This window comes from Massilibacteroides vaginae (assembly GCF_900178525.1).
In the GTDB taxonomy this organism is placed as follows: domain Bacteria; phylum Bacteroidota; class Bacteroidia; order Bacteroidales; family Tannerellaceae; genus Massilibacteroides; species Massilibacteroides vaginae.
Window position 1 is genome coordinate 1 of the sequence record NZ_FXDJ01000009.1, and the last position, 57671, is coordinate 57671.

Sequence of the window (57671 nt, forward strand, 5' to 3'; positions counted from 1 at the left end):
TTTAATACATTATCAACTGTAGTACAAGGAAAAAAGAAAGACAATAAATTCTTTCATTCCTGTTTCGTTTACCATTTTATACCTATACCATTCACCACTATCTATCTCAAATATCCAAGGCTCCAGAAAGGAGGTGTTCCAGCCGCACCTTCCGGTACGGCTACCTTGTTACGACTTAGCCCCAGTCATCGGTTTTACCCTAGGCCGATCCTTGCGGTTACGGACTTCAGGTACCCCCAACTCCCATGGCTTGACGGGCGGTGTGTACAAGGCCCGGGAACGTATTCACCGCGCCATGGCTGATGCGCGATTACTAGCGAATCCAGCTTCACGGAGTCGAGTTGCAGACTCCGATCCGAACTGAGATGGGGTTTGGAGATTAGCATCCTGTCGCCAGGTAGCTGCCCTTTGTCCCCACCATTGTAACACGTGTGTCGCCCCGGATGTAAGGGCCGTGCTGATTTGACGTCATCCCCACCTTCCTCACAGCTTACGCCGGCAGTCTTAATAGAGTCCTCAGCTTAACCTGTTAGTAACTATTAATGAGGGTTGCGCTCGTTATGGCACTTAAGCCGACACCTCACGGCACGAGCTGACGACAACCATGCAGCACCTACATACCTGCTATTGCTAGAAGTGATGTTTCCACCACAGTCAGGTACATTTCAATCCCGGGTAAGGTTCCTCGCGTATCATCGAATTAAACCACATGTTCCTCCGCTTGTGCGGGCCCCCGTCAATTCCTTTGAGTTTCACCGTTGCCGGCGTACTCCCCAGGTGGATTACTTAACGCTTTCGCTGTGCCACTTACAATATATCGCAAACAGCTAGTAATCATCGTTTACTGCGTGGACTACCAGGGTATCTAATCCTGTTTGATACCCACGCTTTCGTGCTTCAGTGTCAGTTATAACTTAGTAAGCTGCCTTCGCAATCGGAGTTCTGCGTGATATCTAAGCATTTCACCGCTACACCACGCATTCCGCCTACTTCAACTATACTCAAGTAAACCAGTTTCAACGGCAATTTTATCGTTGAGCGACAAACTTTCACCGCTGACTTAATCTACCACCTACGCACCCTTTAAACCCAATAAATCCGGATAACGCTCGCATCCTCCGTATTACCGCGGCTGCTGGCACGGAGTTAGCCGATGCTTATTCAAAACGGTACATACAAAACAGTACACGTACTGCACTTTATTCCCGTATAAAAGAAGTTTACAAACCATAGATCCGTCATCCTTCACGCGACTTGGCTGGTTCAGGCTCGCGCCCATTGACCAATATTCCTCACTGCTGCCTCCCGTAGGAGTCTGGTCCGTGTCTCAGTACCAGTGTGGGGGACCTTCCTCTCAGAACCCCTATCCATCGTTGCCTTGGTAAGCCGTTACCTTACCAACAAGCTAATGGAACGCATGCCCATCTATCAGCGATAAATCTTTAACAAATATCCCCATGCGGGACCCCTGTTTTATGGAGTATTAGTCCGACTTTCGCCGGGTTATTCTCCTCTGATAGGTAGGTTGCATACGCGTTACTCACCCGTGCGCCGGTCGCCAGCAAATGTATTGCTACATCCCTGATGCCCCTCGACTTGCATGTGTTAAGCCTGTCGCTAGCGTTCATCCTGAGCCAGGATCAAACTCTTCGTTGTTATAAATTGTTATATCTTTGCTCTAGGATATCTTCCTTTTAAATAATGATTTATTGAATAGTACCTGTATTTAAGTCTTTGAACGGAAGTCAATTTTTTTATTATCAAATTCCCTTTTCCTTTTTTTAATCTTGAACTATCTATTTTATTACAATATATATACATAAAATATATAAACCGCTAAACAGACAGACAAAACTGTAGTACTTTTTAGTTGATATGTAATTCTTTCAAAGATCGTTTTGCAACCCAACCTTCGTCCTGATTGCGGGTGCAAAAGTAGTGCTCTAAAACATACAATCCAAATATTATAGAGACTATTTTTAAGAAAAAAACAAACTATTTTAAATCAATGCTGAATATCTGATAGTTACAGAATAAATAAAATTACACAAGTTGTAACGAGTATTAAACATGTCGCACTTTATAAACCATATTACACAATCCGTCCGATTAGCAAAACATCAATTTTCAAAAACACACGGTATATATACCATATATATTAGCAAGAAAAATGAAGTTAAAAGAGATGAGGGTGAGTAGAATTATATACCTATTATGACAACCTCAGCTTAATACGAAATGCATTTAAATCATCTCCCCCAAAAACAGCTCACCATCCCAAAACATATATTTCTGAATTTCAGGCATTAAAGAATATTTAGGTAATTTATATTACTATATTTTTAAATAAAATCTCAAAAACACTTGTTAGAATAAAAACAATAGCTAACTTTGCACCGCAATTAAAGAGATAATTGCAGTAGATAATACATAAGGAGAGGTGGCAGAGTGGTCGATTGCGGCGGTCTTGAAAACCGTTGAACCGCGAGGTTCCCGGGGTTCGAATCCCTGTCTCTCCGCTGAAAGGCTAAGACAAGAATAGCCAAAAGTAAGACAAAACCTACAATATCAACATATTGTAGGTTTTTTTTATTGTTTATGACCTACCTGCCAAGCCATCAAAAAGACAAAAAAAGACACACTTTTGGGACTAATTCGTGACCTATTCCAAATAAGACAAAACAGGTCACAGAAAGTCCAAATTTGGCGTTGAGTTGTCGCAATTTGGCATAACTGTAAACATTTCATTTTGAATCATTAAGAGTAATTTTGTAATGTAAAAAATGAATGTTATGAAGAGTACATTTAAGACCCTTTTCTACCTGAAAAGAAATGCCATAAGGAAGGATGGCAAAATGCCTATTATTGCACGAATAACAGTTGATGGCAAAATTTCACAGTTTAGCACTAAATTGGAAATTAATCCTCAAAATTGGAATGTAGATTCCGGGAAAGCTATTGGTCGCACCCAAGAAATTCAACAAATAAATACCTTGTTGGATGAAATAAAGGCATCAGTTCACAAGATTTATCATGAGCAACAACGTAGGGACAGCGTTGTTACATCAGAAAAAGTCAAAAACGAATTTTTGGGTATGTCCCAAAGTCAAATGGGTTTACTGGAATTATTCCAAAAGCACAATGAGGATGTCTTTAGCCTTATCGGCAAAAGTAAATCAAAAGCCACCTATCAGAAGTACGAGGTTTCGAGAAAGCACGTACAATCTTTTTTGAAGACCAAGTACAACTTATCCGACATTTCACTAAAAGAGGTAAACCATATGTTCATCACAGACTTTGAAGTCTACCTGATGACCACCTGTAAGTGCGGAGCAAACACGACCGCAAAGTTTATGCAGTTCTTCAAGCGCATCATTATTATTGCAAAAAACAACGGGTGGATTCAAACAGATCCATTTGCAAACTACAAAATCCGCCTGAAAAAAGTTGATCGGGGCTATCTCACACAAGAAGAGATTAGCAAAATAATGAACAAGAAGTTCTCCACCAAACGCTTGGAACAGGTACGGGATATTTTTGTTTTCAGTTGCTTTTGCGGTTTGGCATACATTGATGTCAAGAAGCTTCGAGCAGAAAATATTCGCACTTCATTCGACGGCAACCTTTGGATCATGGGCAAGCGTGAGAAAACAGACGTGAGCTTCAATATTCCCTTACTCGAAATTCCTCAAAAGATTTTGGACAAATATAAAGGTACGCTTCCCGAAAATATGATTCTTCCAGTGCCGAGCAACCAAAAAATGAATGCTTACTTGAAGGAAATTGGTGATTTGTGCGGAATTAAAAAGGAGATTTCATTTCATTTAGCGCGACATTCGTTTGCGACTCTGACACTTAGCAAAGGTGTGTCTATTGAAAGTGTGAGTAAAATGTTAGGACATACCAATATTAAAACGACACAAATTTATGCCCGAATTACAGATGCCAAAATAGGCAATGATATGGCAAAATTTGCAGGAAAACTCAAAGACTTAGAAACAACATTTGATATAAACCTTTAAAATTTAATCTCATGGAATTACAAATCATTCAAAATAAGATATTTGAGATAAGAGGGCAACGAATAATCTTAGACTTTGATCTCGCAGAGTTATATGAAGTTGAAACCAGGGCATTGAAGCAGGCGGTAAAACGTAATATAAACCGTTTCCCCTCAGACTTCATGTTTGAACTAACAAAAAACGAATGGCAAGAGGTTATCACAATTTGTGATAACCTACCCCAAACAGTAAAGTTTAGTCCGGCTTTACCATTCGCTTTTTCTGAACAGGGAGTGGCAATGCTTTCTTCTGTATTAAGGAGCCAGAAAGCCATCGACATAAATATTTCTATAATGAGGGCTTTTGTTGCCTTACGCCAATATGCACTGGGATATGCTGAATTAAATCGAAAATTGGAGGACTTTATGATAGAAACCAATATGCAGTTTAGCGACATTTACCAGGCTCTTACCGAGCTTGCATCCAAAAAGGAAGAAGAAAGTAAACCCCGTAAACGTATCGGATTCAATGTTCAAAATAAAGAATAACTACTATGGAACGAGGATATATAAAAATCAAAGAAAATAAAGATAATCAACTGATTATTGAAGCAAAACTCGTAAATTGCACCCTGTGGATGACAAAGCATGAGATAGCTGATTTGTTGAATGTATTTGTAAGTTCAGTTGGCAATAATCTACGAAGCATATTCAATTCTGGCTTATTACATAAGGAAGATGTTACACGAATACACAAATACGAGGATAATGGTCGCCGATGCGAAATGACATTATACAATCTTGAAACGTTGATTTTTGTTAGCTATCGAACAGCATCTTTTGAAGCACAAGCGTTCAGGGAATGGGTTATGAAAGCCCTGACCGAATACACCCGAACACAACCTAAAAGAGAAGCTGAAGTTTTGGTTGTGTATAATTATAGTAATAAACTCACTTCTGTTATATTAAACTGATTTTGAACATAAAATATAAAGTCATGAAAAATCTAATTTATGTACTAATCGCAATGTTGATGGTTGCATGCGGTTCAAACTCATCAAGCAATTATGAGAAAACCATTAGCGAATCCCTACTTAAAGGCGGTTCTGCATCGGATGTCAATTTGAAGATTATTGAGCTAAAAGAACAAGGTACTGTAACAGTAGCCGACAGCATCACATTTCTAACTGATGAGTTCCGCAAAGACAAACAACTCATTATTGATCGTATTGAGTTGGCTAAGAAAATGAGCGAAGATCTACAAGCAAAAACAAAATTGAAAAGCGAATTTGATAAATACAATGCGGATATTGCCGTAATGAACAATCGGATAGATTCGCTTAAAAACCTTACTCCCGATAATTTACAAGGATATGACAGCAGAAATGCAAATGATGTTCTTTCTGTAATCATAAGGTGTAAATATTCGGTTACTCTTGGAGGAAAAACCGTAGAAGAAACATTCGACTTCTACTTATCTCCTGATGGAAACAAATATTACGGCAAGAAAAGAGCCGAATAAAAACACATATCATTCTTTAAAATGAAGCCTGTATCTAAAAATGGATACAGGCTTTTTTATGCTTATGACTTTCCTTTCTGTGGGGAAAGTTCTGCGTATTATAATGATAAACGCAAAGTATATAATTCAATTTCCTTTTTTCTATACTTCCCTCGGTATAATTTCTTCCTCATTTAGCTACTTATGCTAAAGCGGCTCGGTGTAATCGGTTCAGTTGCGAAAGTATTTCCGTGTTCTTAACGCCGTCGCAAGTTCAAGCCTGCGGTTTTCCGAAAAATCTTCCTCTTTCCTTGTCAGGCGAGCGTATTTATTCGTAAAAAACTTGACAACGGCTAAACACTACTTTCTCCAGGCACCTGAAACTCGATCACTCCTCACCGGCTCCGATACGGCATAAAAAAAAAGTCAGAAATTATGAGAAGCATAGAAAAAAATAGGAAACAACGATCTACCTACCTTCCAATTAGCATAAAATTGGTTGTGAAAATCGCTTTGGTGGCTTTAGGGTTCTGCGTGTGGGGAACAGGGTTTATTTGGGCTTTAGCAGGCTTCTATTTGGCTCTTCCCGTGCTTCGTGGTATTCTTTCCTGTGTGCTTGCATTGGGTGTTGTAATAGCCTTTATGTATCTCATGCTGACTTTTTTATAACCCCTTAAAATTTAGAGTTATGAGCAAAGTATTTTTATTAGGAGCAAATAAAGAAATAGACAGAGCCAAGCAAGTCGTAGAAGTCAATCAGATAATCCAGATGGAGGGTTACAGCTATCATAGATATGTAGTGTACGACATTACAAAAAATCAGTGGGGAATTACTTACAAGTTAATAAATCTCACTACAAAAGACTTTCACACAGCAGAAATAATAAGACCATTAAAAGAAAAATTTGGAATAGGTTTTTATTACGACAGCGAAAACCCTCAATTTATGGACGGTTTTGAAGTTGCAATCTTACTTCAGGAAGCACAAACCAAAGCCAAAGAGGAAGCAGACGAAGAAGAAAAAGAACGCATACGAGTTGAAGAAGTAAAAGTAATCGGTCGCAAACGTTTTGCCGAGATATTTCCTGAAAATGCTCAGGCAGTTATCGTTGCAAAATTGAAACAAGACGAAAGCGACAGCCAAACCGACTATTTCGCAAGCAGTACGCAACGCACCGTTATTTTAGGCTTTTCCACCCACAAAAGGGACATCTTTTCCGAAATGCGAAAACACGCTTCCAATTTCGAGAAAACCGCCTATTTAGCCGAGTATAATGAAGATTATGAACACCGAGAAAAATACTCAATGGGTGCAGGTTATTATTTGGGAGAAAGCAAATATCATGGGTGGATAATTGAAAAATGCCCTGTTTACAAAAGAGAAAGCACAATCGAGGAATTTGCATACACCGCAGGGAACGAAGATAATATCCATATTAATAAAACTGACAAAACACCGCCAACACCCCCGACAGATGAAAACGGCACAGGCAAAGCAAATTGCACACTCGTTGAGTATTCAGCCAAAGCAGTAGCAGTATTCGGAGATACCAAGTCTATCAAAGATGAACTCCGAGCGATGGGCGGACGGTTCAACAGCCGATTGACATTCAACGGACAGAGGTTAGCAGGGTGGATATTCTCCAAATCACAGGAACAGCGATTAGCATACTATTTCGGATTAGATTAATAACAAGAAAAAACAAATTATCATGGCAAATATGTGTACAAATATGCTTTTCTGTAAGACAGAAAATGCAGAGAACTATAAAAAAGTATTGGATTTTCTTGAAGAAAATTTTGAGGTAGATTTTGTCAATGAGGACGAAGACGGCAACTACTTCGAGAGCGAATTTTACTCAAAATGGAGTTTCGCCGAAGAAGAATTTAACACCCTCATAAAATCGCTAACAGAAGATGAAACACTCTACATACGCATTTTATCACATGAACTGTGTTGTGAGTATGCCAGTTTTAGGATTTATAAAAATGGGAGTTGGGATATACGATTTTAAATGTTTTACAAGGGGCAGAAACCTATCTGCCCCACAATACAGCAAACAAATGAATACAACAGTAATAGCAAGCAAATTTGTTAAATGGGAAGTACCCGAATTGAATACATTGAAAAACTCCAAAGCATATCTGCTTCGTGAGAAACTCAATACAGGTAATAAACTGACCAGAGAAGAAAAGAACTGGATAACCGAAAAAGTAAACCATAACACCTATTTCAAAAGTGCTATTCCATTGCAAGGCTATCGTTTCGACTTCTCTGACATACTCAAAACGTATGTAGTTAAACAATACGGACAATATCAGGAATACAAGGCAATAGACCGTACAAGTTTGCGAGCCATGATATACGGCAGAATAAATAAGATTATTGAAGAAAAATAAAATCAACAGACATGAAAGCATCAAATCATTTTAAAAATACGATAAAGGCATATTTAGACCAACGTGCAGAAACGGATGTATTGTTTGCACTCCAATACTCCAAACCCGAAAAGAACATAGACGATTGTATTACCTACATTCTAAATGAGGTTAAGAAAAGCGGTTGCAACGGATTTCATGATGATGAAATTTTCGGCATGGCGGTACACTATTATGATGAAGATAAAATCGAAATAGGTACTCCGATGAGCAACGCCCATGTAGTAGTGAACCACATTGTAGAACTTACCGAAGAAGAAAAGGAACAGGCTCGCCAAGATGCTATACAAAAGGCACAAAATGAAGCGTACATGAAAATGACACAGCCAGTCAAAAAAGCTAAGAAAGTAGTATTAGCACCCCAACCAAGTTTGTTTGACTTTTAAAGCATTACCACCATGAAACCAAAAAATAAATTCCAACAGCGAGTAGTTGAAGCAAGCAAGAAGTTACCCAAACTCACAAAAGAGCAAATCCAATGGAGTAAGGATAACGTTATTGAGCATATCGGACGAAGAAACGAGAAAGGCAAAATAACCTGCACCAAGTGTGGACACTCATGGCAAGGCGTTGGTTATTTGGTTGATACCCTTACGGACTGCGACTGCCCGAATTGTAAAGCCAAACTGAAAGTAAAAACCACCAACAAGCGAGTATTCAGAACCAATTACTATATGACTATAATAACTGCTTGTGAGGGTTATCAGGTAATACGGTCAATCATGGTTAAATGTACGGCAAGAACAGGTAAACTACCCGAATACGAACATTCGGAAGTGATGCAACGTTGGCTCGCACCCGATGGGAAATACTGCACTTTCGCCAAACTTCGGCAAACAATGGGTACGATGTATTACGATGCGTGGATACATTACACCCTTTTAGAACTTCGCCGAGAGAATGATGTTTACGACCGTATTTTTACGGACATTATTTATCCACGTCAAAAACTAATACCTGAAATTAAAAGGACAGGCTTTAAAAAGGCATTTTACGGACAAAAACCTTTAGACTTGTTCCGCACCTTACTAATCGACAGCCGAACCGAAACCCTGCTAAAAACAGGCTATACCAAGCTATTTAAACGCATCATGGACACAGGTTGGAAGAATATCGACAACTATTGGCAGTCAATCCGCATTTGTATTCGCAATGGTTACAAAATCAAACATGCAACAATGTGGTGCGACTATATCGACCTGCTTCGCTTCTTCGAGAAAGACCTGCATAATGCCAAATATGTATGTCCCACAGACCTAAAGAAAGAACACGACCGCTATGTAATCAAGAAAGCGAAAGCCGATGCACAGCAGGAACTTGAAAAGCAGTTAGAGAAAGAAGATGAGTACAGAGAAGCCAAAGCTAAGTTTTTCGGACTTGCATTTTTCGATGGGGTTATCAGCGTTCGTGTACTCGAAAGCGTGGCAGAAATCATATTAGAGGGCAAACTGATGCACCATTGCGTAGGCAGTTATCATACAAAAGAAGACAGCCTTATCCTTTCCGCTTGCATTGATGGAGAAAAGATTGAAACCATTGAAGTATCACTCACTCAATTACGAGTTATCCAATCGAGGGGCATATGCAACAAGAATACCAAGTACCACGACAGGATTGTAAATCTTGTGAATCAAAATATTTCACTCATTGAAGAACGATTAGCAGCATAATAGTAACGATAAAATTCAACAGATATGAAAACAACAGAAGTAAACGACAGCCTGATAGGAAAACGATGCAAGTGTATTTTCACGGGATTAATGGTAACGGGAACTATTGAGGACATTAAAATATCCGAACATACAGCCGAAGTGAAAGTACAATACGATGAACCTCACCAATGGGGCACCCAGTTGTACGAAGACGGTTGGGCATTCGCCCGACTGTCGGATGACTTTGGCTCACTTCGCCACCTTGAAATCATTGACGACAAGTACCAAACACTTCGGGTTTCGTTCTCAAAGGCTATTATGGAAATTAATCAAATGTTTGCTCAATCTTACAATACTTGGGGTGTTGTCAATCTCAAAGAATGGATAGACAGCTATGAGTCATCACGCTTTACCCAAATAAATGAGATAACGGCAATTATCACTTCCGAATACAATATTGAACATATTTTAGAGTGGCTCACTCAAAATATGCCTTTAGATACTTATGAGATCATTTATAAATAAAAACAATATGAAGCTAAATTCAATCAACAGCAACGGCTGTTCTGTTTGTAAAACAGGCAAAGAGAACTATACAACCTTTATTGCAGGAGCGTTCAGAGGAACGGAATACTATCAATATGACTATCGCCATACAGACGGAGAACTATTCTCAACAGTCGCAAAATCGTTGGAAGAATGCCGAAAACAGCGGGATGAATGGCTATCTAAAAAGCAGGAGTGACTGACGGGCGTATTTTCGCCCGTTACTTTTTCCATGACTTTTCCAAAATGACGGGGAGAAAAAGTAACAAAAAGCCCTATCTGATGTTTCTATATTCGTTTTGAGGAGAAACAATTTTATTTGAGAACAACAGTATAGAAAATTTTCATAGCTTAACAAAAATGCAAACTTAAACTTCCAACTCCAGACCAGTATATATTTGATTTAATTTATTTCCAAGTATTGTCTTGAGATAATTGAATGAATACTCTCCTGTGCAGTGCCCGGTAAATAATTTTATTTCATTTTCAAGAAAATAATTGGAAAAATCTCTTAATTCTTCATCGGTTGCATGTTGTTTTGATATTGGGTTGCAAAAATGAAATCCGCCAATATATGCTCTTACTTTTTTATCGGGGAAATGCTCCTTAACCGTTTCTATTGAATTGATAACTCCATTATGTGAGCAAGAATTAAAGATAATTAATTCATTATTGTCTATTAAAACTAAAATACCTTCATGCTGGAATGTATCGGGTTTTATATTCCCATCATTTCTCATGTAAAGAGCCTTATTTAAAGATGGTTTGGGAAATTCATTCACGCTATTCCTAATAAAATAAGCACAGTCATTTAGTTGATGGTCTCCAGTCAAGGATGTTATACGTTCTTTTGTGATTTGACTGCATTTTAGGCTTATAGGGTAATTAAAAACCTTAGCGATTTTGGTATAGTACATATCGTTGACATTCCCGAACATATAAATTTCGGCATTTTGATTTACTTTACAAAAAGCATCAAGTCCTCCCGTATGGTCAACATGATTATGAGATAAAATCAGCATTTCCACAGATGATACATCAACATTCATCAAGGTAGAATTGTATAAAAATTTATCATCAGCCCCTAAATCTAAGATAAGGGACTTTCCGTTATATTCTATATAAAAAGACAATCCATGTTTTGCTTTAAATGCTTTGTCTGCTTTTGTGTTTTCTACCAATATTTTAACTTTAATCATTTTGTCTTATTGTATTATGTATATAACTTAAGTGGAAAAAATATTATTCTCCACGTAATTTATAAGCTATTGATTTTCTGTGTGCAAATATAAGAATTTTCGCTTTACAATTTGGTTTCGTATGCTTTGAAAAAACAATAACACCACTCTATCGGATTCAGGAAACGATTGCCTTTCCTTATTTCATAATGCAAATGACTACCTGTTGATATTCCCGTATTGCCCACACAGGCAATTTGTTGAATTATACTAACCGAATCCCCTACACTTACCATTGTTTTACTTAAATGTGCATAGAATGAGCGAAAACCGCCAGCATGTGTAATTTCGATAAAATTACCGTAACCAGAACTGTAACCCTTGCGACTTACAATCCCATTGCCTGTTGCATATACGGGAGTACCTTTAACTTGTGGAATATCAATGCCTGTATGGAATTGTCGAACCTTACGGATAGGATGTTTACGCATTCCGAAACCTGATGAAATACGTTGCGGTTTCTTAATCGGAAAAATAACAGGATAGTTGCATAGTTCATCAATAGATAACTGCAAAGAATCTGCCATTTGATGAAACTCATATATAGAGTAAATTTTTTCCGTCAACTTCTCTATCTGTGCTTTTCTGTTTGGAGGACTATTCTGCTGTCCAAACACAGGGATATTCAGTAAAGCGACAAAGAATATTATTACATATCTCATAATTGGTATGTGGTTATGAAAAACGCCCGAATTAAACTCCGAGCGTTTTTCTGTTACTCTATTTCCTCTCCCCATAGCTCTATGTCTGTCGGGGCATTATTCAGTGAAAGGGCTATCCAAAGCCAACAAAGGGCGTTGAATGCTATGTAACTGTACATAATCATGGTAAGCTGTTCTTCGTGAATCCTCTTTATCTTCTATTACTTTATCACTTTGCCAACTGAATGTTCGTTGCACTATCTGCCCGAAATTATCTTCGATATACACGTCAATAGTTTGCTGGTCTTCGCAAAGAGAAGTATAATAAAGCCTGAAAGTTGTTTTGTTCAACGGATAAAGGTCATTCGGTTTGAGTACCCTTCCGTCATCCATTTTTAATTCGCCTTTTCCGTCAGGTTGAAAATATCGGATGAAGAACCGAGCTTGGTCGTAATTTCCTTCTTTTACCAATTGGCATCGAATCTCTGCGGTTTCTCCCTCTGCGATTTTTTTCTGTACCGGCATAGATACGAAATCGAATGAATAAGATTGCTGAATATCCAAATCGTCACTACAGGCACAGACTATTGCCGATAGCAATAGCGTGTATAAAAAATATGCTAAAAACTTTTTCATTTTGTTGCTGTATTTAATTGATAATAAATTTTAAACCCAATCCGAACTGGGTATGGAAATGTCCTGTTGTTGTTCCAAACAATACCCGTTCACGGGCAGTCAGGAGCAGGACAACATGGTCGGTTAAATACGTTTCCATCTCCAACGTGATTGCACCCCCATAAATAAAGCGGTCGCTATTCCTAAGTGTAGAACCATCAAAGAGCGTCTTTTCTCCCCAGTTGCTTGTTTCATATCCGGCAAGTGCAGATCCGCCCAAAGAAAAAAGAACTACTTTGTTATGGTCGGAAAGAAACTTCAAATAATAACCGCCCTCTACTGTGAACTGACTGACAGGAATCCTGTCTTTTTTGTATGGATAATAGCGGTTCAGGTACTCTGTACCGAATACCCATTTGTTAGCATTTCGGGTATAGGTAGCCATAGCCGCCCCGAAGTAATATCCCAGTTCATTCTTTTTGTCCGATGAATGGAAACCATCTACCATTCCGCCTGTTACCTGTATTCCTTTCATACCTGGCAAACAACGCTGTGCATATGCTCCGCCCGAAAAGGCGAAGCAAAGCACAATTGTTAATATAATAGTCAGTCGCTTCATGTTATTTCACTTTTAATTCGTTGATAACTTTGGCTCTTACGAGGTCGGCATTTTCAACCGTAAAGGTTTGATGACGGCCACCCTCTTTTTCAAATAGTTCTATGACAAGATGTTTATCATCAGGTATCGTGAATTTAGGCAGGGCGAATATGCAGCGTTCCATTTTCTTACCGCCTATCAACATCAGGTTGTTGTGTGCCCGAAGCGGTATAATTACCTGCTCCTGAATGGCGGTACGTTTGGCTACTTTCTTATCGACGATTTTGAAAGTAATATAGTCCACATCAAACGGTACATTGGACGAGTTTTTCAATTGCAGATGAAAATACAGCAATCCGTTATGTACATACAAACCTTTAAGCGTATGTTGGATGCCGAAGCGCTTGGAACCGATATGCTTTATCTCCCTGTCATCGTTCTTATAAATAGATTTCATAATTAGCTTGACCAGTAAAGGCGATTCGCTACCCAGTTCCTTCATGTAAATCTCCATTGCGTTGTTTGGTCTGTTAACCGCTTCCCCATCATGGATAAAGTCTGTCATCTCAACGCTTAGCTTTACAGGCTCATCGGCATATTTGACATTAAAAGTGTAGTAGGCACCGTCTTCGGTTATAACAGCCAGATTGCTCTCCTTAGAGAAGTCCCGTAGTGCCGCTTTCACTCGCAATACATTTTCCGCTCCGTCCGCTTTGGCTGCCAACAGGTCGGCAGAACCCAAGTCCACATAGCGGATTGGTGCCGGAAAGATGACATGTACCGTTTTTGAAAATGTAACTTCAAGTGCATAGGGCGGTATCATACGATTAAAAGTCAGCGGTCGTGTCAGACCGTCAAAATAATCCCCTTTTGAGGGTGTCGAAGTAGCTTGTTCTTTAACTTCTACTTCCTGTGCGTTTGCAGTAAAGATGCACCCAACCAGTGCGAGTGCTAAAAAGAATCGTTTCATACGAAAATTGTTTTAATTGTTATTACTATTGGATTTTTTAGTGGTGGGCTGATGCCCTGATGTTTTATTGTACTTTAGGAAGCAGTAATACTTTGTAACCTGATTTCAGGGTTATTTTTACTTCCCGCATTTTCTTACTGAAAAACTGCGATACTCCTTGAATGGCACTTCGTCCCAAATCAGCAGCAAGCTGTGAACCTGCATCGTCAGTTATGGTGATACTACTTCCCATAGAGGTACCCATATTGGCTGCAATCTCTTTGGCTGCATTGATTTCGTCCGAGTTCGGAACGAAAATCCCCTGCATACCGTCCATATCATAAACAGCCATTTCAACAGGTATCACATTGTCGGCATATTGTATCGAAGTGATAAGTATCTGGAGACGTTCTCCGCTAATCTTTGCACTTCCCGTCAGAACCGTATTGCGAGGAATCAATATATGACCTGCCTTCATTGGTTCCAATAAACGCAGTTGCAACTCTTTACCGTTGGATAGTGTGACTGTTTGATATACACAAGCCCTGATGCTGTTTTTATCTGTTATTGCTTCTTTTCCGGCAGCCGTTACAAACCCCATATTTCGGGGTTGGTTGTATTGCTCCACAAATTCATCATTGCTCAATGGGGCTGCTAACAGTGAAACTACACTATGGTGCACCTGCGAAACTGGCTGTGCGATAACTTTCTCACGCATATCGGCTATCGGTACTGTTTGTACTTGTTCCTGCGTGTTAGGCATGTACTTGGCGGCAATGGCATAGGATTTTTCAATCATCTCCAGTTGTTCGTCCGCTGCTGATTTTTTCTCCAGTTGATTTTCCAACTCCTGAATGCGGGATTCCATTGCAAGCTGTGTTTTGTCGTCTACTTTCACCGCAGGCTCTTCGTTCCAACTATTTAGCTGTCGGTTGATGTCCCGATACGCATGTGTTGAAGCCTGAATAGGTGGACTGCTACGATAACTCCCTCTGTTATTCGAGTTTTCCTGATTATCGGAAGGAATAGGTGCTATAACCGTTTGGTTATCATAATTTGCCTGCGATTGGTGTTCCTCCCCAAGTGTAAAGGCAAAATCCTGTAAACTCCGCTTTTTTTCTTCTGCCTTATTTTGTAAGGCTTCCTGTTCATAAGCTGTCCGCTTATCGCCTACAATTCCTTCGTCTTTTGGGATAGGCAGTTCCGGGTTAAATCCGTCAACTTGTTGTTCATCCTTACCACCGGAGGGAGCAAATATCAGCCACATTGAGCCGATAAAGAGCAGAATCAGAAGCGGAAAAATGAGCATCTTTTTTCGCTTTTGAAGTTCCTGCGGGGTAAGCTCCTTTTTAGGCTTATCCCTTTTGGTTTCGGCAGTGTCCGCTTTGCGGTCTTTGCCTTCTTTTTCATTACTCATAATTGAATTTCTTTAAATGGTTAATACTATCTGTTTGCTGCCTTTGAAACTCCAGAAGTTTGATATGCTCAATCTGCATTTCCTGACCTTTGCTTTTACCCATGTTATAAATGGACGAAACGGTCATGTAGATAGAGCCTGCTCCAAACAGGAAAAGCATAGCGAGAATGATGATAACTCTCCCATCGGGCGTTATCTGCCCCAACAAAGCCCGTAGACCGTCTTCCATCCAGTCCCTTACGGCTGTAATTTTCTTCTTTATCATAGCTTTACCTGTCTAAAGTCCGTAAATCCCTGTTCTCAATAATTTCAAAGCGTTCCATCGTAAACCCATGAGGGTTGTTGTCGCTTCGGACAGAATTAATCAGGTCGCAACGGGTTACCATGTTACGTTCCGTAGCATTACTTGCCCTGATAATCATTTGCCGTGCATAGGTTGTCGCCTTGTACGGGTACACATCGAAGTTGCAGGCTATCGAATCAATCTGTATAATCTGATTGATATTACCCGACACAATGCGATTATAGTAACCTTTCTCCGACATATCCTGATAGTACTTGAAAGCACTTTTATCGACAAGGAACAATGCCCTGTTGATATTCGATTCAATAGCATTCTTGTCGGGAGAGAGTGTGAAGAACAATTCGTGGAACCGCTTTATATGTTCACGAGCTTCCACAGGACGATTTTGCGACATATCCTGCGAAAGAGCCAACATAAGCGACTTACCTTCATCCAATACATAGATTTTCTGCCGTTGTGCTTCCGCAAAGTCGTAGGAGTTCCAGACTGAATATCCGGTAATGCCTGCACACAGCACAACAAACACAATGGCGATAATCCGTATCTGCTTGAAACTGGTTTCAATATTTTTTAAACTTTTAAATTCCATGTTTTAATTGATTAATAATTATTTACCAAGTAAACGACCGCCTACATTTCCGGCTACCGCTCCCGCAGCACCTCCGGCAATAGCTCCTGCTTTACCTGCTGTTTTATTTATTGCTCCGGTAGCACTTCCCATTCCTCCGGCTTGTATTACCCAACCCGCTACAGTCGGAATTGTGAAGTATCCGATAATTCCAATAATAAGGAACACGATATACACACCATTGGAACCGTCCGGTATATAGTTCGGGTCTTGCAACAGAGCAATGTCCTGTTGAAGCATCAATACCTGTATTCGTGCAAGTACAGATGAAAAGATGTCGGAAATCGGCAGCCATAGATATACGCTTATATAGCGTGCAAGCCACTGGGTAAGCGTTGATTGAAATCCGTCATAGACGGAAAAGGCAAACGCTATCGGCCCCAGTATGGCCAGCACTATAAGGAAGAATGTCCGTATCGTATCTATTACCAGTGCGGAAGCAGCAAAGAGCAGTTCAAAAAAGTCTCTTATTACCTGCCTGAACCATGCTTTAATATCGTACCAAAGCCTTTCACCCCACATACTGATGATTTCAGGGGTGTCGGTAATTCCCAAGTCTTTCATCTTTTGGTCATACACTTCGTCATCGACAAGCCAGGCTTTACCCTCACGCACCCGTGCTTCATATTCCAGATTGTCTTTCTGTTGCTGATAGGCTTTCATATCCATAGTCTGTGATTCTAAAATGCTGTGAGTTCCTTTTACAACAGGACTCATTACCGCATTGATAGTTCCCAAAACGATGGTGGGGAAAAACATAATACATAAGCCTATGGCAAAAGGACGAAGCAGCGGAAACACATCAATCGGTTCTGCACGGCTCAATGCCTGCCAAACACGGTATGCCACGTAGAACAGGGCTCCCAGTCCTGCAATTCCCTTTGCGACACCAATCATGTTGCCGCAAAGAGGAAGCATATCTTGATACAGATTCGCAAGAATCTGATGTAGGTTATCAAAATTCATAACTGATTATATTTTTTGATTACCAATACCTTTCGGATGGATTGCCGTAAAGTGATAGTACCCTGTCCATATCATTCTTTTCTTTTGCTCGGATATACGAAACAGAGATACTCTTTTGAGTGTAGTATTTGGTCAGGTTACGGTATTCCAACATTTTGTCATATACTTGGTCTATCACCTCCATACGTTCTTTATCAGACAAGGAAAGCCCATTACTTCCGGTAACAATATTTTTCAATTCCGTTACCAACGCACCCCCTTCTTCCAATATCTTGGCGTAACCTGCTGAAATAGCTACCAGTTCATTGGGTGTAAAGTTGGGATCTCCCACCATTTTGTTAAATCCGTTCACATAGATGTCCGTAATTTCACTAACCATCTCGATGGTCTTTTTTACTTTACGGGCATCTTTAATCAGGTTGTTTACCGACTTTAAAGCATCGTAATATTCTTTACCCTGATCGTACACTTTTTTTACTTCCTGAACATTCTTCACCATGTTTGATACCGTTTTGACACTTTGAACGGCACTTGTAATATTCTGTACAAGGTTGGTCGGGTCGGTTACAACCCATTGCGCTTTCGCCTGAAATGAGAGCATGGAAAGACCTGATATCATTAGGCATAAAAAGATTCGTTTCATAACTTCAAATTTTAATTGATTATTAATTGATTTTGGGTTGCACATTAATCGTACACCCTTTTGTATTCGCCTTCGGTAGTAAACAGCAACAAGTCCCGCTCATCATCGTAGGTGATTTGCATCATACCGTAGAAATAGAAAAATGTAATCCCCCAGCTTTGGCATAAATGGACGGTAAACGCCGCATCTTGTTTGTAAGAAAACTGCAACCGGAATCGACTACCGTCATGGAATATTCTAATGCCGGGAGAACCACAAAGGCTAACCCATGTACCGCATATTTCACGGAGCGGAAAATGGTTTCGCACTTGCGGTGCCGAATATGGCTTACTGTTTTTTCTTTTCATGGCATCTATCCCTGTTCCTGCCGCTTACTTTCAGCAAGCTGCTTAATCGCCAGTTCATAATTCCCGTCCAACTCGTCCGTCTTTCGGAATACTTCCAGCTTTTCGGATTCTTCAGTCGTATAAGTCAGGTACTCGCACATCGAAACTTCGGTAGCATACACCCCTGATTGAACGCCACCCAGACCAAACCAAACCTCTTTGTATTTTCGGTTCGGATTGTTTGCCAGATTAATGGATAGGATTTGCCCTTTCTCTTTTTCGGTTAATCCGAGAAGCGACTGGATCACATCAAAGCGATTCATGAATTTTCGCTGATCTAACAGGATTTTGCAGTCGGAGTTATTAATAATAGCCTCTTTCACGATGGGTGATGCGATAATATCGTCCACTTCCTGCGTTACCACGATGGCTTCTCCGAAATACTTTCGGACGGTTTTATACATATATTTCATGTATTCCGCCATGTTCGCTGAAGACAAGGCTTTCCAGGCTTCTTCTACGATAAGTTGCTTTCTGACACCCTTTAACCGCCTCATTTTGTTGATAAATGCTTCCATAATGATGATAGTCACAATAGGGAATAATTCTTTATTCTCTTTGATACTGTCAATTTCAAATACGATAAAGCTCTTATTCAACAAGTCAATATTTTCTGCCGAGTTCAAAAGGAAGTCGAAACGTCCGCCTTTATAATATTGGCGCAAGGTGGTAAGCATATTGTCGATATTAAAGTCAGACTTGCTTACCTTGATTTCCCTTTCGTCCAGTTCACGGCGATAATCGTCCCGCATATATTCATAGAAGGTATTAAACGATGGTATGATGCTGTGGTCGTTCTGTATTCTTTCGATATATGCCGATACTGCGCTACCGAGTTCTCCGCTTTCGGTCTTAGTTACCTTATCATCATCGGATTTCCAAAGAGTCAGAAGCAGCGTTTTGATACTGTCCTTTTTCTCCACATCAAACTTGTAATCGTCGGTGTAGAACGGATTAAATGAAATCGGATTTTCATCCGTATATGTATAGTAAATGCCGTCCTGACCTTTGGTTCTACGACGCACCATTTCACACAAGCCCTGATAGGAGTTACCCGTATCGACAAGCACCACATGAGAACCCTGTTCCCAATATTGCCTTACCATGTGATTCATAAAAAAGGATTTACCACTGCCGGATGGCCCCAACACGAATTTATTTCGGTTGGTGGTAATCCCGCGTTTCATAGGTAAATCCGATATGTCCACATGCAAAGGTTTTCCGCTCACACGGTCGCACATCTTGATGCCAAACGGAGAGGGTGAACTTTTGTAGTTTGTTTCCTCAGTGAAGAAACACAGTGCAGGTTCGATAAACGTAAAGAACGATTCTTCCGCAGGAAAATCACCGGCATTACCCGGCATCCCAGCCCAATAAAGCGTAGCAGCATCTACCGTGTTGTGCCGTGGCTTGCATTCCATCAACGCCAACTGGCTACCAACATCGTTTCGGATAGATTTAAGTTCTTCTGCATCATCACTCCACGCCATCACATTGAAATGCGCTCGAATAGATGTTAGTCCGTATGAATGGGCTTCATTCAAATACTGGTCGATCCACTCTTTGTTTATTTGGTTTCCACGACTGTATCTTGAAAGCGACTGCATATTCCTTGCACTCTTTTCAAACTTCCGCAGATTATCCGCACTGTCCTCGATGAACAGGTATTGATTATAGATATGGTCGCAGGAGAGCAGCAAGCCCACAGGGGAAGCGAACGACAAACGGCAATCGCTTCTGTCGGTTGATAATTTTTCGTATCGCATGTCCGTTCCGATTTTTCCGGGCAGATCTTCCGCATCCGAAAGTGTATGCAGACAAACGTGCTTACTTCCTACACGCATACCGTCAGCACCCAGTTCCATATCCTGCAAACAGGTTGTATCGTCCAACGACAAGGCAAAATACTTTTCAATCAATCCCACTTTGTCGTCCGTGCCTGTAATCTCATCTGATGTAATTCGGGTAAGCCGGATAAATCCACTGTCGTTGATAATTCGCTCAAACTGTCCGACAGCTTCCAGAAACTTCACACTTGTATCCTTATTGACCTCTTTGGGAATAATGTTTCCCCGACAAAGCGATGAGAAATTGCTTTGCATCTTCATTCGCTCTTTGGTTGTTTTGGTCAGGAACAAAAAACACGAGTGATTCAGGAACGGGCGTTCGTTGAAATGCGTTTCAAAACTGCGGGACAGGAAACTCATATCATCCTTGTCTGTTTGCGGTTTATAGGTTTCACGCACGAACCAATCCTGCTTATGCACCACACTGTATTCGGGAAGAACTTTGATTGCTTTCGACCAGGACGAGTGTATGGCTTCATATTCTGTACTGGTTACGGTAAACAGTTCCGGCAGTTCCACATAAAAAGCTACGGTTATATCCGCATCTTTACTGATAATGCAGTCATGTTCGACAGCCAGTAGCGGAAACTTGCTTTCAATGGTTGATGCTTTCATTGTATTACGCATATGCCGCCTCCTTTCTTTTTCGTTTGAACAGGCGATGCGCAGTTCTCCTGTTAATCAGAAAGCGGGGATGCTGCCTTGCAGCCATGAGCTTCATCAGCCCGTGTTCCCCGTATTTGGCATTCAGGTTAAATGTCATCCAAACCAATACCGATGCCGCTATCACGCCGAAGCCGATACATACCCATTGGTCGATACCCACCATATACATGATGACGAATACCACAAATACGGCAAGTAAACCTCCGGCGAAGATGAACAGGTATTGAGCCTTCAAACCCTTGAACTCTACACTTTTTCCTATTCCTTTATTTATATTATACTCCATAACTCTTGTTTGTATGAAGCGGATTAAAGGAAAAAGGAACGCAAAATGGTAGCGGCTACGATAAGGAATATACAGGCACCGAACCACGAAGCAGCGGTTTTCGAGGTGTCGGGATCACCGCTCGAAAACTTATTATACACTTTGATACCGCCAATCAGCCCGACAACGGCACCGATGGCGTAAATCAACTTCGTTCCGGGATCGAAGTACGAGGTTACCATGTTGGTAGCTTCGGTAATACCTCCGATCCCATTTCCTTGTGCGAACGCAGAAGCAGCAGCCAGGGTAAAGGCTGCCGACATAAGAATCTTTTTCTTTGTCATTATTAGAAATTGTTTAAGTGGTATCGGGGTGGATAGTCCCGATACCTGATGAATAATTTTACTTTGGATTTTTTAGTGGAGGGCTTTACACCCTTTTGTTATCGGCTTACGCACGCTAACCATAATCTCTTTCTTTCATTTTTTCTTTGTTTTACATTATTACTATTCGCTATGCGAAATCTCTTACATTAAAATCGGCAGGAGCTTTTTTACCGTTTTCGGTATTCCCGGCTTCTTTATCTTTGCGTCTATGGAAAGCAGCCAGGCTCTCTGCCATCAGATCAGTTACCATTTTCTTCGCATCGAGTTTAGCCGAAACCAACTGCTCAAACATATCCGTGTGGCGTATCTCCAGTAAAGTATTGCCTGCCGCTTCCTTTTGCTCTTCGGTTGCTTCATCCGTTCTATTTACCGTTCGCACCGCATTTCCCAAATCTTCAAATTGAACTCCTGATGCAAGTGCGGCTTGTCCCGAGCCTTCAACTTCTTCCGTTTCTTCTTCGTCATCTTCCGGAGCGTCATCGCTTTCTTCTTTCGCTTCATATTCGAGCGGATAATCTATATCCATAGGCTCGTTATCTTCTTCATTCGGAGTGTCGGAAAACGCTTCGTCTAATTCCTCCGATGGCACTTCTGCCGATGGTTTTATCTCGTTTGACGGAACAAATGTATCGGGATTTTGTGTCGGATTTTCTGATTTTGACGAGCTGGCAGCGAGTGGCTCCGATTTGGAAGTGAGTGGCTTTGATTGACTTAAATCAAATCTGCTTTTACCGACAATATCCGACTTCAATCTGTCTGTTTCCTGAATAGAACTGCCTTGTCCGACAATGTTTTTCTTTCTCCTTTTTCGGGTATTCGCCCGTACAAAGTAGATTGCGACAAAGAGGGAGTACAAGACAATGATTGTTATAAATATCTTTTCCATGATATATCTTTTACTTTTTAGGATTCAGGTAATCATCATCGTGATTCTTACGATACAGTTCGCTAATCTCACCCTGAAAGGTGTCAAAATGATGTTTCAGCACATTATCTATGTAGCTGAATATGGTAACGTCCCTTTTACCGATTACCCGCACAATCTTTGCTATACGGTTATGGTATGTTTGCCGAATGCCGACTTGTTTTCCGCTCCGTGCGGTTATTTCCGTATTCACAAGAAATAAACTTGCGTAGTCCTGTGATTTTTGCTCCGTTATCAATTTTTCAGGTTCCTGAACAACTAAAATTTCTACATCTTCGGATTCTATCTCCTGCTTTGCTTTCATACGCTTTTTATAGCGAAATACTTTAGGCAATATGATTGCTGCAAGAACGAGTAACCCGCACAACACTATGCCTATTATGGCTTTATCGCCACTATTTAAAATTGGATTGACTATCATAGCTTTACTTTTTAAGAGTTAAAAAATTCCTTTGTTATTTTCGTTGTACAGCTCTGTGATTTCATCCTGATAAGTGGCAAGATGATGCGATAGTACATTGTCTATGTAGCTGAACAAAGACACCTGATTTTTTCCAATGACCTGAATAATCTTCATAATCTTATCATGATGCTCTTTGCGTATGTAAACCGATTTTCCTGTACGTGCCGTAATTCCTACTTCCTGAATAAATAGGCTTTCGTAATCAGGTGCTTTATTACGTTTCCTTTTACTTTCTTCACGGGGAACCTCTGTTTGAGTAACCGTTGGTTTTTCTTCGGGTTCTGCATCCTGTTCTATTTCTTCCTTTTCAGGCACCAATGCTTTGGGTACGGAACTGGGATTGTTCCGTCTTTCTTTGTTCTTGAACGAGGATATGACAAAACTGGCATCTATCTCGTCCAAATTCACTTCTTTGTCTTTTTTCATGGCTCGTTATTTTAAGGTTTCCAACAATTCATCCACTAACGCATCGAGGTTGCTCCCTTTTACCAGTGCCTTATCCGCAGGAAATAAGGTTGAACGGAACAGAGCTTTGTGGCTGATGGATTGCTCCCTGCGGAATCGCTTGCTGTCGGGAAGGAATGTTTTGAAAAGCGTGAAACCCAGCTTTTCGATTACGTCTTCATATACTTCGTATAACTCCGTCTTTTCCCGCCCATCGACAAGGTTCCAGAGTAAATGAATACCCTTTATCTTTGCCTTTCCGGGCGTAATCAGGGCATCATTGACGGTAATCACATATTGCAGGGTGCTCTCCAGTACGACACGGTCGGCACTGATCGGAGCAATGATATAATCCATAAATGACAAGGTTTTTACAACAGCCGGATTGTTGATGGTTCCCGGCAGGTCAAAGAATACAAAATCGGGTTTCAGTTCTTCAATCACCTCTTTTGCATCTTCCATCGCATTTTCGGGGCTGCTTTCAATCACTTCATAAGCTTTTTTTCCCAGAGTGGAAAACTGCTCGTAAGCCATGAGCTTGTAATGCTCGTCATCCATCGTCATTTGTAAATCCCTTTCACGCATCTCCGAAATGGAGTGCTGCGGAAAATCGCAGTCAATCACGGCTACGTTGTAGCCTTTCACATAATGCAGGTAGCTTGCTACCAAAACCGTTAAGGTTGTTTTTCCGGCTCCGCCCTTTTGGGTGGAAAATGCCACGTTCAAAGTTTTCTTTTCCATTGTCTGATTTTTTTAATGTTATACTTATTTGTCTGTCCGTTTAGCCATCTGTTTGTTTGGCTGTTTCTCTTTACATTCGGTTAGCTGTCCATCTATTTGTCTGTTTAGCCTTGCATCCGATTAGCCGTATATCTCTTTGTCTGTTTGTCCGTCCCTCTGTTTAGCTGATTAGCCGTTGGAACGTTTAGCCGGAGATTTAATCGACTGCCTGTTTGATTATTTTTCTGACTATACAGCCTTATAGTCGGCTATACTTTTTTATCTCCGTACAGCTATCCGGCTATCTGTATATCTTGCCATTCGGGAACAAATAAACACCTAAAATTTGTCCCTCACATCACTTTTTAGCCAGGTGGAAGTGAGTGGCTTCGATTTGGCAGCGAGTGGCACAATCGCTTATAGAGCAAGAAGTTACTTTGTCCTATAACTTTGCTGCATGAAACGTCGGGAGGTATCCGACCGCCTTTTTAACTCGCTTCACTCGCATTCATATCTGTCCCTGTTCAGGACAGATTTTATTTGCACCGAAGCAAATAGCAAGCTGTGTTTTTTGCTGCACGAAACAAGTTCTGCTGCAATAAACGCTTGCCCCACAAGGGGGGACGCACCCTCCGAAGTCGGTTGCTTTTGGCAATCATTTGAGCGATGATTGGATGGGCGGCATGGATGCCACACGACGGATTGTACCACTAAAAAATCCGACGTAATGAATGAAGATGTAAACAACACCCCTAAACGGGGTAAGGGGGGAAGAACCCCGAAGAATGATCCGGCAAATTACCGATACTCGGTAAATTTTACGGCTGTTGAACATGCCCGCTTTCTCACGATGTTTGAGCAATCGGGAGTGCAATCGAAAGCGAGTTTTATCGCAGCCCGTGTATTCGGGGATGAGTTTCGGGTGGTAAAAATTGACCGCTCGGCAATGGAATATGTAACCAAACTCACCTCTTTTTACGCACAATTCCGCTCCGTCGGAGTGAATTACAATCAGGTTGTAAAGGAACTGCACACCAATTTTTCAGAGAAAAAAGCACTTGCATTGCTTTATAAATTGGAAAAAGCAACCATTGAACTGGCGGAAATCGGGAAGAAAATTCTGGAGTTATCGGAAGAATTTAAGGCAAGATGGTTGCAAAAATAAACATAGGGAGCAACCTGTACGGTGCATTGGCATACAATCAGGAGAAGGTGGACGAAGGGTTGGGAAAGATTCTGGGGAGTAATCTTGTCTTTGAACCTGCCAATGGTAAGTTCAATATTACGGAATGTATGAATGATTTTATGCAATTTATTCCGGCTCATTTTCGCACCGAAAAGCCAGTTTTTCATGTGTCTTTGAACCCGCACCCTGATGACCGCCTAAAGGACGATCAGCTTACGGATATCGGGCGGGAATATATGCATAAGTTGGGATATGGCGATCAACCTTACCTCATTTTCAAACATGAGGACATCGGACGTGAACACCTGCACATCGTTTCGTTACGGGTAGATAGCAATGGAAAGAAGATTGACGATTACAAAGAGCATGAACGGAGCAAGGAGATTACCGAATATTTGGAGCGTAAATATAACCTGCATCCTGCGGAGGGACAAAAACGCAGCGAGCAATGGGAAATTACCCCCATTGATGCTTCAAAAGGTGATTTGAAAAAGCAGATTGCATCGGTTATTAAACCGTTGGCTTCGATGTATCATTTTCAATCAATGGGAGAATACAAAGCTGTACTTTCCTTATACAATATCCATTTAGAGGAATTAAAAGGAGAAGTAAAAGATAAACCTTATCGTGGCTTATTGTATTCTGCAACTGATAGCGAGGGGAATAAGGTAGGCAATCCGTTAAAATCGTCCATTTTTGGAAAATCGGTCGGTTACGATGGACTTGAAAAACGTATGGAAAAATCAACCGAACGTATCAAATTCAAGAACCTGAAAGCACATACATTGAAAGCTGTTTCAGAAGTAAAGCAAAACTGCCAAAGTGAAAGCGAGTTCCGAGCGAAGTTAAGGCAGCAGGGTATTGATGTATTATTCAGGCGAAACGATGAAGGACGGATTTATGGTGCCACTTTTATAGACCATACTACCCGCACCATTCTAAACGGTTCCCGTTTGGGCAAAGAGTATTCAGCCAATGTATTTAATGACTTGTTTGGAGGTAAGCAAGAACAGCCACAAGAATCTACGCAGGAAACACGCTTGTCTGATGTTTACAAAAACACCGAGCAACCGAGTACTTCCTTTGATGACAGCCATTCTTCGGATAATGGTCTGGGCGGTATTTTCTCAATCCTTGCTCTGGAGCCGGAGAATCACCCGAAAGATGATATGCCGTTACCCCGTAAGAAAAAGAAGAAACGCAGGTATGGTAAGCAGATATAGATGTAATCGTATCTACTTAGGTATATTTTTCAAACTCGGATTCTCTTTTGTATAGTATTCCCCTACAACTAAGTCACTTTGATTTAATTCATCTGTTATGTAAGATGTTGTGTAAATCATTTGAAAATCGGATGAATTATAATTGCTGACTCGGTCAATTAAAAGGTGTTGAAGATTTTGAGCTCTTTTCATTTCAATACCCTTATCCTCCATATTGTCAGCGAAAATAAATCGGGGAAATCTCATCGCATCAATATGTAGTGATGCTAAGAATATTGAAAATCTTGCTGAAACTTTCAAATAGAAATTAGAACTTGCTGAATATTTCGAGAATTTATTTGACAAAAATGTAATATTATTTGAATAGTCGATATAAAAATCACTGGCATTTTTAAACTCATCTTGTCTGTCAAGGTCATTATTTAACAAATAAACTCCTTCCTCTCGAACTTTCTCGTTAATATTCTCTTTTAGAACCGCTTGTGCTTTTTCAGTCTTAAAGATATAACCTTTTAAGAAATTCACTTCTTTTGCAAGTTGATCTCTCTTTTGTATGAGTTTATCATAAAGTTCTGCATTTTCAAGCATTGTTCTAAATTGAAGTATTTCGCCTTCAATAAATCCTTTCTTACTGTTTAGATTATCAACAGTTTCTTCATTGAAAGATTTTACATCATCCAGTGCTGCATTAACTTGTTTTTGTAAATCTTGGAGTTTACCTAATTCGGCAGTATGCTTAGATTCTAACTCCATTAATGTCCTGATATTAAGTTCTAATAGTTTTTGAGATTCGTTTATTTGAAAACCAATTTCAAGTTCCATTCTTCTCGCTTGAACAATACCAAAAGACTCATCAATTGGTTCTTTACAGAGCTTACACTTTGTACTGTCATCATTTGTTTTAATTCTCGTAAGGCATTCTGGACAGTATTCAAGTGGCAAATTCCCCAAAAAACCCCTTGTATGAATGGAGTTTTTCAAAGCTTTAATCTTTTTATTGAGTGTTTCGATGAAGAACTGCGAATCTTCAATTTCATTATTCAGATATGAAATATGTTCCTCTATGTCTACAACAACCTTTCTTTGTGAAATGGTATCTTCCGTTAGTTTTTGAAATAAAAGTTTTGAGTCATCTTGATAGTTTACTTCTTTCTCTTTATTTCTGATAGAAATAATTTCATCTTGAATTTCGGATATTTCCACTTCCCTATTCTCAATTGCGGTTTTTATGTGAGAAGGATTCAGAGATAATGGATCTGAAAAAAACAAAGAAGTTGCTTTGATTTCACTCTTGACAGAATCTAATTCTTTCTCTGCAACAATTAATCGTTTTTTCTTTTCGTATAGTTCCTCGTTGTAAACTCCAAGTAGCAAATCAGAAACAGTTTCCCTTGTTATTTGACTATCAAAATGTTCGTAATAAAAAAGAGAACTTGTTGGCGAATCTTGATCAATATATAGTAATCGTAATATCTGGTGGAAAGTAATATTATTATCTCCTTTCACAATTGGTAAATCAAGGCATTCAAACAATACATTGGAAAAACTTTTCCGATTATCTGTAGTTTTGTAACCAAACTTTTGCCATGTTTTGTCTGGTGGAGGGTTAAAGCTTTCCTCCATATTCCCCCAAAAGAAAAACATCGGTGTTTGTGTACTTATATTACCTTCATCATCTTTTTGAATGTCTCGTTTAATTGTAAAAAGTAAGTTGTTCATTTCAACTTCAGCTATTACCTGAGAACATTTTCTTGCTTCTGGCACAAAATCATTAAAAGCTCCACCTAATGCGAAAAATATGAAATGAGTAATAGTTGACTTCCCACTACTATTGTCTCCTCGAATGATATTGACTCCTCTGTGAAAAACCTCATCATAAGCGATATTACCATTTTCAGTAGTAATATGAAGTCTATTTAGGAACAAATTATTACGCATCATATTTACTTTCTATTAAATTGGTTCTATTTTTCAATCCGTCAGTTCCAAACAATGACATTTGATAAAAATGAGAAGTCATCAGTGCAATAATATTTCTTTCTTTAGGAGATAATTCTTCAAAATTTGCAACAAATTCGGTAAGTACATTTTTGTTTATTATTGTAATCCTTTGCTGGTTAAGTGATGACTTGTCGATTATTCCATATGATGCAATACAATTAAGAGCAGATAACTGATAAGGCTTTATCTTTTCAAATATTTTTCTGTTCTCGTTGATTTGTTCGTATGGATTTTTTGAATCTTTGATAAAGTCTTTTCTTATCTTCCTGATGTCTGATTCATTCTGTTTTAGTCTTATATCATGAATTTTATGGGGAAACAATAAGTAGAAGTCCCATATTCTAATTCGTTCAATTTCAACTACTGCATCATTCTCAAATTTGTTTAGAAAATGAAGTATTCTAAAAATTGTATGATATAAGTCAAATGCTTGATTATATACTATCATAGTCTTTCCAGTTTAAATGGCATTGCCCTGTTAAATAATAAACCATTCCAAAAACATCATCAGCATTATAATTCAACACTTCATCGTTTTCTCCCTCAATGTTTATTAAATCAAGAATGGGCTGAACTACTTTTAAAACAACTTCTTTAAGAATATCGTCTTTGCTCGCTCCTCTATTAACCAATGGCAATACAAAAGCTTCAAAATCCATTTTTATTTTACCGAAAAGCTGACTATCTATCCATTGTGCTGATTCAAAAAATCTATTCAATTCGAGTTTTTTGGCATATCTCTCTTTCTTTCGTGTTGCTTCTAAGATTTCGCGTTGACTAAATCCTCCGTCTTGAAGTTTAGTAGGCATATCTATACCATCTCTACTTGTTAGATAGTATTTCAGTGACTCCATTATACCTTCGTATCTCTCATCACTTGCAACTTCATTATTTAATTTCTCAAACCTTTTGGCAAAGCGTGTTTGTTTTGCCAAATAAATAGGAGCTTTGTTTTCTCCTATATTTAATTGATTATTAATTTTATTATCTTCGTTATTGACGTTTTGGCTCATTACATTTGAATATTGCCTGTGTTATTTTGGATGTTAATCTGTTTTTCAATCTGCCCATTATTATTTATGTTCTGTTGATAATAAGCATTTAATTCCTCTTGACTTTTATTCACGGCAACTTCCAATTCGTCTTTGAAAGATGAATTTTTACTTACTTCTTCAATTAACAAGTTTATTAGCCTCTCTTTTTCTTCTTTGTTGTTGATATCTATAGATAAATTGGAGTTGCCTTTTGCGAATGGCTTTTTAATAAGATTCCAAATATCTTCACCAATTTTTTCTGCAACACTTTCTCCTGCCTTAATTAAATAGGGTGTTGCCAATGCTATAGCTGTTGAAATTAATGTTATAGGCTCCATATTTTTGTGGTTTTATTTCAATTCTAAATTAGATGTAAAAACAATAGTTTAAATTATTTATCATATTCTGTTGTTCGCAAATTTAACAAATATTTCAGGAACAGAGCGAATTACGTCTTAAAATATTGACTTTCACTCATATTTCAAGACCAATGCCACATACTTCCAAACCGAAGCCACATGCTGCCAACAATGGAAAAATAGCATAAAACCCCAATTATACCCTCTAATTTCGCTTCTCAAACATTTAATTTACAAGAAAATGCAACAAGAAGATGATTTAAGAGGACTTGCCAAAGTCATGGAGTTTATGCGGGCAATCAGTATATTGTTCGTAGTAATGAATATTTATTGGTTCTGTTACTATGCCATTCGTGAATGGGGAATCGGTATTTCAGTAGTAGATAAGATACTGCTAAATTTTGACCGTACAGCGGGATTATTCGGTAACATTCTGTACACAAAACTGTTTGCGGTTGTTTTCCTTGCTCTTTCCTGTTTAGGTACGAAAGGCGTTAAAGAGGAAAAAATTACATGGGCGAAGATCTACGTCTTTCTGACAATTGGTTTTATCCTATTCTTTATGAACTGGTGGATATTGGCTCTGCCATTACCCGCAGCGGCAACAGCTGGATTCTATATTCTGACATTATCTGTCGGTTTTTTATTCCTTTTAGTAGCCGGAGCATGGATGAGCCGCTTATTGAAAAATAACCTGATGGATGACGTTTTCAATACCGAGAACGAATCTTTTATGCAGGAAACACGTTTACTCCAGAGCGAATATTCGGTAAATCTACCTACGAAGTTTTGGTATAAGAAAAAGGAATGGCGAGGTTGGATAAACGTTGTAAATCCGTTTCGTGCTTCCATTGTGTTGGGTACTCCCGGTTCGGGCAAGTCATACGCTGTTGTTAATCAGTATATGAAACAACAGATTGAGAAAGGATTCTCAATGTATGTGTATGACTTCAAGTTCCCTGATTTATCAATGATTGCATACAACCATTTATTAAATAATCAATCAGGTTATAAGAAAGTCCCCACCTTTTATGTAATAAATTTCGATGATCCATCTCGCTCACACCGTTGCAACCCGATTAACCCCTCATTTATGGATGATATTTCGGATGCTTACGAAAGTGCCTATACCATAATGCTAAACTTGAATAAAACGTGGGTGCAGAAGCAGGGCGATTTCTTTGTAGAATCTCCAATTATTTTGTTTGCTTCTATTATATGGTATCTCAGAATCTATCAGGACGGAAAGTATTGTACATTCCCTCATGCGATAGAGTTCCTAAATAAACGCTATGAAGATATATTCCCGATTCTGACTTCTTATCCTGACTTGGAAAACTACCTTTCTCCATTCATGGATGCATGGCTGGGTGGAGCTGCCGATCAATTAATGGGACAGATAGCAAGTGCCAAAATTCCGTTATCTCGTATGATTTCACCACAGTTATACTGGGTGATGAGTGGCGATGAATTTACGCTTGACATAAACAATCCTGATGATCCGAAAGTGTTGGTAGTTGGTAATAATCCTGACAGGCAAAATATCTATGGTGCGGCTTTGGGACTTTACAACTCCCGTATTGTGAAGCTCATTAACAAAAAGGGGCAATTAAAAAGTTCAGTCGTAATTGATGAGTTGCCGACTATTTATTTCAAAGGGCTTGATAACCTGATAGCGACTGCTCGAAGTAATAAAGTGGCTGTTCTGTTAGGATTTCAGGATTTCTCCCAATTAACAAGGGATTACGGCGACAAAGAAGCCAAAGTCGTAATGAACACAGTCGGTAATATTTTTTCCGGTCAGGTTGTGGGCGAAACAGCGAAAACACTTTCTGATAGGTTCGGAAAAGTACTGCAGAAACGCCAGTCCATGACTATTAACCGTAATGATAAATCAACTTCTATCAGTACACAAATGGATAGCCTGATACCACCGTCCAAAATTTCCAATCTTACACAGGGTATGTTCGTAGGAGCGATTGCCGATAACTTTGACGAGCGTATTGAGCAAAAGATTTTTCATTGCGAAATTGTTGTGGATAATGCAAAGGTAGCCTCTGAAACAAAGGCTTATCAACCTATCCCTGTTATTACTGATTTCACGGACGAAAACGGAGAGAATAAAATGAAAGAGCAGATACAACTCAATTACAACCGCATCAAAGGGGAAGTCAAACAGATTGTTACAGATGAACTGGAACGGATAAAGAATGATCCTGCATTGGCTCATTTGTTACAGAAGCAGGAATAGCCCCATTATAACATAGGAGCTAGAATTTCGGGCTCCTATGTTATAATGTTACACTAAGTCAATTAAAATAGTCTATGGAGTTACCAACTCTGCTAATTTAGCAGCAATATCTCCCATTGAGTCTTCAATAGTACTTAAACCGCTTCGTGAGCCGAGTAGAGGACTTACTTCACGTAAATCTTCAAAAGTTGTGTTATGAACAATAGGAACAAGCAAATCACGAGCTAGAAGAGCAGAAAGCTCTTTGTCGGCTATTCCCTCATCGTTAACACGTTTAAGAAAAGAAGGAGTCACTAATACAATGCCAACACGAGACTTTGCTAATCCTTTATCGATTTCACGGAGTAAGGATGAGCCTAACAAAACATCTTTTTCGCTAAACCAAACAGTAACACCTTTCGATTCAAGTAAATCATGTAGTTCTTTAGCTGCATCTTTTCGATCATCCCAAGCGTGACAAAGAAAAACATCTCGTAGATCTGGCAAATTCGAACGTTTTTCTACATTTTCACGGACAGGTGTAAGTGTTCTAATTTCAGCAGGTGTATAAAGAATAGTTGAACCTGCTGAAGACCAACGCGCTTTAGTTTTAGTTTGTCCGCTATTACTATAGCTACTACCAGAACCACTAGAGGAAGAAGATGGTGAAGAATAATAAGATGGAGAATAAGAAGAATACGAATTGTAACTTCGGCTATAACGACTACCACATGCTGGGCAGGCTGCTGCCGCACTCGCTGTTCTATGACCATACTTTGGTGCTGTACATCTTGACATATTATAAATATTAAAAGTTTATATAACAGACAGATACAAAGAGAATGCCAAGTATTAATCAAAATTACAATTGGAATACTTTGTCAGTTGCATCTGCCAAAATGGCTTAATTAAAATGTTTTGATCTTTAAAATCGAGCTAATTATATTTTCACAAAAGATATACATGTTATTTTTTCAATTTATCTCAACTTTTTATTAATCAACGCCACATACTTCCAATCCGAAGCCAGATGCTGCCACTTGCCTGAAAACCATCTGCTAACCCCTTGATTAGAACTACTTTTATTCTGCATTAATAGTGATGCAGAACAAAATAACAGTTTTAATCATGGATGAAAAATTGAATCCTAAAGACAAAGTTCTCCTGATGCGGGATGAAGGAGAAGGCAACAAACTCAAAGTTGTAAAGAGCATCGACAAGAAAGGAAAGGTTGATGCCATCGACCCCATGAAGGCGAAACAAAGTGATTTTCTAATCATAGATAAACACGCCGACCCTCTCGAAAACTTTTTCAAAAACTTCATGAATCAGGCAAAGAACCCATCTCATACGGGATTCTACGCTATTACGGTTGATATGCTTGATAAGGTATTGACGTTAGGTGAGAAAGAGTTAGAGAAATTTCGCATTAATCCTAAAGACTTCCTGAATAAAGAACAGGATAAATCAAAGTCCGAAACCAAAGAAGTTACTAACGAAAATTCAGAAGAAATGAAACCAACAACAGAACAAAAAGCAGACGAACAAAAGAATGAATTTAAGCAATTTGATACGAACCGTATTCCTGAAAGTGAATATCAGAAGTATGGTATTAAGCCTGGAAATTTAGAAGACGAACTGAAAGCTATGAGTTACGGGTATAAATCTCCGCATCTGGTAGATATTAATCCTAATATCGAGGGCGTAGACTATCCGATGAAAGCCCGTATGTCTTTGGAAGAACAACCGGACGGCAGTTTGAAATTCGTTCCGCATCCACAGCAACAACAGGTAGATTTGGATAAACCCTTTCAAAACACCATGTTACCACAAGATGTAAAGGAAAATCTTTTGGCAACAGGTAACAGTGGAAAAGTAGTTGAACTGGAACCAAGACCGGGCGAAAAAGTGCCCTCGCTCGTTTCCATAGACAAACTGACGAATCGACTGGAAGCCGTACCACTTGATAAATTAACTGTTTCTCAAAACCTGAAAGGTGCAGAGCTGTCGCCTGAACAACAGCAAGCACTTAAAGAGGGCAAAAAGGTATTGGTTGAGGGTATGACCTCGAAAAATACAATGGGCACCGATAATCCCCGAAAATTCGACGCTTATGTTCAGTTCAATGCTGCTAAGGGCGGTTATGATTTTTCTTATGACGGACTTGATCGTAATAAGTACAAGCAAGATAATAAGCAAGAGCAAAATAATACCCAAAGCCAGGAGCAGGACAATAAAGTTCGTATTCCCAAAAAACTATTAGGGGTTGATTTGGATGAGAAGCAACAAAACTCACTTCGGGAAGGAAAAGCCGTATATGTTCAGGGAATGATGAAAGACGGTCAGGATCAGCCTTTCAATGCCTATGTAAAGGTTAATCAGGAAAAGGGGAAACTTGATTTCTACAAGTGGAATCCCGATAAAGCCAAGAAGCAAGGGGCAGATGTTAAAGTTGCCGAAGGAAACAAAACACAAGTGGCAGTCAATTCCGAAGGTAAAACCAACGAAGCAACCAAGAATGTAAAAGAACCTTTGAAGCAAGGTCAGCAAAATCCTACCGACGAACAAAAGAAAAGGCAGGAGATTAAAAAGCCTGTGAAAAAATCCACAGGACAAAAAATGTAAGTCATGATTATCGCATGTGTTATAGCCCTGATTCTCTCTGTTGTAGCCATTATCTCCATTTTTTCTAAATCAGATAATTCAAATGATACCGATAGCCAATATTATGTAGATGGCTATCATATTTATTATGACAGGAAGATAATCAGGCATATGAATAAAAATAGCAACCACTAAAAAATCCATTAGTAAATGAAAGTAATAATAGCAGAAAAACCCAGCGTAGCCCGTGATATAGCGGCTATTGTTGGTGCCGATAACCGCAAGGATGGTTATCTGGAGGGTAACGGATACGCCGTTACGTGGGCATTCGGTCATCTTGTTGGACTTGCCATGCCCGAACAATACGGTATCGCAGGATTTCAAAAAGAAAACCTGCCGATACTTCCCGATGAATTTAAGTTGATTCCCCGTCAGGTAAAGGACGGAAAAGAATATAAGAACGACCCAGGTGTAATGAAACAACTTAAAATCATCAAAGAACTGTTCAGCAAGTCTGAACGCATCATTGTCGCAACTGATGCCGGACGGGAAGGAGAACTTATATTTAGACTTATTTATCAATATCTGGAATGTAGCAAACCTTTTGACCGTCTTTGGATAAGCTCTCTTACTGACCAGGCTATCCGCAAAGGACTGGAGAATCTGATTGCGGGAAGAGAATATGACAACCTGTACGCTTCTGCCAAAGCCCGGAGCCAAGCCGATTGGGTTGTCGGGATAAATGCTTCACAAGCCCTTTCAATATCCGCCGGGCACGGTGTATGGTCACTGGGACGTGTGCAAACGCCTACACTCGCTATGATTTGCAGCCGTTACCTCGAAAACAAGGATTTCAAACCGCAAACCTATTTTCAGGTAAAGCTCCATACGACAAAAGATGCAACACAGTTCGCCGCCATTTCCACCGAACGTTACGACACGAAACAGGACGCAGACACAATCTTAGAGCGTATCCGCTCGTCAGAATCAGTCAGCGTTGTAAACGTAGAAACAAAGCAAGGAAGTCAGGAGCCACCTTTACTCTACGACCTGACCACCTTGCAGAAAGAAGCGAACAGCCGACATAGTTTTTCTGCCGATAAAACCCTGTCGGTTGCTCAATCGCTTTACGAAGCAAAGCTCATTTCTTATCCCAGAACTGGAAGCCGTTACATTTCCGATGATGTTTTTGCCGAGATACCTGCCCTTATCAACCAGTTATCTGCTTACACTACATTTGGCACTTATGCTGAAATGTTATCAGGTAAAGAACTGAACAAACGTTCGGTAAACGATAAGAAAGTAACCGACCACCATGCCCTGATTATTACCGAAAATATGCCGGACACTATTTCAGCAGACCAACGCATTATATACGATATGATTTCAGGGCGTATGCTTGAAGCATTTTCAGGTAAATGCACCAAAGAGAACACATCCGTTTCTTTGGATGCGTCAGGAGTTTCGTTTTCTATCAAAGGCAGTGTAATCCTAATTCCGGGTTGGCGTGCCGTTTTCAATGCCCCTGACGAAGAGAAGGGAGAAGATGATGCGTTGGCTCTGCCTGAACTTTCCAATGGAGACATACTTCCCATTAAAGGAACTGATTTACTGGAGAAGCAAACCAAACCTCGTCCGTTACATACGGAAAGCAGCTTGCTCTCTGCGATGGAAACCTGCGGTAAAGACCTTAGTGACGAATCCGAACGGGAAGCCATTAAAGAATCGGGTATCGGAACACCTGCTACCCGTGCCAGTATCATCGAAACACTATTCTCCCGTGAGTATATCGTTAGGGAAAAGAAATCCCTTGTTCCTACCAATAAAGGATTGGTTGTATATCTCGCTGTTCGTGATAAAAAGATAGCGGATATTTCCATGACAGGTGAGTGGGAAAGTGCTCTGAATAGAATAGCGTTGGGGGAAATGGATGCGGGAACGTTCCATAAGGCGATTGAAGTATATGCCACACAGATTACCACCGAACTATTGGAGAACAAAATCGAAGGTGGAAACACAAGGGAAAGTTGCCCGTGCCCCAAATGTAAAAGCGGTCAGGTAACGATTTTTCAAAAGGTTGCTAAATGTAACAATGAAGAATGTGGGCTTACTGTGTTCAGAAACAAATCAGGCAAAGACCTGACCGACGGACAACTGAAAGACCTGCTTACTAAAGGAAAGACCGGAGTTATCAAGGGTTTCAAAAGTCGTGAAGATAAATCTTTCGATGCTTCCGTTACTTTTGATGCTGAATACAAAACTATTTTTTCATTTCCACCTAAGCCGGGTTTTAAAAAGAAAAGCAAATAAAGTGCTATCTTTGCCACTAAAGAATCTCGTAAGGGCTGTCATTAATAAGCGATTGTTAAGTTCAGTTACTTCGGATTTTTTAGTGGTGGCACCTGGGGAGGGATACCCTGGGTGCCTTTTTCTATTTTTCAAGTTTTACCACTAAAAAATTCATAGTATGAAATACAATTCAAATTTAGAGCCTGCGGAAATGTCTTATTTCCGCCTTAATTTACTATCTTATTTACGTGATTCCCATCCCGATAAAGCAAATGACCTTTCATTTATTGCTGGACGTGGAGATATGGCAGCCGAAGCGTACAGTGATGCCATCAAAAACGGTTTAAACCATATACAGGCTGCCGAAATTGCCAACGAAATCCTGTTCAGAGGACTGCATTTCTCTCCGCTTAATACAATCGTAGAAATACTTTGGAATGAGTTTTTTGACGAAGTATCTCCGGGCATAGCCCAAGAGAAAGCAAAAGAATTGATGCCTGAATGTCAGGCGGTATTTGCCAAATACAACCTGAACGATGATTTTGCCGAGACGACAGAGTACCAGTCGCTCTATACAGAGCTTGTCGGCACAATCCTGATTCTGCTCGAAGATGAGTTACAATAAGCGAACTCATTTGCGTCAGAATATCGACGCAATTAAGTTAGCGTTTAGGCTCGACAAGGAAAATAGAAAAGCAACCCTACAAGAACAAGAGATACTTGCCGCTTATTCAGGGTTTGGTGGGATTAAGGCAATTCTTAATCCTGCCTACAAACCCGAAGATATAAGCAGATGGTCTAAATCCGAAGTCGAGCTTTTTCCGTTGGTGCAGGAACTTCACGAGGTACTCCGTGAAAATTCTGCCACGCCCGATGAATACAAACGCTATGTAGGTTCCCTTAAAAGCTCCATCCTGACCGCATTTTATACGCCAAAGCCTGTCATTGATGTACTGGCTGATACTTTGCGGGATAACGGAATAACACCGACACGTTTTTTGGAACCCAGTGCCGGAACAGGTGCTTTTATATCCTCTTTCAAGGAAACAGCACCCCAAGCCGAAGTTACCAGTTTTGAAAAAGATTTGCTGACAGGCAAAATACTTTCACACCTTTATCCGCAAGATAAAGTCCGAATTGAGGGTTATGAAAAAATGGAAGGACGCTACTCGCAATATTTCGATGTGATAGCCTCCAATATCCCGTTTGGCGATATTGCCGTATTTGATCCTTTACTGTCTAACCATGAAATACCTGCCGTAAAACAATCTACACAGGCTATCCATAACTACTTTTTCACCAAAAGTGTTATGTCGGCCAGAGAGGGTGGAATTATTGCTTTTATCACTTCACAAGGTGTTCTCAATTCGGAACAAAACAAGCCGATACGGGAATACCTAATGAACACCTGTAATGTCGTTTCGGCAATTCGTTTGCCGAACAATCTCTTTTCCGACCATGCCGGAACAGAAGTTGGGAGCGACCTGATTATCCTGCAACGGAATAATAAAAACATTGTTCCAAGTGTGCGGCAACAGGATTTTATCGAATCCCGAAAGCTGTCGAACGGTATTTCTATCAATAACCTGTTCCGTGATTTTAACAGGGTAATACAAACCCAATCTAAAATAGACACCGACCCTTACGGAAAGCCTGCGATTGTCTTTACCCACGAGGGAGGGGTTGACGGTATTTCTAAAGACCTGCGACAAATGCTTACAGCCGATTTTTCGCAACATCTGGATCTGCATCTTTACCAAACTTATGCACAAGAAACGGATGTATCCCAAACAAGAAAAAGCACACATGAGCTGGATCGGGAAGAACATTCATTAGGTTGGAAAGATGTACTCTCGGACGACCAACTGGAAGAACAAGGTATCTCTACAACACAAAATGAGCAACAGGAGAATACCGAAACGCAAGTTAAGTCGAAACAGTTTTCTGGTACTCTTTTCGATATGGATGATCCTGCCATTAAAAAAACGCCGACTACGGAGGCGAAACCTCAATCCGTGTCACAGCAGCCCTTAATCACACTCTATGACCTTTTCGGATTTACGCAGGAGGAACGAAGCCAGGTCAAAAGGCCACGCAAACGAGGGAGTAAGAAAAAAGACGAACGTCAACAAACAATCCCTCTTGACTGGAGAGAGGAGTTACAGCAATCCAACAGACAAAAGCAGGAGCAGGCAAACGCAAACACTTATCCCGTAGAAGATGCCCGAAAGGAAGAACAGTTGGAACGGTTGAAAGAAGAAGTCGAACAAGAACGAAAGGAACGCATGAAGCCTGTTCCGTATTTAAGTGAAAATATGCCGACCCATTATCGTGAAGGTTCGCTTGTGACTGATGAGAATAACCGTATCGGATATTTACGCGACTTGCAAGGATTTCAACCGATGTTCCATCCGTTGGAACTCACGGGTACCCAGCAGATGAAAGCATCCCTTTATATTGAGATACGGGACACTTATCATCACCTGTATAGCAACGAAGCAACAAGGTTGGAAGCAAACCCTGCACTTCGTGAAATGCTAAACAGGCTTTACGACGATTTTACCCGTCGCTTTGGAAATATCAACGATGCGAAAAATCTGAGCCTGATTAAAATGGATGCCGGAGGAACGGAAATTCTTTCCCTCGAACGCTATGTAAACGGGCAGGCAGTCAAAGCCGATATTTTCCAACAACCCGTAGCTTTTAATCCCAATGAGATTACCCATGCCGATAACGCACGGGAAGCTCTGACCGCTTCGCTTAACAAGTATGCCGAAGTAAACCTCGATTACATGGCAGGACTTACCGAAAGAACTTCGGAAGAGATACTGGAGGAGCTAAAAGGACAGGTATTCTACAATCCCATGATTGGCGGATATGAAATTAAGGACAGGTTCATAAGCGGGAATGTGATTGCCAAAGCGGAGCATGTTGAACGTTATTTGGAGAACCACCTCGATAACGAAGCGGCAAAAGAATCGCTTGCGGTACTTCAGGAAGCAACACCCCGTCCGATACCTTTTGAGGATTTGGATTTCAACTTCGGGGAGCGATGGATTCCGACTGGTATTTACAGCAAGTATGCAACCCATTTGTTCGACACCAATGTATCGGTAGTGTATGCAAATAACATAGACGAATATAGCCTGAAAGCCGATAGTAAGAACATAAAGATTTACGACCAGTATGCCGTAAAATCCCAAAGTCGGACTTTTGACGGTATCGCCCTGATGAAACATGCCCTGCACAATACCTCTCCTGATATTACAAAGAAAGTCAATAAACTGATTGATGGAGAGATTAAAGAGGTCAAAGTGCGTGATGCTGAATCAATCCAACTCGCCAATTCCAAGATTGATGAGATACGCAACGGTTTTACCGAATGGCTGAATGAACAATCACAGGAATTTAAAGACCGATTAGCGGATAAGTATAACCGTACATTTAACTGCTTTGTCCGTCCTGATTACGATGGTAGTCATCAGGAGTTCCCCGGATTAGACTTGAAAGGATTGGGTATTCCCGATTTATACAAGAGTCAAAAGGATGCCGTCTGGATGGATAAGCTCAATGGAGGCGGGATAATCGACCATGAAGTAGGTGGTGGTAAAACGCTGATAATGTGCGTCAGTGCTTACGAAAAGAAACGGTTGGGATTAGTCAATAAACCGCTTATCATGGCACTTAAAGCCAATGTACACGAGATAGCTCAAACTTTTTGTACGGCTTATCCCAATGCAAAAGTATTGTATCCGGGCAAGGAAGATTTTACACCTGCCAAGCGGGCAAGAATTTTCAATGAGATGAAGAACAATAATTGGGATGCCATCATTTTAACACACGAACAATTCGGAATGATACCACAGTCGCCTGAAATACAGCAACGAATATTACAGGCGGAACTTGACAGCGTGGAAGAAAATCTGGAAGTATTACGGGCACAGGGTAAAGAGATTTCCCGTGCTATGGAAAAAGGTTTAATCAAAAGACAGCTTAACCTTGAAGCCAAATTAAGCAATGTGGCATACCAAATCGAGAACCGTAAGGATGATACCGTCGATTTTCGTTTGATGGGTATTGACCATTTGTATGTGGACGAATCGCACCGCTTCAAGAACCTGACCTTTACCACCCGCCATGACCGAGTTGCAGGACTGGGTAATGCAGAAGGCTCACAACGGGCACTCAATATGCTTTTTGCCCTGCGTACCATTCAGGAAAGGACAGATAAGGATTTAGGTGCTACTTTTCTTTCGGGCACCACCATATCAAACTCTCTGACTGAATTATATCTTTTATTTAAATACCTGCGACCTAACGAATTGGAACGACAGGGCATTAATACGTTTGATGCTTGGGCAGCCATATTTGCCAAAAAGTCGATAGACTATGAATTTTCGGTAACGAATGAGATTGTACAGAAAGAACGCTTCCGGTATTTCATTAAAGTACCCGAACTGGCGGCTTTCTATGCCGAAATAACGGACTATCGCTCTGCGGAGGATATTGGTATCGACCGACCTGTAAAGAATGAAATTCTGCACAATATTCCGCCTACTCCCGACCAACAGGAATTTATCGGGAAGTTGGTAGAGTTTGCCAGAACAGGCAATGCGGAATTATTGGGACGACCTAAGTTATCGGAAAGCGAAGAAAAGGCAAAGATGTTGATTGCTACCGATTACGCCCGTAAAATGTCGCTCGATATGCGCCTGATTAGTCCTAAGTATGAAGACCATGTAGATAATAAAGCATCTCATGTGGCTAAAATGGTTGCAGATTATTACAAAAAGTTCGATGCACATAAGGCAACCCAGTTCGTCTTTTCCGATTTGGGAACCTATAAGCCGGGCGAATGGAATCCTTGTTCCGAAATAAAACGTAAACTGATGGATGACTACGGAATCCCCGCTCACGAAATACGTTTTATTCAGGAAGCTAAAACCGACAAGGCACGAAAAACAATGATAGCCGACATGAATAGTGGTAAAATACGTGTATTGTTTGGCTCTACTGAAATGTTGGGAACAGGAGTGAACGCACAAAAACGTTGTGTTGCTATCCATCATTTAGATAGTCCTTGGCGACCGTCAGATCTGGAACAACGGGACGGGCGAGGTATACGCAAAGGCAATGATATTGCGAAAATGTATGCCGATAATAAAGTTGATGTAGTTATCTATGCTGTTGAGAAATCATTGGATGCTTATAAATTCGGACTTCTGCATAATAAGCAACTTTTTATCCGTCAGTTGAAAAACAATTCATTAGGTAGCCGTACCATCGACGAGGGTAGCATGGACGAAAAAGGCGGCATGAACTTTTCCGAATACGTGGCTATTCTTTCAGGTAATACCGAATTATTGGAAAAGGCACGTTTAGAAAAGAAAATCGCTTCTTTGGAATCGGAACGACAGGCGTTTATGCGTGGTAAATCTTCATCACGTTATAAGTTAGAGAGCATTATGTCCGATGTGGAAAAGAATAACGGATATATTAATCGTATTACCAAAGATATAAATGCGTTTAACTCCCGTGTTCAATACGCACAAGACGGAACTACACGCCTGAATCCGGTACAGTTGGAAGGACTAAAAGGGAGCGACCCCAAAGAGGTTGGAGCAAAGCTCAATGAGATAGCCGAAAAAGCACGTACCTACGGTGCGTATGAACAAATCGGTACGCTATATGGTTTTAACTTGCTTGTCAAATCCGAAACCACAAATAAAGAGGGTTTTGATGTGATACAAAACCGTTTCTTTATTAAGGGAGAAGGGGAACTGTTGTATAACTACAATCACGGGGTGATGGCTACCGATCCGAAAACAGCTGCACAGAATTTCCTGAACGCACTCGATACCATGCCGAAGCTGTTGGAGAAATACCAAACTGATAATGAGAAACTGCAAAAGGATATTCCTGTACTCAAAGAAGTGGTTGAAGGATCTTGGCGAAAAGAGCCGGAGTTGAAAGTGCTGAAAGATGATTTGATAAAGTTAGACCGTGAAATTCAACTTTCATTGAATCCTATCAGTGAAACCGAAGGTGTTCCTGTTGAAAATAATTCTGATGTTACTATTAATCAGCAGAACCAGTCGCAGGGAAAATCCGAAACTTCGATTGCTCAGGATGCTTCGATGCCGAACACCTTGCAAGGTATTAAAGAGGTTATGGGAGATAGGCTTGTTATTGCCTCAGTGAGTGGAAGTTCGCCGAAAGTAGAGAAAAGAGAATCCAAGTCTTTAAAGATGTAAAAATCAAAGCCCGTGCCTGTCATCTACGACGGTACGGGCTTTTTCAAGATTATGAACACAAAAACAAATAATTATAGCTTTTTATTATTTCCCCTTTTTTTGTTGAAATTTTCTCGAATAAAAATATGGACATCACTTTCTTTATAATAAGTTTTGTGGTAGACTGTCTGAAATGGTAACTCTCCTGAACTGCGATAACGCTGCAAGGTTCGTTTGCTGACATTGAGTAACTGGCATAAATCCTGATTGTCAAATAACAGTTCTCCATCTAACATATTTCTACGTTGGCTCATTTTATCGAGTTTCTTGTCCTGTTTATCCAAGCGATCTAAAATTCGCTCCATCCATGCTTCAAAATTTTCTTTATCTATATACATAGTATGCTGTTTTAGATGTTATGCCCTATCATAAAGTAGTTTTGATTGGACGGATCTTTAATAATTATCTCTTTCTCACGCATAAACTTGATGTAGCTTTTGGCTGTACGCTCTTTTACATCCATGATTTGCTGTATGCGGTCGCACAAGTCGATATAAGTCAGGTGTTTTTGAGAAGCAAATATTTCACGAGCTACATTAGACAACTCTGTTTCCTTACGTTTTTCTTTTTCTTCTCGTGGTTTTTCTCCTATGTAGATGTGCATCCCGGCTTCTTTATCCCATGAGAACTGCATTAAGGGAACATCGAGCGGGCTTCCATCTCTAACTTTTAGAGCCTTTACTACCGATATCGACGGATCATTGTCAAGTTCTATACTTAGGATTGCAGCAGCCTTGCGTTGCAATTCAGACCCAAGATGCCCCCGCAGTTTTAACCCGTTGGGGACATAGTGGAGTACGCATATAATGCAGGTCTTGTATATTCCAGCTAAACGATACAGTTCATCTACAATTCGGATACTTTCTGCTTCATCATTGGCAGAAAGCACCAAATCCGCTATACCGTCAATAACAACCAGGCGAATGCCCTCATACTCGTAATGATACTTATCCATACTCTGAACAATGGCTTGTAATCGTTCTTTTCGGGACATTCCGGTAAGTGAAAATGCTCTTAATTCTTGCGGCTTTTCTTGCAGTTTGGCACGCTTCAAAAGGTTGGTTACATTTTTAAAAAGTTGTACTTCTGATTGTTCGGTATCATAAAGCAAGACCGCTTTATTGTCGGAATTATCTCGGACATCAACTCCTAATGTGTCAATAAGTTTGTTTTCTTTTCTTATAGAGCCTGCGATAAGAGCAGCGACATAGTTGCTTTTGCCTGTACCTTCTCCGCCTGTTATACAAAGGATATTTCCCTGAGTTCCCAAAGGAACATCGCCGGCAGAGATAACTTCCTCTGCTTTTGCAGGAGGATTGTTAAAGTCAATTTCGCACGATTTCAGCATGGTCATTGTTTCACTATATAGGTTTTCGAGAAAATCGAGGAATAGTTGACGGAACTCTTTTCGGCTATTTCCTTTACTGAAATAGTTGGTTACATCTTTATCTTTCTTTTCGCCTGAAAGTGGCAAAGCAAGCCGCTTAACACCGTAGCCAGACAAAGTTTTTTCGTGTTTTATAGCACTGTCTATTCCTGTTTTATCAACATCATAGAGCAATACAATATGTTTAAACCGAAACGTCAGCTTGTAGATAATTCCTGTCGGAATCGTTGAAGTTTCACTATTGAAGCAAATTGCATGAAAGCCATGAGCGGCAAGTGTCATTACATCTTTTTCTCCGCCTGTAATAAATAAAGCATCTCCTTTTGCGGGTAATTGCTCAAGTCCGAAGCAGTAATTCTCACCAAGATTTCCACCATACAAAAAACGTATTTCCGAAAACGGTCGATAGATTTTAATGTGCCGCTTACCCATGTAGCCGAATAGCGGCTCATTCTCTGATGAAGTATAGAAGAAAGGCTTGTCATCTTTATTTACACTTCTAAACTCTTTCAGGGATACAGCTCTGTATAGTTTGAGTATTTCGGGAGTAATACCTGATTGCATCCAGAATTCCAGTTCTTTTTGGGTGAAGTTTTGCTGTATGATATTATAAGTTTTGATTTTAGGTTGTTCGATATTAACTGGATTATTTCTTGGTGTAACTGCCTGTGTAGTAAAGGCAGTATAATCCGAATTACCTAATCCTAAAGACATATCCCTGTTTATGATATTCAATATTTCAACGAAATCTATCCCATTGCTACAATCTAAGCCTTTCAACTTGCCGACAAAGAAGAAGCAATCACCACTGAAATCATCATTACCAAAATCCTTAATCCGATAGATATCCCCACGACGGTCGAAATAGATATTACATGACGCTTTACGGTCATCATACAGAGGATTAAGGAAATTGCGTCCTGTTTTCCACTGTCCCGAAATGTAGTGTTTGAATACATCCAAACCACTATTCGTTCGTCTTAAGATTTCGTCTTTGTTGAGCATGGAGTTTATGATTTGAGATAAGATCATTCATACATTCGTCGGTACTGCGGATTTTTTTCTCACTAAGCATCCGTTTTATTTCCGCAATAGTATAGTATGATTTGCCGGATATAATTGAGTAAGAAATTATTCGATTGCTTCGCAAGCGCTGAAGCGTCCGCTCGCTGATTTTAAGGAAGGTGCAAACCTCATAACCATCAACCCACATTTCGTCCGGGTTGATAGTATCATCTTCCTGATGATCTATGACAAACTTTGCTATGGCATTAATCTTGGTGACCAGTTCTTTATATGCCTGCGATTCTATTGTTATGACATCCATAATCGTAACTATTTGATTCGCTGCAAAGTTCGACTGTTTTTGGATGGCTGATAACGAGGTCGGTATGACTATTTTGAAAACTATTTGCAGTCTGCTTATTCATAGTTGCTTACAGCCCAATTTTACTTCCAAAATCAAAAGAAAAAATACGTAAAAGGTCGGTATCGTGATATTTACAAACCCAAACACCCGATTTTGACCTAAATTAGCATCAAAATCGGGTGTTTGAGGATATATACCGACCTCGGTATTGGTTAATTTCTTCCCATACGCCGTAATAAGGCGTCTTTCAATTTTTCAAGAAACGGTGTAGGGGCATTCCGTATTTTTAAATCGCCAAAAGTACGTGAAAGGTTCGTATCCAACTGGATATTGAATACATTTTGGATGTAATCGTAAAGTTGAGTGAGAGGAACATCGCCAAATGTTCCGGCACTATCCCAAGCATAGATCTGTTCTTGTAATTCAGCTTTGCTTCCTTTCCACGTTTTTTTAGTGGTAGGAAAGTTAAAAGAACCTGCTCTCATTCCATTGTCATTTAACAACTCGATTTCTTGCATAAGATAGGCAGAAAGCATATCATTAGACAAAATCTTTGCTACTTTGAAATCGCAATTTGTGGAAAATTTAGGATCAAGCTCATGATAGAACGTTTCGAGGTATTGTTCGGCATCTGTACTATCCCGCAAAAAGTAGAGAGTGTCCAGATGGGTGGAACCCGAACGGTAATATCGTATAAAGTCAAGTCGTTTAGAGTTATATTTATTTATGTCATTCAAGATATCACATAGATACTCCCGTTGTTTATCTATACCTATGGGTCGATTCATTTCGATATTGTAAACTTTACGATAGTATATTAAACGAAAGCACAATCTGGGCTTAATTTCTTTAAAAAATGAAATTTCGTCATCATCATTCTTAAAGTTATGTGACAAGACAAATAGTTTCAACTGTTTGAATGCATCAGCAAGCACACGCGATGCCTCCAATGACTTTGTAATCACGCTGACTTCCGAGCATTCGATTTGCTCAACTTTCACATCAACCTCTTTTTTGAGACTATAAATAAATTGAATCATAATTCTGCACTTTACTTTCACCCAACGCAGAACTCTAACCTATAATCTTTATGGTAAAACAAGGTTATATTACTCATGAACTACTTTGGATATTAATTACAATATTGACGTATTCATAAAGAGACACTGTAAATTGAGCATGATTAATACTTCATTTTAAGTATTCTTACTGCATTTAGTATAGCCAACAGAGATACACCTACATCAGCAAAAACCGCTTCCCAAAGTGTAGCTATGCCACCTGCTCCTAAGATCAGGACAACCAACTTTACCCCAAATGCAAGGCTGATATTCTGAATTACAATCCTACGTGTAGCTTTACCTATTTTAATAGCTGTGGCAATGCGACTTGGTTGATCTGTTTGCAATATTACATCCGCAGTTTCAATGGCGACATCACTCCCCAATCCACCCATTGCTATACCTACATCGCTCATTGCTAATACAGGTGCATCGTTAATACCATCACCAACAAAAGCTATATTATTCGTTGGATCGGTTTTTAGTTTTTCGACATGTTCTACTTTCCCTTCAGGTAGTAAGTCGCCAAATGCCTGTGTAATGTTAAGCTCCGAAGCCAATTTCGATACGATTGCCTGCTTATCTCCTGACAGCATGACAATGTTTTTTACACCCAACTCTTTGAGTGAATCCACTGCTTTCTTTGCATCTTCTTTTGGAGCATCTGCAACAAGGATGTATCCGGCATAAGCACCATTAATGGCACAAACAACTATCGTTTCGGGAATTGATGCTATTTCTACCGGAAATTCGATTTGATTTTTAGTTAGAAGTTTTGCATTTCCTACTAACACCGTTTTTGAAGCAACAGTAGCTTCCAAGCCGTGACCTGCAATCTCTTTAACATTTTCAGCTTTATCAAGATTCACTTTTTGCTGATTTGCGTATTCTACAACAGCCTTTGCAATAGGATGTGTACTTTGAGTTTCAACTGATGCTACGATTTTCAACAGTTCATCTTCATTAATATCGCCGATAGAAGAAATTTTCTGAACACTGAAAACACCTTGAGTCAATGTTCCTGTTTTATCCATAACAACCGTATTTATTTTTGTTATGGCTTCCAAATAGTTACTTCCTTTAAATAATATACCGTGTCTTGAAGCGGCTCCTATACCTCCGAAATATCCAAGGGGAATGCTTATTACTAATGCGCAAGGACATGATATAACCAAGAATACCAAAGCCCTATATACCCACTCATTGAATGTGAATATAAATTCAGGCGAAATAAATGAGTATAGCCACGGCATAAGAATTATTAATGCTGCCAATCCTACTACTATCGGTGTGTAAATCCGAGCAAATTTTCGGATAAACTGTTCGGCAGGAGCTTTTTTCTCTGTCGCATTCTGAACAAGGTCGAGAATACGAGCTAAAGCACTTTGCCCAAATGGTTTGGTGACAATAACTCTTGAAACATTATCGGTAGCAATCATTCCAGCCAAAACTTCTTCTCCTTTGCGAATTGTCCGAGGAACGCTCTCTCCCGTAAGTGCAGCAGTATTGAAGGAGGCAGATTCGTTTTGCAAAACACCATCAAGTGGAACTCTGCCGCCTACTTTTACTTCCACAACATCGTCAATGTTTACATCTTCAGGCGAAACTGTTTCCAATGAATCACCTTTTACTACTGTTGCTGTTTCGGGGCGGACATCAAGCAATGCGCTGATATTTCTTTTGGCACGATTTACGGCACTGTCTTGAAAAAGTTCACCGACCGCATAGAATAACATTACGGCAACTCCTTCAGGGTATTCGCCAATCAAAAATGCTCCGATGGTTGCAATACTCATTAAAGTATATTCACTGAAAATATCCTTTTTGAGCATGCTTTCCCATGCTTCTAATATAACCGGAACACCGACAGGAATATAAGCTAAAAGATACCAAGCAAGCCTTATCCACTGATTTTCAAAGAATGTTAGATTGAATGCAGAAAATAAAATTCCCGAAATCAATAAAACAAAAGATATTCCTGCCCGAATATATGCTCTATTTGGTGAGCTTTCTTCCTGTTTTTCTTTGTCACATGAACAGGTATATCCATTCTTTGTAACTTCCGTCTTTTCCTTTTTCATATCATTATATTTATAGATTATTCTTCCTCTTCTTCTCCACCGCTTATTTTAGACATCACATAAAATGCTCCTTTCGATATGATTTTAGCATTTTCGGCAATACCATCTACAGGTCTAATTTCTATGTAACCTAAATCAGTTGTTCCTGTGATGACTTCAATTTTCTTAAACTGATAATTTTTTGCATCACTATCACATTTTTCTTTGCATTTCGGGTCATTACATCCTTCTTCTATCCCAGTTAATATAAAGATAAATTGCTTGCCCTCGGCATTAGCCACAGCACTAACAGGAACAGTTTTAACATAACTGTTGCCGGTTTTAATCAGGGCTGTAACATACATTCCAGGAAGAAATTTTTCTGTTGCAGTATTTTTTAATTTTACATGAACTGTGATAGATTTACTGTCATTCTCGAATGACTGGTTAATACTGTAAACCGTCCCTATAACAGGCTTTCTATCCAAGTTTGTGAGCAAAACATCAACCTCTTGTCCCATTTTTACTTTGGAGAAGTCTTTTTCAAATATCTGAATATTACACTGTATTTGCGAATTATCTGTAATTTCCATTAGAGGTGTTTGCATATCTGCATAACTTCCAGTTTTAATACGAATTTCCCCAACCACTCCGTTGATAGGGGCAACAATGGGAATTTGTGTCACAAAATGTCCTGTTGCTGCCGATTGCGGATTTATATTTAGTTGCCGCAACTGAGTTTCAAGACCTGTAAGTCGAGCTTTGTCCGCTTCATATTTGGATGTTACTTGTTGAAGGACTTTTCCTGTCCCTGCATTTTGGTTGCTTAATTCCTGTTGACGTTCGTACTCTTGGCGACTAAATGCCAATTCTTGTCTTTGAGCGAGATAAGCCTCTTGCATCTTAACAATTTCAAGGTTTTCTAACATGGCGACAGTTTGTCCCTTTTTAACCGAACTTCCTTCAATAACGTTTATTTGTTTAATGATACCTGCCGCTAAAGACGCTACCTCCGCTTTGTTTTGTGGAAGTAAAGCCATTTGTCCGTTGGCTCTAACCACGCTGTTGAGATTTTTCATTTCTACTTCTCCCAACTCGATATCAACAGCTTTCATTTGTTCTTCGGAAACTTCGATGGCTTCTGAATGACTTTGTTCAACAGTTGTTCCCTCTTGTTTTTTATTGCTCTCTTTGCATGAGGAAAAGCCTATTACACCAATCAATAAAAGGATTGCTGCGATTGATTTTATTGTTGTTTTCATTTTACTTATTACCCTTTAAATAATTTAACAAGATGATTGTCTGATTGAAACGGTTCATGGCATCGGCATACTGCAACTTGATATTGATAGCCGTTTGCATGTTTTGAATATATTCCATATACCCTATTTCCCCGATCTGGTAAGATGCATTTGCTACCCGCACCATATCGTTGGCTTGTGTCACACCTGTGGTTTCGTAGTATGTCAGGCTTTCTTTTGCCTTAAGATACTCATTGTATTGTAAAGCATAAATATTTTGAAGAGATTGCATAGCCTGCTGCTTTTCGGTACTTATCTGCATGCTTCTTATGTTTGCAGCTTTAATTTTTGAACGTTGTGCTCCAAAAAACAGAGGGACACTTATTCCCACCTGAAAACTGGGAGTTTTAGAGTCTGTAAAGTAGTATCCGCCAAATATGTCTGGCAACAGTTTGTTCTTTTCTACATTTACTTGTGCTATATTTACATTCAACTGTTGGTCGTAATGACCTATTAATGGATTAGTAGTGACCGATTCAATATCCAATGAAACAATATCCGGTATTTTTTGCAAATCTCTTTCCTGTGGCAATATAGATTCTCCAGTATTAAGCAGTTTTTGCATTTCCAACTGACGATTTGCCAAGTTTGAAATAGCCTGATTAAGCTGCAATCGGTTCTCCTGATACTTGCTTTCGGCATTCATTTTTTCTAATTGACTGCTTTCTCCTGTATTGTAACGAGCTGTTGCCTTATGCAAAAAATCAGCGTAAATACTGTCTTGTTGCTGTAGTAGATTGACTGTTTGCAACGCATGAAGCATATCGTAATATGTTTCCGACACCTCGCGAACAATTTCATTTTGAGTGATGTTTTTCGATTTTTCTGCCAATATGGTTTCCTGCTTCAGCATCTTACTTTGGCTCGTGTAGACAGTCGGAAACTCGAATGTTTGTGTGATCCCTATTTTTCTGTCAATCAAACCGGGCATAATGGGGTCTTGCGCGAATTCAACACCTGTTTTTTCGGGATTGAATGCAGTCCCTTGTAAGGCTTTCGCTTGCTTTATTCCTAAATCTGCCGAAAGTATTTGCAGATTCTCAGTCAATGCCATATCAATACACTCTTGCAAAGATTTAAGTTTACTTTGGGCATTGACGTTTTCAGCAGAAAAAAGAGATATGGTAATCAGTAAAATGACTATAGGTAGAACTGTAGATTTTCCTGTTTTCATTTTTCTGTGTTTTAAGTTAATCTTCGAATCGAATATGATGTAGAGCGAAGGCAACACTAATAGGGTGAGTAAAGTTGCTGTAATTAATCCACCGATAACCACTGTTGCCAAAGGTTTTTGTACTTCGCTTCCTGCACTTGTAGAAAGAGCCATAGGTAGGAATCCAAGTGATGCTACCAATGCAGTCATAATAACAGGTCGTAATCGAATGTCGGTTCCTATGCGAACTCTTTGGTAAATATCTTCCACGCCTTCTTCCTTTAATTGCTTAAATTGACCTATCAGAACAATACCGTTTAGTACAGCAACTCCAAACAGAGCGATAAATCCAACACCTGCCGAGATGCTGAACGGCATACCTCGGAGCCACAAAGCAAATATTCCACCGATAGCAGAAAGAGGGATGGCGGTAAAAATAAGCAGTGCTAATTTTATATTACGGAACGTGAAAAAAAGCAATACGAATATGAGTAATAACGCAGCTGGTACCGCAATCATCAGTCGGTCTTTGGCTTCTTTCAGGTTTTGGAACTGTCCTCCATAAGTATAGTAGTATCCTGCCGGAAGTTTCAATTTCTCATCCAATATCTTATGAATCTCTTCTACTGTACTTTCCACATCTCGCCCTCGTACATTGAAACCTACGTATATTCTGCGTTGTCCGTCCTCATGACTGATTTGAGCCGGAGCTGTTTTATAGGATATTTCAGCAAGTTGATTGAGAGGAATGTGGTTGCCCGAGGGCAACGTTACAAAGAGATTTTCGAGATTGCTCAAATCATTACGTAAATCGCTTTTTAAACGAACAACCATATCGAAACGTTTGTCGCCTTCGAATACAACTCCTGCCACATTCCCGGCAAAGGCTGTTCGAAGTACAGTATTAACATCACTTATTGAGAGTCCGTATACTGCTATTCTATCTCGGTTATATTGTACCTGTATTTGTGGCAATCCTGTTACTTTCTCTACAAATGGTTCACTTACTCCTTTCACATTTTTAATCAAACCAGCCAATTTTCCTGCATGCGAAGTAAGTACTTCCAAATCTTCACCGTAAATCTTGATGGCGACATCTTGACGAATACCTGTTATCAATTCATTAAAACGCATTTGCATTGGTTGTGTCAATTCCACTCTGATACCCGGAATTGCTTCCAACGCTTCTTCCATAGCTTCCATCATTTCTTCTCGACTATGGGCGGTTGTCCAATCTTCTTTTGGTTTCATGGACAGCATCATATCACCACGTTCGATAGGCATCGGGTCAGTAGGTATTTCTGCGCTACCAATTCGAGTAACGGCTTGTTTAACTTCGGGGAACTTATCTTTTAATATTTTTTCTGCCATGCCGAAAGTTTCTATTACCTGTGTGAGTGAAGTTCCTTGTACCATGCTAATTTCGACTGTCAAGTCACCTTCTTCTAAAGTGGGAATAAATTCGCCTCCCAAGCGATTGAATACACTTAGGCTGAAAACAAACAGGGCTACCATTGATAAAATAACAATTTTTTTCCAACGCAAGCTAAAATCCAATACAGGACGATACCAACGTTTCAGAACGTTGATAATACGGTCTGAAAAATTTTCTTTGTGAAAGGTTTTCCTGCTTAGAAATAGTGCACTCATCATAGGCACATAAGTCAAGGACAAAATGAATGCTCCGATTATGGCAAATGATACTGTTTGTGCCATAGGTTTAAACATTTTACCTTCAATGCCCACTAACGATAAGATAGGAAGATATACGATAAGAATAATAATCTCTCCAAACATTGCGGTATTTCGGATTTTTGAAGCTGCGCCATATACCTCTTTGTTCATTTCGGCTTGGGTAAGCAAAGGTTTGTCCTTAAACAACAGACTGTTTCCGGTAATGCGATGTACAATCGCCTCGACAATGATAACCGCGCCGTCTACAATCAACCCAAAGTCAATTGCTCCCAAACTCATTAGATTGCCGCTCACGCCGAATATATTCATTAGACTTACGGCAAATAACATGGAGAGTGGTATAACCGAGGCAACAATTAGTCCAGCCCTAAAATTACCTAACAACAGTACAAGAACAAAAATGACAATCAGCCCGCCTTCAAGCAAATTCTTTTCTACCGTTCCGATGGCGCGATCAACCAATTCTGTGCGGTCTATGAAAGGTTCGATAACTACGCCTTCAGGTAAACTTTTCTGAATTTGCTCCATCCGTTCTTTAACGTTGGCTATCACTTTTGAGAAATTTTCGCCTTTCAACATCAGTGTGATGCCTGCTACAACTTCGCCTTCTCCGTTACGCGTAACAGCTCCGTATCGTGTTGCCGTACCGAAGCGTACTTCAGATACATCTTTAATTAATATAGGCGTGCCATTAGTATTCTTAATAACTATACGCTCTATGTCGGATAAAGTTTTCACCAAACCGATGCCACGGATAAAATTGTAGTTACTTCCTTGTTCTATATAGCTACCACCTGTGTTTTCATTGTTTTTCTCCAAAGCTTCGTAAATTTCGGCGATACTAACATTCATCGAAGCCAATTTGTCATTATCTAATGCTATCTCGTATTGTTTGACATAACCTCCCCAACCGCTAACTTCTGCTAATCCTTCAGTTCCAGCCAGTTGGCGTTTTACAATCCAGTCCTGTATAGTACGTAAATCGGTACTGGTATATTTACCTTCATAGCCTTCTTTGGTGTGTATAACATAATGATATATTTCACCCAACCCTGTGGAAATGGGGGCTAAAGTCGGCTCACCTAATCCTTGCGGAATTTGTGATTCTGCTTCTTTTAATTGTTGGCTTATCTGTTGCCGTGCCCAGTATATATCAGCATCGTCTTTAAATACGATAGTAATAACTGATATACCGCTACGGCTTATACTCCTTTTTTCAATCACATCAGGGATATTAGCCATAGCCAGTTCAATAGGTGTAGTAATGAACTGCTCAATTTCCTGCGCACCCAAAGTAGGAGCCTGCGTGATGATTTGTACTTGATTGTTGGTAATATCGGGTGTGGCATCCACAGGTAATCGCACCACGGATATGGCTCCCCAAATAATCAGTGCCAGTGTTAGTACACCAATTACAAGCTTATGCTCTATTGAATATTTAATGATTTTATCGAACATTTTATCATTCGGTTTAATTATTGACAACTTTAGTGAACACATATACTACTCCGCCAAACAACTATAAAAGTGTTCAGCGTAAAGTTTATCCTTTAAAAAAGGTGTTTAATTAACCGATTTTAGGCGGTTGCCAAATATTCCCGTAGAATACGGGTATAAAATGTTGAGTATGGGAAACTGGGGTTGAAGACTCATTGCTCATAACGGGTTTTATAATAAGCCCCGTTGAAGATAAAATGAAGCCTGAACAAGTATGACATAAATGAAAAGGAGAACAACAGTTGGCGCATGTGACATCACCATTTTGTTGATTTCCGTCTATACTCGCTGTAACCTCGTACTTTTCACATACACATTCAATCCCGTCAAATGCATTGATCGAAAGAGAGAAAATGTATAATGCTAATATGGTTGCGAATATTTTCATGCAGCAAAGATAAAGATAATATCTTGCAACTAAGTTGCAAACTTTTTACATTCTTCGCAAAATCCTTTAATAACGAGATTAATACTTATAGGAACCAAGTTATCGGGTATTTTTAAATCGGGAACGGCAACTTTGTCCAAACAGAAAGTTTTGTAGCAATGTAAACAATAGAAATGAGCATGTGTGTCACTGATACTGCAATTACAATTACTGCTACATACAGAATATTTTATAGCACCTGAACCATCGTCAATGCTATGAACAACCATGTGCTGCTGAAATAATGTTAGTGTTCTAAACAATGTTGACTTATCAATAGTTCCCAATTCAGCTTCCAATTCCAATAAACTGAAAATTTCCTTTTTATTGGATATAGCTTCAAGAACCAACAGCCGTATGGCTGTTGGTTTAATGTCTTGTTTTTCTAACCGATTTATATACTTATTTTTTTCCATCGTCAAAAAATATAAATGGTAGTGTACCAAAGAAAAATACGGATACCAATATTTCTCCTAAAGGTACATAATGAAAGAAGCACTCCTCATCTTTGCATCTTGATACAAAGAACCAAAAAAGTAAGCCCAAGATTATTCCAGATACAATAGATATTATAACAATCCGTTTTTTTGTTCTTGGGCTTATTCTTTTTCGTCGTTTTCTACTACGACGTACCTTTTTCATTACGTGTAAATCAAAGTTCTACTGCCGATAATTCGGCAAACGCCTTTTGGTAATCCATTTCAGCTTGTAATGCTTGATTAACTGTTTCGTAGTACAAACCTATTTCTACCATATAATCCAGCAGTGATATTTCTCCGGCATCCAGTGTCTTTTTCAATAAATCGGTACTGTTTGCTGTAAGCAGAGATTTCCTGTACGCTTGTGCCGTATTTTGAAGCCCTATTGCTCGATTAAATTGAATTTGAAGATTGCTGTAAAATTGCTGTTTACTGTCAGCTTCTCTTGATTCTGCCGCTCTGACTGCTGCTTTTGCCTGTTTTACTCTATTTTTGTTTTCCCATAGAGGTATCGAAACACCAACAGAAACACCTTGAAAACGCTGACCTACCACTTTTTCACTCATATATCCGGCTGAAAATGTAGGTAGCCCCATTGCTTTACTTACTGACACTTGCCTTTTACTTACTTCTATCTCCTGTTTTATATAAGCCAAAACAGGGTTCTTTTGTTCGGCATTTACGAACCAGTCATCAAAATTTAAGGGTAATTGGATTTGAGCGAATTGGGAATCATCAAATGTCACATCATTGCCGCCATTCAACCTTTTTAGTTGTGAAAGCAGTGCATTACGTTCAACTTCAATACGACTTATTTCTCCCTGAACAGTAGATAAATTAAGCTGTACTTTGTTGTATTCAAGTTTATTCGCATCTCCGGTTGCTAATCGTTTTTCATAACTTTCGGCAATTGTTTTTGCGTGCTCCAAACGTATGTCCAACTCTTTTTTCAGCGCATTGTAATATATCAGCTCAATGCAATATTGTTTTGCTTCAAGCATGATATTCATTCGATCTGCCTTGTATTGCCATTCAACCAAATCGTTTTTTCCGTTGGCAACTTTGCTCTTCATCCCTGTAATAGTAGGAATGTCGAATGTTTGAGTAACGCTGAAATCTGTACGGTTTCCCATATCTACGGGGTTACCCCATAGGTAGTTAAAACCGACTTCGGGGTTAGAAAGATATATTCCCGTTCTGTTTTCGAGTTTCTGCGATTCTGCTGTTTCTCGCAGGGCTTTTAAAGTAGTATTGTTTTCTTCAATGGAAGTCAATACCGAATTGATGTTGTTTTGGGCGTACAGTGAAATACTCCCAAACAATGCCAATATACTGATTATAATTGCTTTCATATTTTTATATTATTATTCAGTTTCATCACTGACAATTTCCGATTTCACTACATTTCTATTTGTAATAAGATACATTATTGGGATGATGAATCCATTTAAAAGTGTTGAAGTAAACAACCCTCCAAGTATTACGATTGCCATCGGACTTTGAATTTCATTACCAGGAAGACTACCTCCCAAAGCAAGAGGGATCAAAGCTAACCCAGATGAGAGTGCAGTCATAAGTATTGGGTTTAAACGATCCAACGAACCGTGCATCACACTATCAAATTTAGAATGACCTTCTGCCTGCAAATCGTTATATCGTGAAATTAGTAGCATACCGTTTCGGGTAGCGATACCGAAAAGAGAAATAAATCCGATGAGTGCTGGGATGCTGATAATTCCGCTTGTAAAGTAAATAGCAAACACCCCCCCGATAAGTGCTAATGG

Annotated in this window: 53 protein-coding genes, 1 tRNA gene and 1 rRNA gene (1 of these 55 running past the window's edge); 21 read left to right on the forward strand and 34 right to left on the reverse strand. The window is 39.7% G+C overall.

Features of this window, described 5'->3' with window-relative positions; all coding sequences use genetic code 11:
* Positions 1-126: 126 nt before the first annotated feature.
* Positions 127-1656: ribosomal RNA gene (locus tag B9Y81_RS08435) — 16S ribosomal RNA — on the reverse strand.
* A 778-nt stretch (positions 1657-2434) separates the two neighbouring features.
* On the opposite strand from B9Y81_RS08435, the gene B9Y81_RS08440 reads away from it, so the two are divergent.
* The 13 genes from B9Y81_RS08440 (at position 2435) to B9Y81_RS08500 (ending at position 10337) form a co-directional block, all read left to right on the forward strand.
* Positions 2435-2519: transfer RNA gene (locus tag B9Y81_RS08440), tRNA-Ser, on the forward strand.
* A 273-nt stretch (positions 2520-2792) separates the two neighbouring features.
* A complete protein-coding gene (locus B9Y81_RS08445; RefSeq protein ID WP_085536586.1) occupies positions 2793-4022 on the forward strand; it encodes a site-specific integrase in 1230 nt (409 codons plus the stop codon).
* A gap of 11 nt (positions 4023-4033) precedes the next feature.
* The gene (locus tag B9Y81_RS08450) at positions 4034-4549 is read left to right on the forward strand and encodes an ORF6N domain-containing protein (protein WP_085536587.1); all 516 of its coding nucleotides are present in this window, start codon (positions 4034-4036) and stop codon (positions 4547-4549) included.
* A 5-nt stretch (positions 4550-4554) separates the two neighbouring features.
* Positions 4555-4974 (forward strand): virulence RhuM family protein, encoded by a 420-nt coding sequence (locus tag B9Y81_RS08455; protein ID WP_085536588.1) that lies wholly within the window; start codon positions 4555-4557, stop codon positions 4972-4974.
* Between the two features lie 23 nt (positions 4975-4997).
* A complete protein-coding gene (locus tag B9Y81_RS08460; RefSeq protein ID WP_176221467.1) occupies positions 4998-5522 on the forward strand; it encodes a hypothetical protein in 525 nt (174 codons plus the stop codon).
* 414 nt (positions 5523-5936) lie between these two features.
* The gene (locus B9Y81_RS08465) at positions 5937-6170 is read left to right on the forward strand and encodes a hypothetical protein (protein ID WP_085536589.1); all 234 of its coding nucleotides are present in this window, start codon (positions 5937-5939) and stop codon (positions 6168-6170) included.
* A 19-nt stretch (positions 6171-6189) separates the two neighbouring features.
* Positions 6190-7191: a fusion protein gene (locus B9Y81_RS08470; RefSeq protein WP_085536590.1), complete on the forward strand. Its 1002-nt coding sequence runs from the start codon at positions 6190-6192 to the stop codon at positions 7189-7191.
* A 22-nt stretch (positions 7192-7213) separates the two neighbouring features.
* Positions 7214-7516, forward strand: a complete 303-nt coding sequence (locus B9Y81_RS08475; RefSeq protein ID WP_085536591.1) for a hypothetical protein — start codon at positions 7214-7216, stop codon at positions 7514-7516.
* Between the two features lie 49 nt (positions 7517-7565).
* Positions 7566-7901, forward strand: a complete 336-nt coding sequence (locus B9Y81_RS08480) for a molybdenum ABC transporter ATP-binding protein (RefSeq protein ID WP_085536592.1) — start codon at positions 7566-7568, stop codon at positions 7899-7901.
* Positions 7902-7912: 11 nt separating this feature from the next.
* The gene (locus tag B9Y81_RS08485) at positions 7913-8326 is read left to right on the forward strand and encodes a PcfK-like family protein (RefSeq protein ID WP_085536593.1); all 414 of its coding nucleotides are present in this window, start codon (positions 7913-7915) and stop codon (positions 8324-8326) included.
* A 12-nt stretch (positions 8327-8338) separates the two neighbouring features.
* Positions 8339-9610, forward strand: coding sequence for a PcfJ domain-containing protein (locus B9Y81_RS08490; protein WP_085536594.1), 1272 nt, complete (start codon positions 8339-8341; stop codon positions 9608-9610).
* Between the two features lie 24 nt (positions 9611-9634).
* The gene (locus B9Y81_RS08495) at positions 9635-10117 is read left to right on the forward strand and encodes a DUF7258 domain-containing protein (RefSeq protein WP_085536595.1); all 483 of its coding nucleotides are present in this window, start codon (positions 9635-9637) and stop codon (positions 10115-10117) included.
* 7 nt (positions 10118-10124) lie between these two features.
* Entirely contained in the window at positions 10125-10337 is a 213-nt protein-coding gene (locus B9Y81_RS08500; RefSeq protein WP_085536596.1) for a DUF3873 family protein, read from the forward strand.
* A 169-nt stretch (positions 10338-10506) separates the two neighbouring features.
* On the opposite strand, the gene B9Y81_RS08505 is transcribed toward B9Y81_RS08500, so the two are convergent.
* From B9Y81_RS08505 to B9Y81_RS08590, 18 genes are all read right to left on the reverse strand, one after another.
* Positions 10507-11337 carry an MBL fold metallo-hydrolase gene (locus tag B9Y81_RS08505; RefSeq protein ID WP_085536597.1) on the reverse strand — a complete coding sequence of 277 codons (831 nt, stop codon included), beginning with the start codon at positions 11335-11337 and terminating at the stop codon, positions 10507-10509.
* A 104-nt stretch (positions 11338-11441) separates the two neighbouring features.
* Positions 11442-12038, reverse strand: a complete 597-nt coding sequence (locus tag B9Y81_RS08510; protein ID WP_085537731.1) for a M23 family metallopeptidase — start codon at positions 12036-12038, stop codon at positions 11442-11444.
* 96 nt (positions 12039-12134) lie between these two features.
* Entirely contained in the window at positions 12135-12653 is a 519-nt protein-coding gene (locus tag B9Y81_RS08515; RefSeq protein ID WP_085536598.1) for a DUF3872 domain-containing protein, read from the reverse strand.
* 13 nt (positions 12654-12666) lie between these two features.
* Entirely contained in the window at positions 12667-13251 is a 585-nt protein-coding gene (locus B9Y81_RS08520; RefSeq protein WP_085536599.1) for a conjugal transfer protein TraO, read from the reverse strand.
* 1 nt (position 13252) lies between these two features.
* The gene (gene traN / locus B9Y81_RS08525) at positions 13253-14200 is read right to left on the reverse strand and encodes a conjugative transposon protein TraN (protein ID WP_085536600.1); all 948 of its coding nucleotides are present in this window, start codon (positions 14198-14200) and stop codon (positions 13253-13255) included.
* A 64-nt stretch (positions 14201-14264) separates the two neighbouring features.
* Positions 14265-15599 carry a conjugative transposon protein TraM gene (gene traM, locus B9Y81_RS08530; RefSeq protein ID WP_394335444.1) on the reverse strand — a complete coding sequence of 445 codons (1335 nt, stop codon included), beginning with the start codon at positions 15597-15599 and terminating at the stop codon, positions 14265-14267.
* Complete coding sequence (locus B9Y81_RS08535) at positions 15589-15861, reverse strand: TraL conjugative transposon family protein (protein WP_085536602.1); 273 nt, start codon at positions 15859-15861, stop codon at positions 15589-15591. The genes traM and B9Y81_RS08535 overlap by 11 nt, the downstream gene beginning before the upstream one ends.
* Positions 15862-15865: 4 nt before the next feature.
* On the reverse strand, positions 15866-16489 hold the full coding sequence (gene traK, locus B9Y81_RS08540) for a conjugative transposon protein TraK (RefSeq protein ID WP_085536603.1): 624 nt from the start codon (positions 16487-16489) through the stop codon (positions 15866-15868).
* Between the two features lie 18 nt (positions 16490-16507).
* Positions 16508-17494, reverse strand: coding sequence for a conjugative transposon protein TraJ (gene traJ, locus B9Y81_RS08545; RefSeq protein ID WP_085536604.1), 987 nt, complete (start codon positions 17492-17494; stop codon positions 16508-16510).
* 19 nt (positions 17495-17513) lie between these two features.
* Positions 17514-18137, reverse strand: a complete 624-nt coding sequence (locus tag B9Y81_RS08550; protein ID WP_085537732.1) for a DUF4141 domain-containing protein — start codon at positions 18135-18137, stop codon at positions 17514-17516.
* A gap of 44 nt (positions 18138-18181) precedes the next feature.
* Positions 18182-18445 (reverse strand): DUF3876 domain-containing protein, encoded by a 264-nt coding sequence (locus tag B9Y81_RS08555; protein ID WP_176221468.1) that lies wholly within the window; start codon positions 18443-18445, stop codon positions 18182-18184.
* Positions 18446-18489: 44 nt separating this feature from the next.
* Positions 18490-20997 carry a TraG family conjugative transposon ATPase gene (locus B9Y81_RS08560; RefSeq protein ID WP_085536606.1) on the reverse strand — a complete coding sequence of 836 codons (2508 nt, stop codon included), beginning with the start codon at positions 20995-20997 and terminating at the stop codon, positions 18490-18492.
* The gene (locus B9Y81_RS08565; RefSeq protein WP_085536607.1) at positions 20990-21322 is read right to left on the reverse strand and encodes a DUF4133 domain-containing protein; all 333 of its coding nucleotides are present in this window, start codon (positions 21320-21322) and stop codon (positions 20990-20992) included. Before B9Y81_RS08565 ends, B9Y81_RS08560 begins: the two co-directional genes overlap by 8 nt.
* Before the next feature lie 23 nt (positions 21323-21345).
* Entirely contained in the window at positions 21346-21645 is a 300-nt protein-coding gene (locus B9Y81_RS08570) for a DUF4134 domain-containing protein (RefSeq protein ID WP_085536608.1), read from the reverse strand.
* A gap of 169 nt (positions 21646-21814) precedes the next feature.
* Positions 21815-22573, reverse strand: a complete 759-nt coding sequence (locus B9Y81_RS08575; RefSeq protein WP_085536609.1) for a hypothetical protein — start codon at positions 22571-22573, stop codon at positions 21815-21817.
* A 10-nt stretch (positions 22574-22583) separates the two neighbouring features.
* Entirely contained in the window at positions 22584-23033 is a 450-nt protein-coding gene (locus B9Y81_RS08580) for a DUF3408 domain-containing protein (RefSeq protein WP_085536610.1), read from the reverse strand.
* An 18-nt stretch (positions 23034-23051) separates the two neighbouring features.
* Entirely contained in the window at positions 23052-23501 is a 450-nt protein-coding gene (locus tag B9Y81_RS08585) for a DUF3408 domain-containing protein (protein WP_085536611.1), read from the reverse strand.
* Positions 23502-23507: 6 nt separating this feature from the next.
* Complete coding sequence (locus tag B9Y81_RS08590) at positions 23508-24260, reverse strand: ParA family protein (RefSeq protein WP_085536612.1); 753 nt, start codon at positions 24258-24260, stop codon at positions 23508-23510.
* Between the two features lie 706 nt (positions 24261-24966).
* On the opposite strand from B9Y81_RS08590, the gene mobA reads away from it, so the two are divergent.
* Together mobA and mobB are read left to right on the forward strand one after the other, a co-directional pair.
* Positions 24967-25404 carry a conjugal transfer protein MobA gene (mobA, locus tag B9Y81_RS08595; protein WP_085536613.1) on the forward strand — a complete coding sequence of 146 codons (438 nt, stop codon included), beginning with the start codon at positions 24967-24969 and terminating at the stop codon, positions 25402-25404.
* Positions 25389-26648, forward strand: a complete 1260-nt coding sequence (gene mobB / locus B9Y81_RS08600; protein WP_085536614.1) for a conjugal transfer protein MobB — start codon at positions 25389-25391, stop codon at positions 26646-26648. Before mobA ends, mobB begins: the two co-directional genes overlap by 16 nt.
* Positions 26649-26660: 12 nt before the next feature.
* Here the strand turns inward: mobB and B9Y81_RS08605 are convergent, their stop codons facing one another.
* The 4 genes from B9Y81_RS08605 to B9Y81_RS08620 are packed head-to-tail and all read right to left on the reverse strand — an operon-like array spanning position 26661 to position 30021.
* The gene (locus tag B9Y81_RS08605; protein WP_085536615.1) at positions 26661-28589 is read right to left on the reverse strand and encodes a hypothetical protein; all 1929 of its coding nucleotides are present in this window, start codon (positions 28587-28589) and stop codon (positions 26661-26663) included.
* Positions 28579-29097, reverse strand: coding sequence for an ABC-three component system middle component 5 (locus tag B9Y81_RS08610; RefSeq protein WP_085536616.1), 519 nt, complete (start codon positions 29095-29097; stop codon positions 28579-28581). The genes B9Y81_RS08605 and B9Y81_RS08610 overlap by 11 nt, the downstream gene beginning before the upstream one ends.
* Positions 29084-29662, reverse strand: coding sequence for an ABC-three component system protein (locus B9Y81_RS08615; RefSeq protein ID WP_085536617.1), 579 nt, complete (start codon positions 29660-29662; stop codon positions 29084-29086). Before B9Y81_RS08615 ends, B9Y81_RS08610 begins: the two co-directional genes overlap by 14 nt.
* The gene (locus B9Y81_RS08620) at positions 29662-30021 is read right to left on the reverse strand and encodes a hypothetical protein (protein WP_085536618.1); all 360 of its coding nucleotides are present in this window, start codon (positions 30019-30021) and stop codon (positions 29662-29664) included. The genes B9Y81_RS08615 and B9Y81_RS08620 overlap by 1 nt, the downstream gene beginning before the upstream one ends.
* A gap of 262 nt (positions 30022-30283) precedes the next feature.
* Here B9Y81_RS08620 and mobC point away from each other — a divergent pair, with 262 nt between their 5' ends.
* The gene (mobC, locus tag B9Y81_RS08625) at positions 30284-32293 is read left to right on the forward strand and encodes a conjugal transfer protein MobC (protein WP_085536619.1); all 2010 of its coding nucleotides are present in this window, start codon (positions 30284-30286) and stop codon (positions 32291-32293) included.
* Between the two features lie 72 nt (positions 32294-32365).
* Here the strand turns inward: mobC and B9Y81_RS08630 are convergent, their stop codons facing one another.
* Complete coding sequence (locus B9Y81_RS08630) at positions 32366-33070, reverse strand: toll/interleukin-1 receptor domain-containing protein (RefSeq protein ID WP_085536620.1); 705 nt, start codon at positions 33068-33070, stop codon at positions 32366-32368.
* Positions 33071-33400: 330 nt separating this feature from the next.
* On the opposite strand from B9Y81_RS08630, the gene B9Y81_RS08635 reads away from it, so the two are divergent.
* The 5 genes from B9Y81_RS08635 (at position 33401) to B9Y81_RS08650 (ending at position 43419) form a co-directional block, all read left to right on the forward strand.
* Positions 33401-34897: a DUF3945 domain-containing protein gene (locus B9Y81_RS08635; protein ID WP_085536621.1), complete on the forward strand. Its 1497-nt coding sequence runs from the start codon at positions 33401-33403 to the stop codon at positions 34895-34897.
* Between the two features lie 3 nt (positions 34898-34900).
* Positions 34901-35071, forward strand: coding sequence for a hypothetical protein (locus B9Y81_RS15285; protein ID WP_176221469.1), 171 nt, complete (start codon positions 34901-34903; stop codon positions 35069-35071).
* A gap of 15 nt (positions 35072-35086) precedes the next feature.
* Positions 35087-37186 carry a type IA DNA topoisomerase gene (locus B9Y81_RS08640; RefSeq protein ID WP_085536622.1) on the forward strand — a complete coding sequence of 700 codons (2100 nt, stop codon included), beginning with the start codon at positions 35087-35089 and terminating at the stop codon, positions 37184-37186.
* A 157-nt stretch (positions 37187-37343) separates the two neighbouring features.
* Complete coding sequence (locus tag B9Y81_RS08645; RefSeq protein WP_085536623.1) at positions 37344-37790, forward strand: DUF1896 family protein; 447 nt, start codon at positions 37344-37346, stop codon at positions 37788-37790.
* Positions 37777-43419: an N-6 DNA methylase gene (locus tag B9Y81_RS08650; RefSeq protein ID WP_085536624.1), complete on the forward strand. Its 5643-nt coding sequence runs from the start codon at positions 37777-37779 to the stop codon at positions 43417-43419. The genes B9Y81_RS08645 and B9Y81_RS08650 overlap by 14 nt, the downstream gene beginning before the upstream one ends.
* A 71-nt stretch (positions 43420-43490) precedes the next feature.
* On the opposite strand, the gene B9Y81_RS08655 is transcribed toward B9Y81_RS08650, so the two are convergent.
* The 10 genes from B9Y81_RS08655 to B9Y81_RS08700 form a co-directional block, all read right to left on the reverse strand.
* The gene (locus B9Y81_RS08655) at positions 43491-43796 is read right to left on the reverse strand and encodes a helix-turn-helix domain-containing protein (RefSeq protein ID WP_085536625.1); all 306 of its coding nucleotides are present in this window, start codon (positions 43794-43796) and stop codon (positions 43491-43493) included.
* An 11-nt stretch (positions 43797-43807) separates the two neighbouring features.
* Positions 43808-45850, reverse strand: a complete 2043-nt coding sequence (locus B9Y81_RS08660; RefSeq protein ID WP_085536626.1) for a bifunctional DNA primase/helicase — start codon at positions 45848-45850, stop codon at positions 43808-43810.
* The gene (locus B9Y81_RS08665) at positions 45813-46172 is read right to left on the reverse strand and encodes a helix-turn-helix domain-containing protein (protein ID WP_085536627.1); all 360 of its coding nucleotides are present in this window, start codon (positions 46170-46172) and stop codon (positions 45813-45815) included. Before B9Y81_RS08665 ends, B9Y81_RS08660 begins: the two co-directional genes overlap by 38 nt.
* A gap of 254 nt (positions 46173-46426) precedes the next feature.
* Positions 46427-47254, reverse strand: coding sequence for an RteC domain-containing protein (locus B9Y81_RS08670; protein ID WP_085536628.1), 828 nt, complete (start codon positions 47252-47254; stop codon positions 46427-46429).
* A 143-nt stretch (positions 47255-47397) separates the two neighbouring features.
* Entirely contained in the window at positions 47398-49356 is a 1959-nt protein-coding gene (locus B9Y81_RS08675; RefSeq protein ID WP_085536629.1) for a heavy metal translocating P-type ATPase, read from the reverse strand.
* Positions 49357-49373: 17 nt separating this feature from the next.
* Positions 49374-50597, reverse strand: a complete 1224-nt coding sequence (locus B9Y81_RS08680; protein ID WP_085536630.1) for an efflux RND transporter periplasmic adaptor subunit — start codon at positions 50595-50597, stop codon at positions 49374-49376.
* Between the two features lies 1 nt (position 50598).
* Positions 50599-54942: a CusA/CzcA family heavy metal efflux RND transporter gene (locus B9Y81_RS08685; protein ID WP_085536631.1), complete on the reverse strand. Its 4344-nt coding sequence runs from the start codon at positions 54940-54942 to the stop codon at positions 50599-50601.
* 456 nt (positions 54943-55398) lie between these two features.
* The gene (locus tag B9Y81_RS08690; protein ID WP_085536632.1) at positions 55399-55824 is read right to left on the reverse strand and encodes a Fur family transcriptional regulator; all 426 of its coding nucleotides are present in this window, start codon (positions 55822-55824) and stop codon (positions 55399-55401) included.
* Positions 55825-56060: 236 nt separating this feature from the next.
* On the reverse strand, positions 56061-57239 hold the full coding sequence (locus B9Y81_RS08695) for a TolC family protein (RefSeq protein ID WP_085536633.1): 1179 nt from the start codon (positions 57237-57239) through the stop codon (positions 56061-56063).
* A 12-nt stretch (positions 57240-57251) separates the two neighbouring features.
* Positions 57252-57671, reverse strand: partial view of an efflux RND transporter permease subunit gene (locus B9Y81_RS08700; protein ID WP_085536634.1) — the 3' end only. It continues 2694 nt past the right edge of the window; only the last 420 of its 3114 coding nucleotides appear in the window; its start codon lies beyond the right edge, outside the window; it ends in the stop codon at positions 57252-57254.

Coding starts and splice junctions, on each gene's coding strand:
- B9Y81_RS08455 (WP_085536588.1), top strand. CDS start 4,555: ATGGAACGAGGATATATAAAAATCAAAGAAAATAAAGATAATCAACTG.
- B9Y81_RS08585 (WP_085536611.1), bottom strand. CDS start 23,501: ATGAAAAAAGACAAAGAAGTGAATTTGGACGAGATAGATGCCAGTTTT.
- mobC (WP_085536619.1), top strand. CDS start 30,284: ATGCAACAAGAAGATGATTTAAGAGGACTTGCCAAAGTCATGGAGTTT.
- B9Y81_RS08500 (WP_085536596.1), top strand. CDS start 10,125: ATGAAGCTAAATTCAATCAACAGCAACGGCTGTTCTGTTTGTAAAACA.
- B9Y81_RS08660 (WP_085536626.1), bottom strand. CDS start 45,850: ATGCTCAACAAAGACGAAATCTTAAGACGAACGAATAGTGGTTTGGAT.
- B9Y81_RS08515 (WP_085536598.1), bottom strand. CDS start 12,653: ATGAAAAAGTTTTTAGCATATTTTTTATACACGCTATTGCTATCGGCA.
- B9Y81_RS08520 (WP_085536599.1), bottom strand. CDS start 13,251: ATGAAGCGACTGACTATTATATTAACAATTGTGCTTTGCTTCGCCTTT.
- B9Y81_RS08475 (WP_085536591.1), top strand. CDS start 7,214: ATGGCAAATATGTGTACAAATATGCTTTTCTGTAAGACAGAAAATGCA.
- B9Y81_RS08635 (WP_085536621.1), top strand. CDS start 33,401: ATGGATGAAAAATTGAATCCTAAAGACAAAGTTCTCCTGATGCGGGAT.
- B9Y81_RS08490 (WP_085536594.1), top strand. CDS start 8,339: ATGAAACCAAAAAATAAATTCCAACAGCGAGTAGTTGAAGCAAGCAAG.
- B9Y81_RS08565 (WP_085536607.1), bottom strand. CDS start 21,322: ATGGAGTATAATATAAATAAAGGAATAGGAAAAAGTGTAGAGTTCAAG.
- B9Y81_RS08470 (WP_085536590.1), top strand. CDS start 6,190: ATGAGCAAAGTATTTTTATTAGGAGCAAATAAAGAAATAGACAGAGCC.
- B9Y81_RS08650 (WP_085536624.1), top strand. CDS start 37,777: ATGAGTTACAATAAGCGAACTCATTTGCGTCAGAATATCGACGCAATT.
- B9Y81_RS08670 (WP_085536628.1), bottom strand. CDS start 47,254: ATGATTCAATTTATTTATAGTCTCAAAAAAGAGGTTGATGTGAAAGTT.
- B9Y81_RS08480 (WP_085536592.1), top strand. CDS start 7,566: ATGAATACAACAGTAATAGCAAGCAAATTTGTTAAATGGGAAGTACCC.
- B9Y81_RS08460 (WP_176221467.1), top strand. CDS start 4,998: ATGAAAAATCTAATTTATGTACTAATCGCAATGTTGATGGTTGCATGC.
- B9Y81_RS08655 (WP_085536625.1), bottom strand. CDS start 43,796: ATGTATATAGATAAAGAAAATTTTGAAGCATGGATGGAGCGAATTTTA.
- B9Y81_RS08535 (WP_085536602.1), bottom strand. CDS start 15,861: ATGATAAAGAAGAAAATTACAGCCGTAAGGGACTGGATGGAAGACGGT.
- B9Y81_RS08575 (WP_085536609.1), bottom strand. CDS start 22,573: ATGGAAAAGATATTTATAACAATCATTGTCTTGTACTCCCTCTTTGTC.
- traK (WP_085536603.1), bottom strand. CDS start 16,489: ATGGAATTTAAAAGTTTAAAAAATATTGAAACCAGTTTCAAGCAGATA.
- B9Y81_RS08605 (WP_085536615.1), bottom strand. CDS start 28,589: ATGATGCGTAATAATTTGTTCCTAAATAGACTTCATATTACTACTGAA.
- B9Y81_RS08695 (WP_085536633.1), bottom strand. CDS start 57,239: ATGAAAGCAATTATAATCAGTATATTGGCATTGTTTGGGAGTATTTCA.
- mobB (WP_085536614.1), top strand. CDS start 25,389: ATGGTTGCAAAAATAAACATAGGGAGCAACCTGTACGGTGCATTGGCA.
- B9Y81_RS08645 (WP_085536623.1), top strand. CDS start 37,344: ATGAAATACAATTCAAATTTAGAGCCTGCGGAAATGTCTTATTTCCGC.
- B9Y81_RS08610 (WP_085536616.1), bottom strand. CDS start 29,097: ATGATAGTATATAATCAAGCATTTGACTTATATCATACAATTTTTAGA.
- B9Y81_RS08580 (WP_085536610.1), bottom strand. CDS start 23,033: ATGATAGTCAATCCAATTTTAAATAGTGGCGATAAAGCCATAATAGGC.
- B9Y81_RS08675 (WP_085536629.1), bottom strand. CDS start 49,356: ATGAAAAAGGAAAAGACGGAAGTTACAAAGAATGGATATACCTGTTCA.
- B9Y81_RS08445 (WP_085536586.1), top strand. CDS start 2,793: ATGAAGAGTACATTTAAGACCCTTTTCTACCTGAAAAGAAATGCCATA.
- B9Y81_RS08690 (WP_085536632.1), bottom strand. CDS start 55,824: ATGGAAAAAAATAAGTATATAAATCGGTTAGAAAAACAAGACATTAAA.
- B9Y81_RS08620 (WP_085536618.1), bottom strand. CDS start 30,021: ATGGAGCCTATAACATTAATTTCAACAGCTATAGCATTGGCAACACCC.
- B9Y81_RS08615 (WP_085536617.1), bottom strand. CDS start 29,662: ATGAGCCAAAACGTCAATAACGAAGATAATAAAATTAATAATCAATTA.
- B9Y81_RS15285 (WP_176221469.1), top strand. CDS start 34,901: ATGATTATCGCATGTGTTATAGCCCTGATTCTCTCTGTTGTAGCCATT.
- B9Y81_RS08680 (WP_085536630.1), bottom strand. CDS start 50,597: ATGAAAACAACAATAAAATCAATCGCAGCAATCCTTTTATTGATTGGT.
- B9Y81_RS08590 (WP_085536612.1), bottom strand. CDS start 24,260: ATGGAAAAGAAAACTTTGAACGTGGCATTTTCCACCCAAAAGGGCGGA.
- B9Y81_RS08510 (WP_085537731.1), bottom strand. CDS start 12,038: ATGAGATATGTAATAATATTCTTTGTCGCTTTACTGAATATCCCTGTG.
- B9Y81_RS08505 (WP_085536597.1), bottom strand. CDS start 11,337: ATGATTAAAGTTAAAATATTGGTAGAAAACACAAAAGCAGACAAAGCA.
- traJ (WP_085536604.1), bottom strand. CDS start 17,494: ATGAATTTTGATAACCTACATCAGATTCTTGCGAATCTGTATCAAGAT.
- B9Y81_RS08685 (WP_085536631.1), bottom strand. CDS start 54,942: ATGTTCGATAAAATCATTAAATATTCAATAGAGCATAAGCTTGTAATT.
- B9Y81_RS08560 (WP_085536606.1), bottom strand. CDS start 20,997: ATGCGTAATACAATGAAAGCATCAACCATTGAAAGCAAGTTTCCGCTA.
- B9Y81_RS08450 (WP_085536587.1), top strand. CDS start 4,034: ATGGAATTACAAATCATTCAAAATAAGATATTTGAGATAAGAGGGCAA.
- B9Y81_RS08550 (WP_085537732.1), bottom strand. CDS start 18,137: ATGAAACGAATCTTTTTATGCCTAATGATATCAGGTCTTTCCATGCTC.
- B9Y81_RS08630 (WP_085536620.1), bottom strand. CDS start 33,070: ATGTCAAGATGTACAGCACCAAAGTATGGTCATAGAACAGCGAGTGCG.
- B9Y81_RS08665 (WP_085536627.1), bottom strand. CDS start 46,172: ATGGATGTCATAACAATAGAATCGCAGGCATATAAAGAACTGGTCACC.
- B9Y81_RS08495 (WP_085536595.1), top strand. CDS start 9,635: ATGAAAACAACAGAAGTAAACGACAGCCTGATAGGAAAACGATGCAAG.
- mobA (WP_085536613.1), top strand. CDS start 24,967: ATGAATGAAGATGTAAACAACACCCCTAAACGGGGTAAGGGGGGAAGA.
- B9Y81_RS08570 (WP_085536608.1), bottom strand. CDS start 21,645: ATGACAAAGAAAAAGATTCTTATGTCGGCAGCCTTTACCCTGGCTGCT.
- B9Y81_RS08465 (WP_085536589.1), top strand. CDS start 5,937: ATGAGAAGCATAGAAAAAAATAGGAAACAACGATCTACCTACCTTCCA.
- traN (WP_085536600.1), bottom strand. CDS start 14,200: ATGAAACGATTCTTTTTAGCACTCGCACTGGTTGGGTGCATCTTTACT.
- B9Y81_RS08485 (WP_085536593.1), top strand. CDS start 7,913: ATGAAAGCATCAAATCATTTTAAAAATACGATAAAGGCATATTTAGAC.
- B9Y81_RS08640 (WP_085536622.1), top strand. CDS start 35,087: ATGAAAGTAATAATAGCAGAAAAACCCAGCGTAGCCCGTGATATAGCG.